This window comes from Sphingobacterium sp. JUb56 (assembly GCF_014191365.1).
Classification (GTDB): Bacteria; Bacteroidota; Bacteroidia; order Sphingobacteriales; family Sphingobacteriaceae; genus Sphingobacterium; species Sphingobacterium anhuiense.
This window is the reverse complement of record NZ_JACHWL010000001.1, coordinates 3,229,603-3,287,273: the sequence shown is the minus strand read 5'-3', so window position 1 is coordinate 3,287,273 and position 57,671 is coordinate 3,229,603. Positions and strand designations below refer to the sequence as shown.

At 36.5% G+C, this 57,671-nt stretch carries 41 protein-coding genes and 1 tRNA gene (2 of these 42 only partly in view); 24 read left to right on the top strand and 18 right to left on the bottom strand.

From position 1 onward, the window contains the following. Positions 1-923 carry the 3' portion of a hypothetical protein gene (locus FHR29_RS14070; protein ID WP_132843114.1) on the top strand. The gene continues 277 nt to the left of window position 1, outside the view, so 923 of the gene's 1,200 nt are visible here — the last part of the coding sequence; the start codon falls outside the window, past its left edge; it ends in the stop codon at positions 921-923. A 9-nt stretch (positions 924-932) separates the two neighbouring features. Here the strand turns inward: FHR29_RS14070 and FHR29_RS14065 are convergent, their stop codons facing one another. Then, positions 933-1,715, bottom strand: coding sequence for a patatin-like phospholipase family protein (locus tag FHR29_RS14065; RefSeq protein WP_021191549.1), 783 nt, complete (start codon positions 1,713-1,715; stop codon positions 933-935). Positions 1,716-2,258: 543 nt separating this feature from the next. On the opposite strand from FHR29_RS14065, the gene FHR29_RS14060 reads away from it, so the two are divergent. The 3 genes from FHR29_RS14060 (at position 2,259) to FHR29_RS14050 (ending at position 6,774) form a co-directional block, all read left to right on the top strand. Further along, the gene (locus FHR29_RS14060) at positions 2,259-3,140 is read left to right on the top strand and encodes a GLPGLI family protein (protein ID WP_132843116.1); all 882 of its coding nucleotides are present in this window, start codon (positions 2,259-2,261) and stop codon (positions 3,138-3,140) included. Positions 3,141-3,224: 84 nt separating this feature from the next. After that, positions 3,225-4,100 carry a GLPGLI family protein gene (locus FHR29_RS14055; RefSeq protein ID WP_132843118.1) on the top strand — a complete coding sequence of 292 codons (876 nt, stop codon included), beginning with the start codon at positions 3,225-3,227 and terminating at the stop codon, positions 4,098-4,100. 1 nt (position 4,101) lies between these two features. Next, positions 4,102-6,774, top strand: a complete 2,673-nt coding sequence (locus tag FHR29_RS14050) for a carboxypeptidase-like regulatory domain-containing protein (RefSeq protein WP_132843120.1) — start codon at positions 4,102-4,104, stop codon at positions 6,772-6,774. Positions 6,775-6,794: 20 nt separating this feature from the next. Here FHR29_RS14050 and FHR29_RS14045 read toward each other — a convergent pair whose 3' ends face one another. The 9 genes from FHR29_RS14045 to FHR29_RS14005 all read right to left on the bottom strand — a co-directional run bounded on the left by FHR29_RS14045 (position 6,795) and on the right by FHR29_RS14005 (position 13,942). Then, a complete protein-coding gene (locus FHR29_RS14045; RefSeq protein WP_183915411.1) occupies positions 6,795-7,310 on the bottom strand; it encodes an STM3941 family protein in 516 nt (171 codons plus the stop codon). Between the two features lie 33 nt (positions 7,311-7,343). Beyond that, positions 7,344-8,051 (bottom strand): LytTR family DNA-binding domain-containing protein, encoded by a 708-nt coding sequence (locus FHR29_RS14040; protein ID WP_132843123.1) that lies wholly within the window; start codon positions 8,049-8,051, stop codon positions 7,344-7,346. After that, a complete protein-coding gene (locus FHR29_RS14035; RefSeq protein WP_221197857.1) occupies positions 8,044-9,024 on the bottom strand; it encodes a sensor histidine kinase in 981 nt (326 codons plus the stop codon). The genes FHR29_RS14040 and FHR29_RS14035 overlap by 8 nt, the downstream gene beginning before the upstream one ends. A 347-nt stretch (positions 9,025-9,371) precedes the next feature. Next, positions 9,372-10,109 carry a type II CAAX prenyl endopeptidase Rce1 family protein gene (locus FHR29_RS14030; RefSeq protein WP_132843124.1) on the bottom strand — a complete coding sequence of 246 codons (738 nt, stop codon included), beginning with the start codon at positions 10,107-10,109 and terminating at the stop codon, positions 9,372-9,374. Positions 10,110-10,486: 377 nt separating this feature from the next. Next, positions 10,487-11,119 carry a DJ-1/PfpI family protein gene (locus FHR29_RS14025; protein WP_132843125.1) on the bottom strand — a complete coding sequence of 211 codons (633 nt, stop codon included), beginning with the start codon at positions 11,117-11,119 and terminating at the stop codon, positions 10,487-10,489. Positions 11,120-11,140: 21 nt separating this feature from the next. Continuing rightward, on the bottom strand, positions 11,141-11,911 hold the full coding sequence (locus FHR29_RS14020) for a helix-turn-helix domain-containing protein (RefSeq protein ID WP_311732308.1): 771 nt from the start codon (positions 11,909-11,911) through the stop codon (positions 11,141-11,143). A 46-nt stretch (positions 11,912-11,957) separates the two neighbouring features. Continuing rightward, positions 11,958-12,116 carry a hypothetical protein gene (locus FHR29_RS14015; RefSeq protein WP_183915404.1) on the bottom strand — a complete coding sequence of 53 codons (159 nt, stop codon included), beginning with the start codon at positions 12,114-12,116 and terminating at the stop codon, positions 11,958-11,960. Between the two features lie 302 nt (positions 12,117-12,418). Continuing rightward, positions 12,419-13,660, bottom strand: a complete 1,242-nt coding sequence (locus tag FHR29_RS14010) for a GTP-binding protein (RefSeq protein WP_183915403.1) — start codon at positions 13,658-13,660, stop codon at positions 12,419-12,421. A 75-nt stretch (positions 13,661-13,735) separates the two neighbouring features. Next, positions 13,736-13,942, bottom strand: coding sequence for a hypothetical protein (locus FHR29_RS14005; protein ID WP_132843129.1), 207 nt, complete (start codon positions 13,940-13,942; stop codon positions 13,736-13,738). A 344-nt stretch (positions 13,943-14,286) separates the two neighbouring features. Here FHR29_RS14005 and FHR29_RS14000 point away from each other — a divergent pair, with 344 nt between their 5' ends. The 14 genes from FHR29_RS14000 (at position 14,287) to FHR29_RS13935 (ending at position 39,752) form a co-directional block, all read left to right on the top strand. Then, positions 14,287-14,916: an RNA polymerase sigma factor gene (locus tag FHR29_RS14000; RefSeq protein WP_132843131.1), complete on the top strand. Its 630-nt coding sequence runs from the start codon at positions 14,287-14,289 to the stop codon at positions 14,914-14,916. A gap of 50 nt (positions 14,917-14,966) precedes the next feature. Further along, complete coding sequence (locus tag FHR29_RS13995; protein ID WP_183915401.1) at positions 14,967-16,163, top strand: FecR family protein; 1,197 nt, start codon at positions 14,967-14,969, stop codon at positions 16,161-16,163. Between the two features lie 210 nt (positions 16,164-16,373). Continuing rightward, on the top strand, positions 16,374-19,853 hold the full coding sequence (locus FHR29_RS13990) for a TonB-dependent receptor (RefSeq protein ID WP_243656044.1): 3,480 nt from the start codon (positions 16,374-16,376) through the stop codon (positions 19,851-19,853). Positions 19,854-19,855: 2 nt separating this feature from the next. After that, the gene (locus FHR29_RS13985; protein WP_183915399.1) at positions 19,856-21,652 is read left to right on the top strand and encodes a DUF4397 domain-containing protein; all 1,797 of its coding nucleotides are present in this window, start codon (positions 19,856-19,858) and stop codon (positions 21,650-21,652) included. A gap of 50 nt (positions 21,653-21,702) precedes the next feature. Next, complete coding sequence (locus FHR29_RS13980) at positions 21,703-22,908, top strand: hypothetical protein (RefSeq protein WP_132843137.1); 1,206 nt, start codon at positions 21,703-21,705, stop codon at positions 22,906-22,908. 23 nt (positions 22,909-22,931) lie between these two features. Next, complete coding sequence (locus FHR29_RS13975) at positions 22,932-24,020, top strand: fasciclin domain-containing protein (protein ID WP_132843138.1); 1,089 nt, start codon at positions 22,932-22,934, stop codon at positions 24,018-24,020. Between the two features lie 32 nt (positions 24,021-24,052). Continuing rightward, positions 24,053-25,384, top strand: a complete 1,332-nt coding sequence (locus FHR29_RS13970; RefSeq protein ID WP_183915397.1) for a fasciclin domain-containing protein — start codon at positions 24,053-24,055, stop codon at positions 25,382-25,384. A gap of 106 nt (positions 25,385-25,490) precedes the next feature. Beyond that, positions 25,491-26,489: a fasciclin domain-containing protein gene (locus tag FHR29_RS13965; protein ID WP_183915395.1), complete on the top strand. Its 999-nt coding sequence runs from the start codon at positions 25,491-25,493 to the stop codon at positions 26,487-26,489. Between the two features lie 31 nt (positions 26,490-26,520). Next, complete coding sequence (locus tag FHR29_RS13960; protein ID WP_243656045.1) at positions 26,521-29,835, top strand: carboxypeptidase regulatory-like domain-containing protein; 3,315 nt, start codon at positions 26,521-26,523, stop codon at positions 29,833-29,835. 121 nt (positions 29,836-29,956) lie between these two features. Further along, positions 29,957-32,125, top strand: coding sequence for an IPT/TIG domain-containing protein (locus tag FHR29_RS13955; RefSeq protein WP_183915393.1), 2,169 nt, complete (start codon positions 29,957-29,959; stop codon positions 32,123-32,125). A 463-nt stretch (positions 32,126-32,588) separates the two neighbouring features. Further along, on the top strand, positions 32,589-33,194 hold the full coding sequence (locus tag FHR29_RS13950; protein WP_132843145.1) for an RNA polymerase sigma-70 factor: 606 nt from the start codon (positions 32,589-32,591) through the stop codon (positions 33,192-33,194). Between the two features lie 190 nt (positions 33,195-33,384). Beyond that, on the top strand, positions 33,385-34,545 hold the full coding sequence (locus tag FHR29_RS13945; protein WP_183915391.1) for a FecR family protein: 1,161 nt from the start codon (positions 33,385-33,387) through the stop codon (positions 34,543-34,545). A gap of 180 nt (positions 34,546-34,725) precedes the next feature. After that, positions 34,726-38,064: a TonB-dependent receptor gene (locus tag FHR29_RS13940; RefSeq protein WP_183915390.1), complete on the top strand. Its 3,339-nt coding sequence runs from the start codon at positions 34,726-34,728 to the stop codon at positions 38,062-38,064. 5 nt (positions 38,065-38,069) lie between these two features. Next, complete coding sequence (locus tag FHR29_RS13935; RefSeq protein WP_183915388.1) at positions 38,070-39,752, top strand: RagB/SusD family nutrient uptake outer membrane protein; 1,683 nt, start codon at positions 38,070-38,072, stop codon at positions 39,750-39,752. Positions 39,753-40,061: 309 nt separating this feature from the next. Here the strand turns inward: FHR29_RS13935 and FHR29_RS13930 are convergent. The 6 genes from FHR29_RS13930 to FHR29_RS13905 form a co-directional block, all read right to left on the bottom strand. After that, positions 40,062-40,134 (bottom strand) — tRNA-Lys (locus tag FHR29_RS13930). Between the two features lie 226 nt (positions 40,135-40,360). Next, a complete protein-coding gene (locus FHR29_RS13925) occupies positions 40,361-41,659 on the bottom strand; it encodes a TolC family protein (RefSeq protein WP_183915386.1) in 1,299 nt (432 codons plus the stop codon). A gap of 24 nt (positions 41,660-41,683) precedes the next feature. Continuing rightward, the gene (locus FHR29_RS13920) at positions 41,684-44,770 is read right to left on the bottom strand and encodes an efflux RND transporter permease subunit (protein ID WP_183915383.1); all 3,087 of its coding nucleotides are present in this window, start codon (positions 44,768-44,770) and stop codon (positions 41,684-41,686) included. 199 nt (positions 44,771-44,969) lie between these two features. Beyond that, entirely contained in the window at positions 44,970-46,103 is a 1,134-nt protein-coding gene (locus tag FHR29_RS13915; protein ID WP_183915381.1) for an efflux RND transporter periplasmic adaptor subunit, read from the bottom strand. Positions 46,104-46,474: 371 nt separating this feature from the next. Beyond that, positions 46,475-47,842, bottom strand: a complete 1,368-nt coding sequence (locus FHR29_RS13910) for a HAMP domain-containing sensor histidine kinase (RefSeq protein ID WP_132843163.1) — start codon at positions 47,840-47,842, stop codon at positions 46,475-46,477. Continuing rightward, the gene (locus FHR29_RS13905; protein WP_021189661.1) at positions 47,839-48,522 is read right to left on the bottom strand and encodes a response regulator transcription factor; all 684 of its coding nucleotides are present in this window, start codon (positions 48,520-48,522) and stop codon (positions 47,839-47,841) included. The genes FHR29_RS13910 and FHR29_RS13905 overlap by 4 nt, the downstream gene beginning before the upstream one ends. Positions 48,523-49,195: 673 nt before the next feature. Here FHR29_RS13905 and FHR29_RS13900 point away from each other — a divergent pair. The 4 genes from FHR29_RS13900 to FHR29_RS13885 all read left to right on the top strand — a co-directional run bounded on the left by FHR29_RS13900 (position 49,196) and on the right by FHR29_RS13885 (position 54,109). Then, positions 49,196-50,008 (top strand): hypothetical protein, encoded by an 813-nt coding sequence (locus tag FHR29_RS13900; protein WP_168128172.1) that lies wholly within the window; start codon positions 49,196-49,198, stop codon positions 50,006-50,008. Positions 50,009-50,017: 9 nt separating this feature from the next. Continuing rightward, a complete protein-coding gene (locus FHR29_RS13895) occupies positions 50,018-50,788 on the top strand; it encodes a methyltransferase domain-containing protein (RefSeq protein WP_168128173.1) in 771 nt (256 codons plus the stop codon). Between the two features lies 1 nt (position 50,789). After that, positions 50,790-52,940: a 7TM diverse intracellular signaling domain-containing protein gene (locus FHR29_RS13890; RefSeq protein WP_183915379.1), complete on the top strand. Its 2,151-nt coding sequence runs from the start codon at positions 50,790-50,792 to the stop codon at positions 52,938-52,940. A gap of 74 nt (positions 52,941-53,014) precedes the next feature. Beyond that, positions 53,015-54,109 (top strand): ATP-binding protein, encoded by a 1,095-nt coding sequence (locus tag FHR29_RS13885; RefSeq protein WP_183915377.1) that lies wholly within the window; start codon positions 53,015-53,017, stop codon positions 54,107-54,109. Between the two features lie 18 nt (positions 54,110-54,127). Here FHR29_RS13885 and FHR29_RS13880 read toward each other — a convergent pair whose 3' ends face one another. After that, positions 54,128-54,598 (bottom strand): response regulator, encoded by a 471-nt coding sequence (locus FHR29_RS13880; protein ID WP_183915375.1) that lies wholly within the window; start codon positions 54,596-54,598, stop codon positions 54,128-54,130. Between the two features lie 396 nt (positions 54,599-54,994). Here FHR29_RS13880 and FHR29_RS13875 point away from each other — a divergent pair, with 396 nt between their 5' ends. Together FHR29_RS13875 and FHR29_RS13870 are read left to right on the top strand one after the other, a co-directional pair. After that, a complete protein-coding gene (locus FHR29_RS13875) occupies positions 54,995-56,107 on the top strand; it encodes a sensor histidine kinase (RefSeq protein WP_183915373.1) in 1,113 nt (370 codons plus the stop codon). Continuing rightward, positions 56,082-56,810, top strand: coding sequence for a LytTR family DNA-binding domain-containing protein (locus FHR29_RS13870; protein ID WP_168128177.1), 729 nt, complete (start codon positions 56,082-56,084; stop codon positions 56,808-56,810). The genes FHR29_RS13875 and FHR29_RS13870 overlap by 26 nt, the downstream gene beginning before the upstream one ends. Positions 56,811-56,897: 87 nt before the next feature. Here FHR29_RS13870 and FHR29_RS13865 read toward each other — a convergent pair whose 3' ends face one another. After that, a protein-coding gene (locus tag FHR29_RS13865; RefSeq protein WP_183915371.1) for a DUF4249 domain-containing protein crosses the window boundary here: on the bottom strand, positions 56,898-57,671 show its 3' portion. 15 nt of this gene lie beyond the right edge of the window; 774 of the gene's 789 nt are visible here — the last part of the coding sequence; its start codon lies beyond the right edge, outside the window; the stop codon is at positions 56,898-56,900.

The window sequence follows — 57,671 nt, the reverse complement described above, 5'->3', positions numbered from 1 at the left end:
AACCCTTTCAATTTTGGCCATCTATAGATACGGTGATACATGAAGATTATCAGACATATTTGAAAAAGAAAAGATCGGCATTGAAAAACTATAGTACAGGTAAATTTTCGAATATGAATAAACCTATACTGAAGTCAGTAAATGAACTTTGCTACGTCTTAGAGAATAATAAAATGGACACGGTTCGTTATTATGGCGATGGATGGAACGAACGTAAAGTATATGATAGCAATGGCAATCTGACTCATCTTTATGTTATTTTTGAAGATGAGAAGACTAAGCAAGATAGTGCTTATCTCACTACAGAGTACTTTTACAGTGGAGCACAATTAAAACTAAAATTATATTTTTGGTGGGAGACAGGTCAAAAAGAAGCTGAAGAAGAACTGGAATATAATGACGAAGGGGAACTTTGGAAAGTATACTATACTTCTTTAGATAAAAACGGTGATGAAGTGATCGAGGAGGGCAGAGGCTTTCGGACGCTCTATAAGTACGAGGATCATAGACAGATTGAAGAAAATTATGAACGTGTCGAGGATGCTATGAATGAATTTGTCTTAAGTGAAACAATTTATAAAACACTTGGTAATGGCGGAGTGCTTATTGAAAGTAAAAAAGTAGAGTGGCCACAGAAAACTCCATCTATAATTACCAGTTATAAATACGATGCCAAAGGGAACAAAATTTTTTCAGGAGATCAAAACTCTTCTTACACCTATCAATATAATGAACAGGGGGATGTTGTCTCTTCCATTTACAAAACCGCAGATCCTAATTATGGTAGTACAACTACCTATTCTTATACATATGATCAGAACAAGAACTGGGTGATGAGAGAAGAGGTTGTTATTGATAAAGATCAAGAAACGACAACAGAAAAAGTGTTTTTATGGAAGCGCGAGATTTCTTATCATGATTAGAACTAGCTATTAGCCGAGTTCTTTCTGGAGATTTAAAAATTCTTTCTCAAATTTTTTCGCATAGTTATATCCGAATTCATATATCTGATTCACTCTACTTGTGTCAAATGTTTTAAACTGATTGATTTCCTCAGGCTGTATAAATATATCGCAATCGCCAGGAGCTTCAGCCTTAATGTTTGAGGTTGTAATTCGGATAATACGTTCCACAATCTGCTTGTAGTTCAGTCGTCCTTCGGAACGATTGACCGGATTCACATTGATGCCGATACTTTTATTGCATGTTGCTTTAATCTGCTCCACCGGAAAGTTATTTAATATTCCGCCATCACATAAGTAACGGTTATTTTTATAAGCTACCGGCTGAAATACCAGTGGAAAACAGCATGAAGATTTAATAGCAAAAGATAGTGAGCCTTGGTTGAAGATAAGAGACTCCGCATTGGTTAAATCTGTAACAGCAACATATAGGGGCATTTTCAAGCTTTCGAAGCTGTCGTGCGGAATATATTTTTTAATGATTTTTTCAAAAATATCTGCACTGAACAGGCCATCAGTTCTAATGGAGAAGTCGGAATAGGTGAAGAATTTTTCCTGTTTTACCAACTCCAATATCTCTAGCGGAGCGTATCCTTCAGCTATAAACGCACCGACCAAAGCTCCTGCACTCGCTCCTGAAATAGCATGAAGCTGTATGTTCAGTTCCTGAAGATATTGGAGTATGCCCAAATGGGCGATTCCTCTAAAGCCACCACCGGAAAGCGTAATTCCTATTTTGTTATTTACAATCATTTAAATTTTATTGTAAGAATTCCTAATACTAATAAAAAAAGCAACGATCCATATTCACTAACTATTGAATGTAGTCTGTTGTTAGATTTTAAGTAGGTTTTTCCAGGCTGTATTTAATTATTAAATTTCTCTTATCATTGATTTCCACATTTGCCAAGGATATCTTGACATATAAAACTAGCAAATAAAATCATACGATCAAAAAGCTGTTATCATAATGCTTGCTGTTCTACAATAAGACAAGTCTATTTTTTACTTTGCATTGATGTCTGTTATATAAGCCTACGGTTAGTCCGTGATCTTCATTGTACAACGACAAAGATGATGAGCTAAGCGCTATATATTCTATATAAATGGCTATAAAGATTATTATTAAACTGTTATAAGGAGATCACTAAATATTGATAATTATAAATGTGAAGACATGTGATTTGATTTTATTTATCAATGAATCAGTTATTTATATATTTATTTTATGATTTTCCTTAATGAGTATTTGTTAATTACGAATATTTCGTAAGTTTACAAATAAATCGTAAAATTATGAAGAAAATCTTATTAACCACATTCATTTCATTCAGCCTGCTCACTCTTCATGCACAAGAAAAGGCAATTGCTAAAATACATTACATCTTTAAGCATGTTAATGATACCACACAAAAAGACAAACATATACGTGATGAAGTTGCTACTTACCTTGGTAAACAAGCTAGTTATTACACCAGTTATTCTAGTACTAGAATGCAAGAACAGACTTCAAAAATACTATCAGCTCCAGATTTTGATGGTAATTTAGTGATTTCCAGATCGACTAGTGGTATCAAGGAATCTTATCTTTTAGAACCTTCGAAGTCCAAGATGGTAGAAGTAAAACGTGTTGCATCTGATGAGTTTTTATTAGAGACTACTTATCCTAAGCAGGATTGGGATATAGAAGATGAAACCAAAGTAATTGGTGGATATACTTGTCAAAAAGCAACTACAACTTTTGCTGGTCGTCATTACACCGCTTGGTTTACAACAGATATTCCTTTTTCTTTTGGACCTTGGAAATTGCATGGCTTACCAGGACTGATCTTGGCGGTAAGGGATGACAAGAGTGAGGTGGAATTTGAATATTCTGGCTTTGATAAATTAACTGATGATGTACAAGTGAAAATTGGAACTCCTGCAAATGCAATTTTGTCTAAAAAAGATGAAGTAGAGAAATTAGAGCAGGCTTTTAAGGCAAATCCCAGTGCCTATATGCAAACCAGATCTAGCCGCAGATCTACAGGCGCTGGTGTTTTTGTTAGCATTAGTGGCGCGAGTTCATCAGCTCCAGCTATGGATGCTTCAAAAATTAAATCGATGACTATTAAGAATGATGATGATTATAAGCCCTCTTCTGTGATCAATAATCCACTCGAGTTAAAATCGTATTAAAAACCCTAAAATTATTCGAATCGGAATATAATACTTTGGCTTCGTTACGCCTTATTCTTAATTCAACTGCTTTAGACCAAAAAAATGAAAAGAAATCTATTCATCGTATTGATGTTATTAACTGGGATCACTGTTAAGGCTCAAGAAAAGGCAATTGCGAAAGTTCACTACCTCTTTAAACACGTTAATGATACAACACAACGAGATAAATATCGGAGAGATGAAGTCGTAACTTATTTAAGTCCCCAAACAAGCTATTACACAAGTTATTCATCTACTAGAACACAAGAACAATCTGCGCAACAGATGGATGCTCTAAATTTTGATGGTCATGTTATTGTTTCGAAATCCACTAGCGGAATAAGAGAATCTTATCTTTTAGAATCCTCTAAATCCAATATGATTGAAGTGAAACGTGTAGCATCCGATGAGTTCTTGTTGGATGCAGTATATCCTAAACAAGACTGGGATATTCATGATGATACTAAAGTAATAGGCGGATATACTTGTCAAAAAGCGACAACGACTTTTGGCGGTCGACATTACACAACTTGGTTTACAACAGATCTTCCTTTTTCTTTTGGACCATGGAAATTACACGGCTTACCAGGATTAATTTTGGAAGCCAGGGATGATAAAAGTGAAGTTGAGTTCGAGTATTCTGGTTTTGATAAACTTGCTGATAGTGTTCAGATTACGATTGGTGCTCCGGTTGATGTTATTTTATCAGCACCTGAAGAGGTAGAAAAATTGTACAAGGCTTTTAAAACCAATCCAAAGGCGTATATGCAAACAAAATCGGGTGGTTCTTCCTCTGTAAAAAAGAGTGGAGTTTTTGTAACGAGCGACGTGCCATTTTCAACTATCGACCCTAATAAAATTAAATCGATATCTATTAAAAATGATGATAATTATAAACCTTCTTCGGTCACTAATAATCCTTTAGAATTAAAACCATAATATGTTATTAAGATCTCTTACTGTAATATGCTATATACTTTGTAGTGCATGGGTTTTTGGGCAGCAGGTTGCCATTGAAGGGGTATTAGTAGATAAGGCGTCGGGAAAACCGTTAAATTATATCCATGTGGTACTGAAGTCAAGTAACCATAAATTGTTAACCTTTAAAGAAACAAATGAGAATGGGGCTTTTTCTTTAACTACATTGAAAGGTGTGGATGGAGCATATCTCGAGATCAACCACTTAGGGTATCATAAAAAAATAATTCCATTGACAGATCTTCGTACTAAAAAAACGATTGAACTTGAACAGAAAGCTGTTTTATTGGATGATGTTGAAGTCAAAAGTAGACCGAAGATCCGTCGAATCGGGGATACATTATCTTATGATGTTTCGACGTTTGCAAAGGATGAGGATCGTAGCATTGGTGAGGTTTTAAAACGCATGCCGGGTATTGAAGTTGGAGAAAACGGTGCTATCAAGTACCAAGGTAAATCTATTTCTAAGTTTTATATCGATGGAGACGATCTGCTGGATGATCGCTACTCTATCGGCACGAAAACTATTCCACATAAGATGGTAAAGGATATACAGGTACTGACCAACCACGAACATATGAAAGTGTTGAAAAATAAGCGTTTTACAGATAATGTGGCGATAAATCTGGTTATTAAAGACGATGCTAAGCTCAAGTTAACCGGTCAGGCTAAACTGGGAGCGGGAATGCCCAAGCAATATGATGCAGAAGTCAATACGATCTTGTTCAATAAAAAATATAAGGTATTGAATGTGCTGCAGGGAAATAATATAGGTAATGACTTGACTGGTGATTTTACTGGATTTAATCAAAGTTCCGTGTTTGCACAAATGGGGTATTCACCTATAAATAATTTGCTTGCTGTAGGGACTGTTGGTGGTCCTCCTGTAGCAAAATCAAATTATTTTATGAATAATACAGTGGCTTTAAATGCAAATAATCTATTGAATATAAAAAATGGTTTGCAACTGAAGTCGAATGTACAGCTCTTGTATGATAAGAATAATACCACTTTTCAAGGAAAAACAAGCTATTTTTCGGAAGAAGGAGATTTTGTATTTGATGAAAACCAATATACAGAAACAGCGGAATGGCTAGCAGCATTTCGGTTGTCATTGAACAAGAACATGGAAAAGCGTTATATCAATAATACGTTCTCGTTCGAATATGAAAAAGAAGATCGGCGCGCCACAATAGGGAGTAATGGAAATACTATTTTCGGGAATTTGAACCATAAAATTAGAGGCTTTTCTAATCAATTGGAATGGGTTCCTCAACTTAAAAATGGAGATATTGTGCAGATCAATTGGTATATGAATTACGCCAATAAACCACAGACCTTAGCTTTTTCTCCTGGTCTTTTTCCGGATATCTTTGCTTCAGGAATATCATATGAACAAACACTGCAACATGTTGAAGTTCCCACAATTTTTACGAATGGTAGTATCGGATATAGGCTTCCCAAAGGAAAGATCAAACAATACTATACGCTGGGGGCAATGATGGAAGACCAAAAACTCAAATCGGGTATTGATCTCAATAAAGAAGGAATTGTAAAGGCTACAGATGTTGATTCTACGGAGAATAATATGCACTGGAATCGTTCATCGTTTTCTGTCAATGCAGACTATGAATGGAGTATTAATAGACTAGCCACAAAGTTGAGTTTGCCTTTATCATGGCAACACACCAGTTATATTGATGACGGTTTTAGTATCGATAATAGCCAGAATAATCTTTTATTTAATCCTTCATTTTCAGCTCGTTTGCAAGTACACCAAGAGGATGAACTTAGTTTTTCTTATCAGAGAGGCAATACTTTTGGAACTATCGAAAATGTGTATCGAGGTTTACTGATTAGAAATTACCGGACTTTATCGACTAATAGTGGTGGGATCAATGAAAATAGGAGCAATAATTTTGGATTAAACTATAAGTTAGGTAAAACAATAAAACTGCTATTTTTTAATTTTGGATTGGGCTACAACCAATCCATATCAAGTACAATGCTTTCTAATGTAATCAATGAGGAGTCGACTCAAACACAGCTGATCGCCCAAGAAAATGAAGTGAAGTCCTATAGTGCTTCTGCTGGGATTGATAAATACATTTTTGCTTTATCGAGTACGGTGAAAATTGCTGCATCGTGGTCTTTGTCGGACTATAATCAGTTATTTAATGAGGAGATACTTCCATTTCAGAATACAAGTTATACGTTGAGGCCAAATATGGAATTTAAAATATGGAAGCAGTTGAACCTTTCTTATACTGGACAATTATCTTGGGTAAGTACGAAACAAAAGGGTGGATCTGATGAATTAAATAGAAATACATTTAATGCTTCACATCAAATGAGTTTACCGGTAAATCTATTTTCAAGCGTTCATTTGCGTTTAAGTGCTAGAAATACGTATTCCCATCAACCGGGATTGAAAGATTTTAATTATGTTTTCTTTGATACATTTTTACGCTATCGTCACAAGAAGTTGAAAACGGATTTTGAACTAAATTTGACGAATTTGGCAAATGTGAAGAAATTTGAAACCTATTACATATCGGCGAATATGCAGACTCATAATCAGTATGAACTACGAGGCAGGATGGCTGTTTTAAAAGTGGTGTTTAATTTTAAATAATAGTTGATCTAAAGGAAGTTTTACCCTTGACGGTTATTTTTACCCAACCTCGACCGCAGTAAGGTTAAAAGCTGTTGTTCTGAGATCGCTAAGACATCAACATCGATCCAAAGTAAATCTGGTTTTGACCTAAAAAGGCGACCTATTGTATTTAAAGCAGTTAAGTATGTCGTACGTTTAACTTGGTCATATTTTTTTTCGTTCCTAACTTTGATAAAGATTTGATTTTGGGTACGAAAAAAGCCAGATTCAAAACTTTGAATTTCTTCCCAAGGAATAAAAATGGATGTATCAGCGGTGTTATTTAATATACCTTGTTCCTCAATGCTTAATCCTGGTCGGCCATTTTTATGATCGATCCAGAATTTTATCTTGTGAAAATATAAAATATGTAAAGTTATGCATATTAAAAATATTAGTATGGGGGCATAGCTATTGGACGAGGTATAAAAGATGAAAAGTAATAGTACAATAAATGCAATACAAAGGAAAATGCCTGTCATAATATTGCTCTTCTTAAATTGTATATCTACCATAAGGACCTCTTTTAAATATTAAAATTATCTTTTTTATTTGATGCCCAATAAGGTGAAAAACTCCTCCTTTTTGTTTACAGCGATCGCTATTGATTTGCCATTGGTTAATTCGATCATATTTCCGGTAACTGTTTTTACAGCTTCTATGTTGAGGATAAACGACCGCTGAATACGAAAAAATAGTTGCTTATCAAGGATTTCTTCCATGGATTTGAGCGTAGCTTGTGTGGTATATGTTTTTTCGTAAACAACGATTTTTAGATAATCTCCCTGGGATTCAATATACAGGATTTCGTGTAATAATATTTTCACTAATCTTCCTTCTGATTTTATAAATATACGATCAGGTCTTGCTTCTTGTATCTTTGGAGTTTTACCGGCCAATACACTTTCTTTGGCTCTATTTACTGCTTTTAAAAAGCGATCGAATCGAACGGGCTTAACTAAGTAATCTGTTACCCCAGCATCAAAACTATCCAATGCGAAATCACGATGTGCGGTAATAAAAATAATAACAGGTGGATTGACCAAGGCATTTACCAACTCCATACCATTAATTTTCGGCATTTGGATATCGCTAAACATGATGTCAACAGCATTACTTTGTAAATACAGCAATGCTTCGACAGGATCTCCAAAAGAGCCGACAAGCGTAAGGAAGGGTATTTCTTTTACAAATGATTCTATAATTTCTCTACCAAGTGGTTCATCATCGGTGACGATACAGGTGAATTTATCCATGAGTTGCTAAATCTATTTTTAAGTTGACGATAAATTTATTTTGTAAATGCTCCATTTTGAGTTCGTGTTTATTGGGATATAACAATTGAAGTCTCTTTTGTAAATTAGATAGACCGATACCACCAAAGTTTTTTGTCGGGACAAAGTCTTCAACATCATTCTCAAGATGAAAGTAAAAATGATGATCCTTAACTTTTATCGTCAAATATATAAGCTGTTCTTTATTATTTTTGAGACCGTACTTAAAAGCATTTTCAATACATGTAAATGTTAAGAGAGGAGCGATGTATAAACCTAATAATGCACTTTCTTCAGGAAGATCAAATTGGATCTTTTTATCTACCGGGTATCGCATTTTTTCGAGTTCACCATAGTTTTTTATAAATTCCAATTCTTTCTGCAAGGATACTTTTTCCGTGTTAGACTCATAAAGTGTATAACTCATAATGTCCGAAAGACTTACAATCACCTCTGGCGTAGCGGGATCTTTCTTAATTGCAAGACCATAGAGATTATTTAAAGTATTGAATAGAAAATGTGGATTAAGCTGTGCTTTTAAAAAATTCTTTTCAATATTGATATTCTCAATTTCTAATGAAGCTTTTTCGTTTTGAATTTTTAAGGTTTTACTGTATAATTTTGAAATTTCAAATAGAATTTTGACAAAAAAGAAAGGCGATAGAATTGAAATGACAATGAATGCTTGTGAAATCATGCGTTTTACAGATACGGCTTGTATGAACGACTGATCGGCACTCATCTTAATAGCATTCTTTAGTTCTCCATTTTCTATTTCAAAGCCCAGCGCATGGTAGATTAGGGAGAAAAAATAGGTAGTAGCAATCCAGATAAATAACAATATCGGCAAACTAATGACTAGAAGTAAAATGATCTTATTCTTGCTACCGGATAAAATCTTGGGAAGTAACACATAAAAGAACAGATAGAAAACGAGCATATTAACGCTTGTCATCCTAATGGTTAGGATGGTAGCATTAAAAAAAGAGAGTTTATATGCAAGTATGTAGCTCAACAGCAATAAGATCGAAAAAGTGAACCACATGCAGACATGAAGTAAAATTCGACTGGTTTTGCTGTATAAACTATCAAAATCAAATTCAGCTATTTTACTTGTTAAATAACTAGATAAAATTCTCGTATCCTGCGACATGATGTTTGTTTAAATGATCAACCAAATATAGTTTTTTGAACGAGTTATAGGATTACTTTTCATATAAAAAGAGAATTGCTTATGGTGTTTACGATCGCTTATTAGCAGATTCATGATTCACCTATTGCCCTATTTCAGCATATGTTCCACTATAATATTCGTATCAGTGCATTCAATACATTGACCATATTGTGGCCTATTATGGGATAAATCAGATTACCTGTAAATTTCCTTAGCAAGCCAAGACTTAACGAAGATATCAGCGTGAGGTAGATGATGGTTATGATATCAAATTTGAGTTGATGATCTTCCGTTAACACAAGGCCATGTGCAACACTGAATAGCAGGGTCACGATAATAAATCCCCAGCCAAATGAGATGCCTTTGATATTCCATTGGGGAGTAAAAGCTTGATCAAGAAGCCAAAAGCAAATGCCTCTAAAAACTAATTCTTCGGTTAAGCCTGGCATTGTAGCCTGGAAAGCGAATGTCTCAAGATCAAAATGACCTCCTTTAGGGAATAAGATAAATTTGAAAATCAAATCAAAAAGTAAGAATCCAAGGAATATGGATATACCGAATTTCACCTGTTTCTTTGCATTACTTTTCAAGGTGAATCCGATCTGCTCACGATGGGTTTTGCTTACCGAGAAAATGATGGTCAGCGATAAGAATAAACTCAATATTTTACCGATCCATGAAAATTTAAGGCCGATCGAATCAAGGCTAAAATATTGTCTGCTAAAATGTTGGATATAACAATCCGCTAAAAAATAGACGATAAAAAGGATTAAAAATTTTGTATTTACTTTTTTCGTTTTGGCAAAAGCAATAGCCATTAACGGTAGCATCAAAGAGATCCAAATAAGCGGTGTGAATAGTGACATATCTTTTAATTTTTCTTAAAAATATGTGAATGCAGCATTCGATGAAATTTCTACCGATGAAAAGGTGGAATCAGCCGATGGAAGGTGTTTTTTGATCGATAAAGGAATTGCATACAACGCTGATCAATGGTTTAAAGCACGATCAAAAAAGTTAGTAATGGGTAAAATCACTTCATGTCGCATGAAGTGATTTTTAAAATAACCTAACTAGCTCTTCAAAAACTGAAAGTAAAATCCAAAGGGTATGCGTTTAAATGGATTGATCGATCCTTTAATTGCTGTCATTTTACTTGATGTAAGAAAGAATGGATAGGTGAAGTGATCATGTAAAGACTGTTTTTCAATCTTATACGATACGATTATCCAGGTAGGTGAGCTTAATGAATTTGCAATTCTGCTTTATACTCAAAAATTTCAATAATCTGTTGAGCCACATCCTGACCAAGGATATCTGTCACCATATATAAGGCTGCATCTATACCTGCTGTGATGCCTGCAGTAGTTAATAAGTCACCCTGATCAATATATCGAGGCCCTGTTACAACTTGACTGTCCGGATTTAGTTCTTGTAACAGATCTGTCATCATAAAATGACTGGTAATAGATTTTCCATCTAAAAGCTTAGTATTCGAAAGTAATAGCGCACCTGTACAAATACTGGCAATTACAGTATCACGTTGTGCCTGAGCTGTAATCCATGCTGTGAATCGGGATTCAAAATGCTCGTCTTTAAATAATTTGATAACTGTTTCAGGAAATGCTCCAGGTACGATAATCAGATCTGCTTGTGGACAATTATCAATTGTATATTTAGGAATAATTTGCATGGTATTGGATTCTGCAAATATAGGCGTAGTATCCAAGGCAACAGTATAACAATTAAAGCTGTTTGGTATTATTATATTTGCTTTTACAAATACATCTAAAGGTCCGTTTAGATCTAATACTTCTACTTGGTCAAAAACAAAAAATGCAATGTTTTTGATGGTTTTATCTTTGTTGATCTCCATTTTTGAAAAGGTATTTATGAATTAATGTTGAAATGTTTTTCGATACTGTATTGCACTAATTTTATAGTATTTATAAAACAGCTTGTTTAAGGAGCTGACCTGATCATAGCCGCATTGAACACTGATAATCGTTAAGGTGTCAGCAGTGTAAGCAAGTAGTTGTTTTGCTTTTTCTAAACGTATTTTTTCGATAAATTGTCCAGGCGGAAAAGAAGTTTCTTTTTTAAAAACCCGTGAAAAATTACGGGGACTCATGTTTACTGCGGATGCTAATTGTTCAAGATTTAATGTTTCTTCAATACGTGCATTAGCATAGTGATAAACTTTTTGAACAAGTTCACTCATATTTTCAACAGCAGGTAATTCTTCAGAAAAAAGTGATTGATCCGAGAGTCGATGTACTCCAAATACCAGATGTTTGGCCACCTGTATGGTTATGTCCCGCCCCACATCTTCTTCAACTAAATGTAATGCCAAGTTGATTCCAGAAGTGATCCCGCCAGAGCTATAGATATTGCCATCCTTTAAAAAAATAGATCGGGCGTCAACATGAATTTCAGGATACATACTTTTAAGCAGGCCTGCATATTTCCAGTGTGTGGTCACTGTTTTATTTTTCAGCAGACCGCTTTTGGCCATTAGAAATGTGCCGACGCAGATCGAAGCTAGGCGATTTACCTGCGGATATATTTGCTTGAGCCATGTATAGACCGTTTCATCAAGATTTTCAAATAAATTGGGGTGCGTGCCCGCAATGATCAAGGTATCTATAGGTGTTGTTATATTGAAAATACTTGCGTCGCATTGGAGCTTGATACCTGAATTTGATGTGACAGTTTCAGATTTTAATGCCGACAGGTAATGAAGCTGATAGGGTGCGCCATAACCTACTTTTTTTTAAAATCTCATTGGCCGTATGAAAGACATCAGTAGGTCCTGCTACATCCAATAATTGTACATCTGGTAATATCAAAATGGCAATATTTTTCTTATCCATGTCTCAACGTAATTTGCATATTGATTAGGACAAAGGTACTCGATCGTAACAGGATCATCAATGACAATATGCTGTGTTATCATGCCATTTTTTTGATAATTTATTTAAAGCATCTGGATATACTTGAATGGTTACTTCATTATTTTGATCCGCTCAGGATGTAAATTTTTTAAAATAAAACCTGTTATCAGGTCAATTTTGATGAAAGGAGTATCTGCATCTTGAAGTCTGATGATAATAAAATAGCATGGTAGCATAAGTATGCACCATGCTATTTTATTCTTTCACTGATCTTCTCCACTTTATATATTTGTTGGAAAAGGATCTTCGAATAGGATGTTTTTATCAAACAGATAAAACTCATCTTCTTGGAGTAAGCATTTTTCCAGATCCAGCATTACTTTTTTTTCGTTTATGTCTTGTCCGATAAAGACAAGTTCATTTATCCTGTCGCCCCATTGTTTACTCCAGCGACTTTCAATATAGTCTTTGTTGGCCACATAACTTTCAAACTGTATGCGTTCAAAGTAAGACATGCTGCTCCACCACACGCCAGCTGTTTCTAGGCGTGAAGATCCGCCTGCCTGAGAAAAATTTAAAGCTTCATCCCGACGAGAAGCTAGCCAAAAAAGACCTTTGGCACGTATAATACCTGCGGGATAGTTATGGTTTAAGTAATGCCAAAACCGTTCAGGATGAAAAGGTCTTTGATTTCTGAATACGAACGAACTAATCCCGTATTCTTCAGTTTCAGGAACATGATGCTCCGACTCCAACTCCTTTTGCCATCCCGCCGAAGTCTGGGCTTCATCAAAATCAAACAGGTTGGTGTTTAATATTGCTTTTGGACTTACCTTTCCAAAAACAGAACTGATAATATTTGCTCCTGGATTTAATTTGTGTATCGCAGCCTTTAAAATACCAACTGTTCCAGCATCCACCAAATCTGTTTTATTCAGGATGATGACATTGGCAAATTCGATCTGATCGGTAAGCAGGTTGACAATGGTTCGGTCGTCCCCCTCCATATCCGTTAGATTTCGGTCCTGTAGCAGTTCATTTGTTCCAAAGTCCTTGAAAAAATTAAAGCAGTCCACGACGGTAACCATGGTGTCGATGTAGCTGAAACGAGACAAGTCTATACCATGTTCTTCATCAACATAGGAAAAAGTCTGCGCTACCGGAATAGGTTCACTGATACCCGTACTTTCAATCAATAAATAATCAAATCGTCCTTCATTCGCAAGTTTTTCAACCGCAACCATGAGATCTTCACGGAGCGTACAGCAAATGCAACCGTTGCTCATTTCTACTAATTTTTCTTCTGTACGCGATAGCGTGTTTTGATTTTCAACCAATCGTGCATCGACATTCACTTCGCTCATATCGTTGACGATAACTGCAACTTTTAAGCCCTCTTTGTTCTGCAAAATATGGTTAAGTAAGGTTGTTTTTCCAGCACCAAGGAAACCGCTTAATACGGTGACCGGAAGTTTCTTGCCGATGCTTACATCAGGATTTAATAAGGATGTTTCTGTCTGCATGTAGTTAATTCTTTAGCGTTTTAGATGAGCATTATGAGTAGAAGTATTCAATTGTATAGCCTTGTTAATTTTAACTTAAATCGAGCCTTCAACTATTTTTGTAAACCAGCCAATGATATTTTGATAATGTTGAAAACCATACAAGCGGATGAATTTTTTCGTTTCGGGTTTATCTAGATCATGATAAACAGCAAGTCTCCTGGTTGCAAATTCTTTGGTAAGACTGACCTTGCAATCATTTACCAAACAGGTTTTCCATTGTTCAAATGTTTGAGGTATCATATATAATCTGTTTTCTGAATTGTTATACAGAAACAAATGTAGGAAATAATTATATCAAATGCAATTAAGTTGCATTTGATATAATTATAAAAAGTGAAGAAATAAATCTGGTACAAACCCAATATTATTAAAAAAATGCATGTTGATTCAAATGATCTATTGTTTTAAGTAAGGGGGGCAAATATTGTCGATGGGGCGATACAGGCAAGGTATGTGATGTTTGTTGCTTGCTTGTTTTTATGCTGCTCTTAGAGATGACATGATTTGGTTATTTATAATTAATGCTCTGTTAATATGCGTTCTATTTCTTTGTAAGGAATAGTTAACCGTATTATTTTGAATTTATGCCTCTTATAAAACGCCACGACCTGAAAGAACACTGGAATAAATTTGTTATCGAAGAATGTGAAGAAGCGTTTTATCAGATTTACGAATACTATCACCATTACCTAAGCTATGTCGGCACCAAACGTGGTTTTGCTATTGATATTATTCAAGATGCCATTAACGATGTCTTTCTTTATTTATGGGAAAATAGGATAAAAAGCAGTGCGATACAGAATCAGCATAATTACATTATTACCATATTTTTGCGCCAGCTATTCCGTGGTGACGCAAAAAAATACGAAATGATACCTACCATGGCTACTTTATTAGAAAACTGTGAGGTACCTTCTGTTGAAGATGGATTTATACAGCGTTATACGGAAGATGAGGTCGGTCGCTTTGTAAAAGAAAAAGTAGATGAGCTTGGCGAGAAGCAACGCTTGTTGATTTATCAGAAATTTTACCTTGGATTATCCTATCATGAGATCGCTGTTGCAAATGGTATTTCGATCAATACGGTCTACAACACCATCTATAAATCTGTTGATAAATTACGAAATCTGTTGACTGAAGAACAAGAAACTTTCCTTAAAATAGCCATTGGCGCCCTTTCAACATTTTTTTTATTTTTTTTAGGAAATCAGTAGTGAAAAAAGCTTACTCCATGCTCTATTGATCAAATGAAGAAAAATAAAACATGGAAGAACTGAATCTGAAAGCATTATTAGCAGATGAGAGCTTCATTAACTATTGTAAAGGATACCCTGCTCATGATGTTGCCAAATGGGAGAATTGGCTTCAGGATCGTCCGCAGTATCGTAAAGAAGTTGAAGAACAGAAGCGTATCGTACAGGCGCTGGCTTATCATGCTACCGTTACGACTTCTGAAGATAATTATCTTCGACTTAAGGAGCGGATCGCTAAAAAAAATAAGAAACTGGATCCGGGTTTTCGAATTTCCTCATGGCTAAAGATCGCAGCTTCACTACTGCTCATCTGTTCCATCTCTTACTTGATTTTTCGTCAATCTTTCCTGTCTAAGCCTGATAACAATACGCAAAGTTTAGTGATACCGGGAGAAGATAAAGCCCTATTGACTCTGGCAGATGGTTCTACGATTTCATTAGATGAAGTTGCCGTCGGAACATTGGCCTTAGAAGGCGGTGTCCTTGTGGAGAAAACAAAAAGTGGTCAGCTTATTTACCGTGTTTCCGGATCGGAATCCAATAACAAGAGTGCATCTAATACGATTGCGACACCTAAAGGAGGGCAATACCGGCTCACATTGCCCGATGGTTCTAAGGCTTGGTTGAATGCCGCATCGTCTTTACATTATCCAATACATTTTGAAAATAATGAGCGGAGAGTAAAAATGACCGGTGAGGTGTATTTTGAAATTGCCAAGATGGAAAAGCGTCAGCATGGCCGGATGGAGAGCATCCCTTTTTATGTTGAAACAGCACATCAGGAGATACAGGTTTTGGGTACGCATTTTAATGTGAATTCATATCTCGATGAACCTGGAATAGTAACCACACTGCTTGAGGGAAGTGTGCGTGTAACTTCTTCTTTAAATGGTGAATCGATTCTATTGCGGCCCGGACAGCAGTCTTTCTTAGATAAACACTTTGTTGTGGGAGACGCAGATGTCGAGCAACAGGTATCGTGGACAGCTGGAGATTTTGTTTTTAAAAGTGAGTCGCTAGCAAGTATACTGCGTAAAGTTTCGCGTTGGTACGATGTCGATATCGTATGTCCACCACATTTAGGAAAACTCAAATTTGATGGAATTGTATCCCGTTCTCAACCTTTAACCGCCATTATGGATATGGTTGAAATAACAGGGAAAGCAAAATTGAAATTGACAGAAAGGAGGATTATTGTGACCGACTAATACCATTATAATACTTGATCTGCTTGAACAAAAAAAGGCCAAAGGTGCTCGTAACACCTCTGGCATGTATGTTAAGCTGATCGATAACGTTGTGCGAACAAAATCATCAATTAATATTAACGACAACAAATATATAAAATATTCATTTGGATTGGGTAAACACCCGTCATGAATATGCTATATAGTCTTGTTAAAGGACAATAAATACATATGAATTTTTATCAATGCATGCGTGTTATGAAAATCACCATGATGTTAATGACTTGCTTGTTGGTTCAGGTCAGTGCGTCTACTTTTGGACAACGCATTACACTGAATAAACAAAATAGCAACATACCATCCATTTTGCAGGAGTTCAGAAAACAAAGTCAGTATGACTTTTTTTATGACACTGAATTATTTAAAAAGACCAAACCAATTTCGATTAATCTGAAGGATGCTTCGATTGAACAGGCCTTAATGGCTTGTTTTTCTGAACTGCCTTTTCGCTATGTCATTAAAAATAAGTTAGTGGTTGTGACCGACGTTCCTGCCGATGGTGGAACCAAATCCAAGCCCGAGCAACAGCAATTTACCATCACCGGACGGGTCCAAGATGTGAATAATAAAGCTGCTCTTGCAGGTGTGACTATTCGGATAAAGGGTCTTCAATTGGGAGCGACCACCGATGCTTCAGGTAATTTTACTATTGTAGTTCCAAAAAGTGTACAGGTGTTTGTATTCACCTTATTGGGCTATCAATCTAAGGAGGTTTCTATTAATGTTGCTGAGCGTAACCTTATTGTTCAACTGCGTTCTGCCTCAACAGCATTAGATGAAGTTGAAGTACGGGTACAGGCAAGACGTAAGGCAAATACTGAAGTTGCTGTTTTGGAAGAGCGTAAACGCGCGTCCATTGTGCAAGATGCTATTTCAGCAGAATTAATAGAACGTACAGGAAGTATTACAACGACTCAAGCTTTGCAAAGGGTTACCGGAGTAACGGTTACAGACGATAAATATGTTGCGGTACGTGGTCTCGGTGACCGGTCGGTTATTGGACAGCTGAACGGAGTACGTTTGGCATCATCCGATCCAGATCGCAGTTCTATTCCTTTAGATTTAGTTCCTGCTTCTTTGCTGGATAATATCACCATCTATAAAACGGTGACACCTGATAAACCTGCAGATGCTGCTTCTGGAATTGTAGAATTGAAAACAAAGTCTGTACCTGATCGGATGACTTTTGAAGTGATTGCACAGACGGGTCTAAATGCTAATATCGGAATGGGAGGGAAGTACAATAGTTTATGGAATAGTGACATGGGCTTTTTGGGCACAAAGATTAATAATAAAAATCTGTCGACTGATTTCTTAAATCTGGCGAAAGAATATCCCGCAGGTTTATCATCGATCCATAATATGATTGCCAACAGTAATTACAGCAACGATGCTTATCAGGAGGTTGGAAGAATTAATGGGATCATGCAGGGCTTTGATCCTGTGATGACGAGTACTTATAAAAAAGCGCCATTGAACCAGCTGTATTCGGCAACATTTGGAAACAGTTATGACTTGTTCAATAAAAGGCATAAGCTGGGTGTTATTTTAGGGGGTAATTATTACAGAAGAACGACCGATATAAGCGGGGGGGACTTGACGCAATATAGTATCTATCAAGGGGTGGTGACCGGTAATCCGGACGTGTACAGTGTTCGTAATATTCCAAATTATATTACACCTAATAGTTTGTATATGGGTAAATATCAGACTTATAAGGAGAATACAGGTACGGAGACTCTGAATTATGGAACTCTGGCGGGTTTAACTTACCGATTCAATCCACAGCATGAAATTAGTATGCAATATCTCGGGAGTTGGGGTGGTGAAACCAAATCAACCCATCTTGCCGGCAGATATGAGTATACGGGTTTACCAGGAGAAGTGAAAAGCACAACTTATTCGCTAAAACAGACTTTCAGAAACTTGAATACTTTCAATTTACAAGGCGAGCATAAGTTCTTAAAAGGAGATCTTTCACCTCGTTTAAGTTACAATGTGGCGAGCTCAAAATCTAAACAGAATGATCCCGATTTTCGTTTCGCAAGTTTAGCTGATTATATACCACGTGATGGGGGCTATTATAGTAGACCGGTCGTTGGTGCAAATAATGGTGCAACAGAAGAGGTTTATAGTAAACATCTGTATGCGCTGACTTCGGGTTATGTGAATGGATTTGGTACATATGGTATTATGCAGGCGGAACCGAATGGTAGGAGATGGCGAAATCTGACAGAACAGAATTATAATTACAAAGCTGATATCAGCATTCCGTTCCGTTTATTAGGACAGAAGCAAGAGTTCAAAACAGGGGTAAACTATTTGTTCCGAGATCGGGATTTTACAGAAAACCAGCTGTTCTTACCAGGGTCGAATTTTACCGCTAATAAAGCAATACCGCTTTATGATGTTGAGGGTAATCTGAATCGTCTTGTCAGTAATGAGATCATTGGGGTGAAGATACCGACAGCAGGTCAGGGTGAAGGTATGATGCCTATCGGTGGATTTTTATATAACAGTCAAAAATCACCCAATAATTATACTGGTTATTTTGAAACGAATGCCTTATATGGTATGCTTGATCTGAAATTGACAGATAGGTTCCGTATGGCAGGGGGTGTTCGATTTGAAATGACCAATATTGGCTCTACAGTCGATACAGCTGGCGTTTTTTTGGACCCTTCATTAACAACAGGCGCCAATGGAGAAGCGCCTATTCCGCTTAATCCGATTGATCCTAATTCCGTCTATAAAACGGGTTATAAACCTTTTTATTCGTTGAATGCGACGTTTACATTAAACGATAACATGAATTTCAGAGGCGCTGTCAACACCACTTTGGCTAGACCAGAACTGCGTGAGATCACGAATGTTTTTGAATTTGACGCTTTTCAAATGGGGTTAGTCGTTGGAAATCCAAATCTGAAAAATCAATATACACAAAATGCAGATTTTAGATGGGAGTGGTTTCCTGCGAAAGGTGAGGTTATTGCCGTTTCGGCTTTTGGTAAGCGCATCGAAAATCAGTTGGTTAAGGTGTTTAATCTTGAAACCCAAGGATTGGCAGCAACTTATCCTGAATTTCCGACTATACAGTTCCAGAATGATGTCAATATTGGTAAAGTCTGGGGAGTCGAGTTTGAAGTGGTTAAAAACTTGGGAACTTTGATCGATCCTTTGCGTAATTTTTTCTTAGGCTCAAACCTAATGCTTGCTCAGAGTAAAATCCAGAAATCAGCAGCGCGCTATGAAGCAAATCGTTCGTTGGATCGGCATTCACCAAAAAATAGTCCGTTGTTTGAGCAAGCTCCCTATTCAATAAACGCTTGGTTAAATTATGATAATGATCAATCAGGAACAGATTTAACGATGACCTTTAATATGGTCGGAGAACGATTGGTCCAAATCAATTTAACAGGCGAGCCAGATCTTTATACACAGCCAGTTCCTTATTTGGACTTTGTATTTAGTCAACGGATTAACAAAAGAATTCTCTTTAAGGGCTATGCCAAAAATATCATGAACCCGGCCATTAAAACGGTGTATGCTAATCCGCAGACGGGAGGCAAATGGTACGGTAATGAGTACATCAACCGTAGTTATAAACGTGGTGCTGAAATCATGGTGGGCTTTACTTATAATTTATTGTAGTCATGCGATATCAACAAATAAACTTCAAGAAATACAGATGCTATAATGCGATGCCTGCTTACTGGTTTCGCTTAGTCGATAACTACCTTACTTATGTGGCAATTATAGTGCTGTCTTTCGTATTCACTTCCTGTAAAAAAGAAAAAATTGAAATGGGGGTGGACAATCGGGCGGTAACGGAAAACCGTGAACGATCAAATGTCCGTATTGTAAACATAGCAGGATATAATCAGGTTATTTCGGGAAAAGATAGTTTAACCAATTTTATCGTGCGTCGTCCAGACGCTCCAGATGCCGACCAATATCCCGGTACACCCTATTTTCCTGTAGACGGACGATTGGGTAAAAGTTGGGTAATTCCGCAAGATCTTTTTAACCAGCAGGATCAGGTAAAGCTTACGTTGGGCGCAAGAAGTTATCAGGGGAATTTATATCCAGATATTACTTTTCAGGCACCAAACGATTATAATAAACCCATGGATTATTTCCTGATGCCCACTATTTTTATGGATGGCCAACCGGATATCGTATCGGTACCACGCGCAGTTTCCTCTCCTTCAAAACCAGATCATTTTAAAATTCGGATTGTGAATCTTGGAGGAAATATTAAACATCACACCATGGGCTTGTTGGGTATGCAAGAAGATCTTACTGGCGCAGTATCTCTGGCTTACGCAGACGGTACTCTTGTTCATTCAAAAACGAATAATATAAACGTAAGTACGGTCAGTTCTCCTTACATTGAATTGCCTTATGGTACTTATCAGTTTAGGTTATTGCTACAAGACGGAAGACAAATTCCAGCTGTAGGAGCAGATACTTATGAATACACCGTCCTTCATCCGTCGACTTCAACAATTGCGATCAGCCATTCCAGCAACAGCAATCTGCATTATGCTCCCGTCGCAACCTATCAGCCAGGAGGTGTGTATACGATAGTTGTTGCTCCAAGAGAATTTAATTATCATGTAGACGAAGTCGACAACACGTCATCTTATTACCAGAATGCTTTTCAGGTGCTTAGCGATGTAACAGCTCCAGCCAACCGCACTTATTTTCGTATTCAAGCGGCTAATGCACTAGCTGGACAGTCCGTTCGTTTTCGAATTGATGGTAAAATTCTCGCAGATGCTTTGACTTTTGGTCAGGCGGGTAATTATCTAAATCTGATTCAAGGAACACATGTTATAGAAGCCCTGGATATGTCAGGCAAGGTATTGGCATCTGTAGAACAGGCGTTGCAACCTGCACAAAATTATACCATTTGGCTTTATCCCGGACAGGATGGTAAGGCAAAACTGCTACTTGTTGCGAATGATTTAAGTGGCTCTGTGTATACGGGAGCTCAGGATGATGCCAGTTTTGCCCATTTGCAATACCAATTTTATTTTCCCAAACGCTTTTTAAACTTATCTATTGGAAATCCATATGTGACTTTCACAGCAGGAAATGGACAGTCTCCCGCTATGGCATTAGATAATCGTGACGCGGTAGAAAATCTACAGCCTGGAATTCCGAAGATGGAAAGACCATATATCGGATATCGAACGATCTATAATCCTTTTGAATTTATGGTGTACCGTTCTACACCAGATGTCGTTCCTGGCACTTGGGCAAATGATATCGCCGTATTGACACATGAAGCTTTTATCGCCAATAAAAAACTCTATGAGAAACCAGGACAGCCTGCCCCTGTACAAGAAGCGGGCGTATATACAGTTGCTCTTATTGGCAAGAGTTCTAAAGATGTGACTCCGTCAGATAAAGCAAGAATGATTTTAGTTAAACATACTCGATAATGGGGAGGTACAGATTTTCTGGACTGATCATTATTTTAAATAATATTTACATGAAAAATCAACGATTAACGATTTACTTAGGGGTGTTGCTGCTGTGTGTTTCGCTATTTACAGGTTGTGCTAAGGTCGAATATACAGCCATCGCAGAACCTGCCTATCTACGGGTTTTCAATAACCTCAACTATATCCAGACTTTAGGGAGTAAAGATGATAAAGTTCCTTACTTCTGTATGTTGATCAATCCTAAGTTTAGTGCAAGCGGTGCAATAACCGGCGCCGAGATTGTAGGTGATTTTTTGGACAAGAGAGCAGCGTATGCTCCGCCTTATCCATCACATATCGGAAATAGCACAACAGTGGACAATCCTGAATATCCAGGAAAGGAAAATGTGTTGGTAGGTCCTATCTTAAATGGATTTGATTTAAGCAGCTGGGCTCAAGTTCCATCAGGAGAACTGCGCATCGTTTTCGCCTATAGACCAAAGAATACCATTCCATTTTTTGAATTAGAAAGCCATCTACAGACCGATATTTTAATCGATACGGTGATCAATCTTACAAGTAAAGAGGTGTATACCTTGCATTTGCTACAAAAAGATTTTGTAACCAAAGCGCATGGATTACTCTTGCGCCAAGAGAATTTTCATAAGTTACCGCTTTCTGATTCGTTGGTATATGTCAATTTCTATAACATGAGTGCCAAAGGTTTCGTAGATGCAGATCTGAGTTTGAAAGATGATGATTATGTATTGCGGAGTTTTAAAAATGGCATCAAAGACGAAATGAATATTTTTCTTTCGCTTTATGAGAGTCAGGATAATCCTATTCTTCAATCGCCTACAGTAACCGGTTATAAAGGTAAATTTTTAACACGATTGACCCGTAATAGTACCAGCGCTACAGTAAGTCCTTATATGAGTTTTCCGCTCTGGGCGAGCAGTAAAAGTAATGGTATTCAAACGGATATCTGGCAACGGTTTGATTTCTTTTCACCGGGTATGGATATCACCAATAATCCTTTTTTCTCTGGTGAGATCGCTACCGGAGGTAATTGGGCTTCGGTAAATTGTCTGAAGAACGGAAAAGTATTCTTGGGCGGATCTGACAATGGTACACAACTGCCGAATCTTTTGGTTAACGTACATTCCGGCACCCATAACCCACAGACATTTGCAACAGTAAACACGTTGGAAGTTGTAAATGGCCGGATTTATCTAACCACTATTCAACGAAAATACGCCCCACCAATTTACTAACAGTTAGATAGGAGATTTTAAATATGAACTATAAAATAATCGATAAGTGGTGGAATAAGGTACAGCAGTATGTGCTGTTTATACTTTCATTTTTCCTTTTCTCTTGTGAACATCCCGATTTAACAGTGGTTGTACCGAATGAGAACCTACGTCCTGCATCGGATTTTATCAAGAATAATTACGAAATGACCTTATTCAGTGCCGCACTCGAAAAAGTTGGTTTGACGGAAACGTTAAATGAAAAGGGACCTTATACTGTTTTGGTTCCTACTGATGACGCATTTAATGAATTGGGAATATTTAGACCTTCTGATTTTGATAAGATGGATCTAGACAGTTTAAAAAAGGTGATCCAATACCATATTCTTCCGCGCCGTATGTTGTTACGGGATATTCCCTCGAATGGAGTTGATGTACGCTATGCCACGCTAGCTGGAACGGAGCTATATGCTTCACTTGGTTCGGTAGGACCAAACGGGGGTACACCTGCCAATGAACTTTTTTTTAGCGGAGCAAAAGCAACCCGGAAGGATGTGATTTTATCCAATGGTGTGCTGTATGTTTTAGATAAAATGATGAAACCGCATTTTGATACACATATCCAAGGATGGTTGGCGGAACGTCCTGTTTACAGTGTATTTGTAAGTGGACTTAAAAAGTTTGGATTATGGGATCAATTGGCAACTGGTGGTCCCTTCACCCTATTTGCACCTACCAATGAAGCTTTAGCAGAAGTAGGGATTACATCGGAATCACTGCGGACATTAAGTCCAGACAATTACCGCGCTGATGTTCTTTTTGGTGCTTATATTCTTTATAATAAACACTTTTTTGTGTCCGATTCTAAAGTTTTATCTGTGATCAATTCCAGCGGTATGTATAAATATAACTTAAAAAATAATCCGCATGAGATGAGCTTTTCTGGAGCGGAAGCATATCCCAGTTTTGTATTGAGTTACTTCTTGCGCTTACGTGCAGATCATACCGTCATGGCCCCAGTTATTGCCGAAGTGTCCTATGGAATAAGAGCAAAGATGGATTATCTATGTCGTAATGGTGTGGTGCATGACCTTGATCGGGGTTTGGTAAAACCAGAGCAGGCTATTAAATAATATGACAAATTATGCTGATGAAAACGCAACAAATGAATACAATATATAAGCTGGCATCTATGGGCTTGCTCATCATGCTGCTATTTGCCGCCTGTAAAAAAACAGAGTTTATGCCTGCCGCTGAGGGCGAACAGGTACCCTATAAACCAGATGCGAACGAGACTGTTACGGAATTATTAGGGAAATCTACAGGTGCAACATTATTTTATACGGCTTGGAAAAAGAGCAGTATGGACGAGAAAATAAAGGAAAAAGGGCTGAATACAAACTATACCGTATTTGTTCCTAGCAACGCGGCGCTGGCTGCTGCTGGTCTTACTGAGGCAAAGCTGGCGCAGATGCCAAAGGCGGATGTAGATAGTCTGATGCTTTTTTATACGGTGTTGGGTTCCATATCGAAAGACCAACTTCGAGGAAACAGTTTACCTGTAAAAAGTATGCTAATGAATCCTGGTTTACGAGTTTCTTTTTACGAAGGTGGTGTTGGTATTGGACAGCGATATGATCTGTACTATTATAAACATTACTTGGCTATACGTGATGACCAGTTACTGATCAATGGAAAGAAAGTAGGTAAAATTAACTATCAACCAGCACGCAATGGTGCCGTTTATTTTTTGGAGCAAACGGTTTATAAACCTACAAAAACGGTTTTGGAAGCATTGGAGCAGGATGGTCGTTTTACCATGTTTCTCGAATTACAACGTCTTTCTGATGAAAGTTTTGCAGAAACGATGGTGACTCAAATGGAGCCTTTATTTGGCTATAAAATGTCACATGAAGAATATTGGCAGAATTTTCCTGATGCACGTGAGCCCTATACAAAAAAATGGTTAATTGGGCCAACACCTAATCCCGATTATGCTGATCCCAACATCATTATTTCGACTTGGTTTGCGCCTACAGACGCAGCATTTAGGAACGCTGGTTTTAAATCTGTAGCAGAAATGCTTCAATTCAATGAAATACGTGGCAATGTACATTTTGATGAGTGGACGTACCAACCTACAGGGGGGTACCCATTGGATAGTGTCATTAACTATCACCGTGATTGGGGACGCTTTTTTGCGATTAAGGATCCTGCATATGGGTTAGCATACGCTAATAGTACCGTGTTTTTTAGTAATGATTTAACGGAAGATTTTTTAAAAGACTATTATGTCAACATCGGTGGAACTGCGCAGGTTCAATATGCGTACAAAAATCCTTTTGCTTTTACGGCCTCCAAAGAACAGTTATTTATGACGATAAAAGAAAGTGGTCAACCTCCTGCACAGATCATCGATACAGATATCAATACCCTCAATGGGCCGATACATGTTGTGAACAATTTGCTGTTGCCTAAGGGATTTAAACTAAAGTAGACGCTTAAAATCGAATAGAACCTCAAATATAAGAGCATATCGATACGATTTTAGATGAACGCTGAATAATAAAATGAGCTTGCAAGCTCTGATTAATGATTGATAGATGAAACTACAGCTAAGATATTATAAGCAATTAGTGATACTGCTTTTTGCAACTTTTTTGATTACCTCCTGTAAAAAGGACGAGGTACTCAATAGTCATGACAATAATAGAGTCAATTTGGTCATAGCCGACAACTTTAATCTGTCCAGTTTTAGTGCTGTTTTACGTAAAAGCGGTATGGATAAGGTTGTACAGCATGGTGAAGGCCCCTATACTTTATTGGCCCCTTCAGATGCCGCCTTTTCAACAGCTGGCTATAACGGTCCGGTCGCAGTTTTGGCTGGGAATACGAAAATGATCAGCAGAATTGCCAATTATCATACATTGGACGGGAAATATGAGTTGAATAAACTTCCTTTTTTGTTTAATCAGGAATTGCGGACTCGGGGTGGAAAGATGTATGCAACGCATTGGATAAAAGGAAGAGATACGGTGTTGACCCTCAACGGATCACGTGTATTGGCCCAAAACATTGCCGCGTCCAATGGATTGATTCAGGTTTTAGATCGTGTTCTGACACCTTATGTACACGATTTGATCGGGAGTGCTATAGCCGCCGATCCCAACATTACTTTATTTGCTCAAGCATTAAAGAGTTCGGGAGTTTTACAGACCATAAGCGGTGCTGGTCCTTATACGGTTTTTGCTCCAGATAATGCAGCGATGCAGGCTTTGGGATATAGTACGGTGCAGCAAATCCAGTTGTCAGATCCTGTTAAGCTTCGAAGTTTTTTGCTTTACCATATTGTGAAGGACAGACGTTTCGTATACGATTATATTCTCAGTACTGGCACTTCAAATATGGCACAACAGGGTATGATGGATGGTAACAGTATCACCATAAAGCTGGTGCCAAATCCAAATGCTCCAGCATCTTTCCAAGGGATTAGCTTACGTGGGATAGGGAATACTGTAGATATCAAATTACTGAAACAGGATATGTTAAGTGGAAACGGGGTATTACATGTGATCGATGGTGGTTTGCGGATTACTCAATAATCAAATTAGGATTAGCTAAAAGAAATTAAAAATGAATAGTTATATCAATATGAAGCCAAGATCTGGTCCGTTTTTAGGGAAAGATATGCTTTGGTGGATAAAAATAAAAGCAGCCTTATTGTGCTTCTTCTTTTTAATGGGTACATGTGTTTTCGGACAGGAAACATCAGGTGCTTTAACAGGGCGTGTTCAAAATATTGGTGGTCATGCTGTTGCTGGAGCTTCGATTTTGGCAGTGCATACGCCTTCGGGAACACGCTACTCACTTGCTACGGATAGAGATGGTCGCTACACGTTAAACAATCTCCGTATTGGAGGACCCTATACGGTGACGGTGAGTATGATCGGGATGCAAAGTGATACACGTTCGGATATTCAAGTCCGTCTTGGTGCCGCACAGGAACTCAATTTACAATTGCAGGAAGGCAATCAGGCATTAGCAGAAGTTGCTGTAACTGGTCGTCTACAGCGACAACGTGTTGATACGTATGGCGCAGGACGCAATATCAGTGCTGAGCAGGTTCGCAATATGCCTACAGTGAGTCGTTCGATTACAGATGTGACCCGCCTGACACCTCAGGGCAGTAGAGACAATAGTTTTGGAGGAACTAATTTTAGGTATAATAACGTCACTGTAGATGGGGCAGTCAATAACGATGCGATCGGTTTCTCTCCTTCTTTAGGTGGACAGACAGGGACTTCGGGCATGGCTGGAAGCAGTACGCGTACCAACCCGATTTCAATTGATGCCATTCAAGATATGCAGGTGTATTTGGCACCTTATGATGTAAAAATCGGTAATTTCACAGGAGGTTCGGTCAATGCCGTAACCCGAAGCGGTACCAATAAGATCGAGGGCTCAGTATATGGATATGGACGCAATGCTACGTTGACAGGAAAAGATCGGGTTGGTGGTTTAGGCAAGATGGATAATGATTTTTATGACTACCAGTCCGGATTTAGAATTGGTTTTCCAATTATAAAAGATAAACTTTTCTTCTTTAGTAATGAAGAGATAACCCGTCGTCAAGATCCTACACAACTGTATGCAGGTACTACCGAGACAGCCCATATTCTGAGTGAGGATGATGTGAAATCGATTGCTACAGCAGTGGGTAGCCGCTATGGAGATGTATTTGATGCAGGTACAGCAGGAAAGTACACAAACTGGTCAAAATCGACCAAGTTCTTTAACCGTATCGACTGGAATATTAATGATAGGCATCAATTGGCCATTCGTAATAATACTATTTTTAGTAGTGCTACCCATATGGACCGCGATCAACAGGATTTCCGCTTTTCAAGTATGGCGTTTAAGCAAACGAATAATCAGAGTAGTACAGTAGCAGAATTGAAAAGCCGCTTTAGTAATAATCTTTCTGGTAATGCGGTATTGGGTTTTACAGTAGTAAACGACAGACGAGATCCGTTGAGTGACCCTACGCTTCCTCAAGTACAGATTCAGGGGCGCACTCCAGGTACGACAATTTATCTCGGAACTGACCGTGAAGCGAGTATTTTTGATATGCAACAGCGGACATGGGAACTAACGGCAAACCTGAACTGGAACCTTGGCCGGCATAAACTCCTTTTTGGTACGCATAACGAGCTTTACCGTATTCGCTATGGTTTTGTTAATGCTTGGAATGGACGTGTAGATTATAATAGTATTGACGATTTTTTAAATAATAATCCTTATCGCGTACGTGGTAGTTACAACTACAAGAACAATACGCGGGATTATATTCTAGATAATCCAGCCGCAGATTTTGGAATCAATATGTACAGTCTGTATGTACAGGATGAGATCAGGGTAAGTGATCATTTTCGTGTTACACCGGGTTTACGTGCCGATTTTACGCAGTTGCCAGATATGCCTGTACTTAGTGATAAGGTTCGTCATATACAGTCCGATCCGTATTTTGGAACAACTTATAATTACACGCCTTTGTCTCGGATTTCAAATGATTTTCTTAATCGCGTACAGCTGTCACCCCGTGTGGGATTCCGTTGGGAAGTGCTGGAAGATCAAAGTTTAGTATTACGCGGTGGAGCAGGACTTTTTACAGGACGTATTCCCTTTGCATGGTTGGCATATGCTTATTATAATACAGGTGACAGTTATGGTGCTTTTGATCAGCGTGCAGATCAGAAACCTTTTGTTCCGGGCAGTGATGCGATTAAACCAAGCCCAAATGGATTGGCTGATTTTATAGCTGCAAATGGGGCTGTAGTAAATGATCCAAGGAGTGGGAAAACGCAAGTTGATCTGGTGGATAATGGTTTTACATTGCCACAGGTGTTGCGTGGTAGTTTGGGTATTGATTATGAAACAATGAACAACTGGAAGTTTACTGTGGAAGGTATGTACACGAAAAATATCAGTGATGTGCTCTTTCAACAGCTAAATGTACATGATAATCCACTTTATTATGGTTATGATGTTCATAAGCAACAGCCGGTATATAAGGGATCGGTTGACGATCGTTTTTCGAATATTTATTTGTTGAGCAATACCGATCAAGGATACCGCTATAGCATTACAGGAACGATCAGCAAACGAATGAAGAATTTTAATGGAACTGCGAGTTATACGTACGGAGAATCAAAGGATTTGAGTAATGGTGTCCGTAATTCAATGGAATCAAACTGGCAACTGAACCAATCGCTTATACCAAATAATCCAAAGTTGGCCTATAGTAATTTTGATATTCGCCATCGTATTGTTTCAAGTATCAGTTACGATCAATATTGGCGAAGTGCTGGAAAAACAAACATCACTTTGTTTGTCAGCGCACAGTCGGGCTCTCCATTTACTTACGGAATTGTCAACAACAGTATTCAAGGATTGCCACAACAGGTTAGTTTGGTATATCTACCGAATCCTGAGGAAGCAATCGGTTATTTTAAAGATATTCCTAGTGGAAATACTGCACTACAACAGGCTGAAGCATTTAACAGGTACATCGATGGCAATGCTTATCTGAGCAGTAGAAGGGGGAATTTTACGGAGCGTAATATGGGACGTACACCTTGGAATGTGCAAGCAGATCTTCGCATTGCACACGATTTGCCTGTAAACAGTAAAAAAGGTCAATTTATTACAATTTCTGCTGACGTAGTCAATGTGACAAATCTGCTGTATAAAAAGTGGGGGGTACAGTATTTTTCTCCTAATACGTTCAATTCGACAAGTAGTGTGGGTTTGACCCCGACATTGTTTCCGCCACAGCAAAATAATGGAAACTGGCCGGTATTTACGTTCAATGAGCCTGGGGAAACCTACAGTATTGATTATTTCAATTCAAGGGCACAGATGCAATTAGGGGTTCGGTATACATTTTAGGTTCTTGCAGTTTATGGGATTTTAACTCCTAATGACGGTAATGACCTGAACGGTGAGGAGGATAATAATGAAAAAAGATAGTATATGGATATTCCATATGATTAAATAAAAAATGAAAGTCATGAAAATATGGACAAAATATAGCCTCGGTATCATCCTTTTTATTTTGATACTTGCAGGTTTTGCAGGTTGTGAAAAGAAGGAAGGTATACTTCCTGAGACAGCAGTGAAAATAACGGAGTATTATCCGAATTCAGGAAAAGAGGGGACGCTTGTCACCATCGCAGGAGAGGGATTTGGTACAACACTTGAAGCGTATAAAGCAACAGTAAATGGTAAAGATGCCACTGTGATCAGTGCGACTGCAACAGCTATAGTGGTTCGTATGCCCACTGGTGGGAATACTGGTAAATTGGTGTTGAGCTATAATAACCAGATCATGGATGTGGGTACATATACCTATCAAGATTTAAGTGTTCGGCAAGTATTTCCTGCAAATGGTCCTGCTGGTTCTCAAATACGCATTGGAGGTACCGGATTTGGAAGTGTCAGTAATCCGGCGGAAGTCTTTATTAATGAAAAAAAGGCTTTGGTCGTCAGCATTAGTGATACGCTGATCGTAGCAGAAGTGCCCAATGAGGCTGGTTCTGGATCTGTAGTTGTTAAAGTGGATGGGATGAATGCAAAAGGACAAACCTTCACTTATCAGGCAATAAAGGGTATCAAACCTTTGACAGGAGGGAAAGATACACGTGTAGTGATCTCAGGAGAAGGTTTTGAGCAACTGACTACCAATAATATTGTTGAATTTAATGGTAAGAAAGCCGTTGTCGTTGAATCTGCCCCAGAGCGTTTGGTCGTAAAGGTTCCAGATGGAGTAACAACAGGTCCTTTATCGGTTAATATCAATAACCAAAAAACAATAGGTCCATCTTTTACCGTTGTGGATAAACCTGTTATTCAAACTGTAACACCGCTAAGTGGTTCAAAGGGGGCACAAATGACGATTAGTGGATCTTTATTTAGTAAAGAGCTAGATGAAAACCAAGTATATATCAATAATATATTGATACCGTTGACCTCAGCTAATGAAACGGAACTGAAACTAACAGTTCCAGGAGGTACCGGATCAGGCGTTATTCGCGTTGTGGTAAATGATCAAGTGAGTAATGGCCCGCAGTTTAAAGATCAAAATCTGGGGATTATTGCAATGACACCAGACAACGGTCTGACCGGTACGAGTGTGACGATTAAAGGTACGGGTTTTAGTACTACTGCATCTGAAAATAAAGTATATTTTAATGGCGTATTAGCGATGGTAAAAACAGCAACGGAGAATAGTTTAGTACTCGAAGCACCTTTGGGATTAAGTACCGGAAATGTTAAAGTTGTTGTCGGTGCACAGGAAGCGCTTGCCCCGCAATTGTTTAAAAGAGCGGGTGTGATGACTTTGGCTGGAGGACCAAGCAGTAATACCTTTGCTGGATATATGTCTGCTATTGCGACCGATCAGCAAGGTAATATTTATGTAACCGATACGAATAATAAACAAGTGAAAAAGATTACATCTTCCGGTACTGTTTCCATTTTGCAGGTTAACGGAGCAGATGCGGTTTTTGTTAAACCTTACGGTATCGTAATCGATAAGCAGAATACTATTTATGTGAGCGATCAAGGGACGGATCAGGTAATCAAGATTACATCGGCTGGTCAACGTTCAGTCCATACATCGGGCTTTGCGCCAGGACATATGAGTATTGACGATGCTGGAAATCTGTATGTCAATATCAATGGATTTGCCGCGGGGGTCAATAAGGTTAATCCAACCGGAAATTATACTAAAATTAATGGTCCAGGTTGGGTGACAACCAGAACAGTTGCGGATGCTCTAGGAAACTACTACTATCCAGATCAGAACGCAATAAGCGGTAATGGTTTGATGCGAAGAGGTGTTGATGGTATAATTATGAATGCATGGGTCGGATTTTCAGACGCAGGTTATGTTGATGGTATTGGAAGTGCAGCACGTTTTCAAGGAATAAGTAGCGTTGTCCTTTTTGAAGGTAAGACCATGTTTGCAACAGATAATTTTAATTATGGTTTAAGAGAGATTGATATGGCGACTAGAAGGGTATCTACAATTTTCAAAGCGAATAATCGTGGATATATAAATGGAACATTACTGGAGTCTCGCTTTGGTGCCATGGCCGATATGGCAATTGACAAGGATGGTAATATTTATATCTTGGATCCGGACAATAAGGCAATCCGTAAGATTTTCTTAAAATAGGAATAATAGTATAGTAAATAATAAAAAGATCCTACTAGCTGATTATCAGGTCAGCTAGTAGGATCTTTTTTGTTCAAGAGCTATTTGTTAAAATTCAGGTTTGTTTCTTTTTGGAATTTTTAAATAAATTTAGATGCTGTTTTAGATCCAATTAAATAATCTCAATTTTTAGTAAACACGAGTAATAGCTGTATAATCTCAATAATGCTAGATTATAGTGACATTGTTAAAAGGTTTTTTTGAAGAAAAATTGTGAAAGACATGCATTTAAATATTGAACTATGCATAGACTAATATTTCTGATGAATAGAAAATAGTGAGTATATTAAAAAATCATGCTTAAAATGCAGTATTATTGCAAATTACAAGCAGAAAGTATAAATTAATAATAATATTATCTATTAGCCCTTTAATAATAATGTCACAATAATGTTATAAATTTACTTAATCTTTTAATGGTAAAATGACAAAATATGCTTCAGCAACTTGGACGGATGAAACCCTAATTGATTTAATTCGGGTTAAGGAAGATCGTGTTGCTTTTTCTGAATTATATAACCGATACTGGGAGAAAATATTTCTTTTAGCGGCTAATGCGCTCAATTCTAAAGAAGAAGCAGAGGAGTGCGTTCAGGATATCTTTTGTAGTTTATGGAATCGTCGAGAAACGTTAAAATTAAAATATTCCTTATATACGTATCTCGCTGTGGCTGTTAAATATCGCGTAATAAATATTCTCGATAGTGCATTCCATAAGAGAAAACGTACTCAAAATGTGGATCTAATAGAAAATGATATTTATTCACCTTCTGCAGAAACACTTTTACTTGAAAAGGAGCTTTTTGCTAAGCTTGAAAACGCTATTGCAGAATTACCTGAAAAGTGTCGTTTGGTTTTTAAGATGAGCCGAGAAGATTTAAAAACACATAAAGAAATTGCTGCAGAACTAAATATATCTACAAAAACTGTCAATAACCATTTAACTAAGGCAATCAAAGACCTTGGAGACAAAATGAGTGCTTCATCTATTGCTTTTATAGTAGGCGGATGTATACATCGTCTTTTTTAACCTATCTACTCATCGTTTTTAAGGAAAACAAACTTTTTAATAAAAATTAGCTATTCTGGTTTTGATTCTGTAAGTGATTGTTTTTCAGTCTGATGGTAGTTTTTATTTATTTTTATTATTTTTTTTTAAAAGGACTAGGTATATAATCAGTTTTTACTGACTATTAGTATAAACCTAAAGTCAGAATCCAATGAATAAAAAGCAGCTAAGAAAACGTATTGAGGAGCTCGCTAGTAAAATTAAAAAGGGTAATATAAATACTTTAGAGCAACAGGAGTTCGATGATTGGTATCGTCTACAAGCGGAAAAAGACTTTTATATTCCTGAAGATTTTGCAAATAACAATGCCGAATTAAAAAATCGTATTTATCATCGTATTGAAGATAAGCTAGAATTTGATAAGAAAACGAGGTATCATTGGATTTTTAATCGCAATAATTTAGGCGCAGCTGCAGCTGTTTTAATCATGCTTAGTTTTGGAGTTTATTTTTTATTAAAAACAGACCGAACTGCTAATATCGTTACTATTAGTAATCAAATCCCCGATTTAGCCCCAGGAAAGAACAGAGCGATATTAACACTATCCGATGGAGAAGAGATAGACCTAGAAGCATCTCCTCAGGGGCAGATTGCCGCAGAAGGAAATTCATTTATTCATATCAATGCTGAAAATGAAGTGATCTATAAGGATCGCAACGTAAATCAGGTTAAATCTCCTTATAGGACAAATACCATGCGTACGCCTCGAGGTGCAACATATAGATTAAAATTAGCAGATGGTACTAAAGTATGGTTAAATGCCGCATCATCGATTACTTATCCAACATCATTTTCTGATAAAACCCGTGAAGTATCCATCAGCGGTGAAGTTTATTTTGAGGTTGCACATGATGCTTCTAAGCCTTTCAAAGTAAAAACCGGGGATCAGCTGATTCAAGTTTTAGGAACACACTTTAATGTGAATAGCTATAATAATGAGGATGTAATACGGACAACGTTGGTCGAGGGATCAGTAGCGATTTCAATGGGCGAATTTAACCATGTTCTTAGACCTGGAGATCAAGCTCGCGTTAGTAATAATGGAATCAAAGTTGGAAAAGTAGATACGGATGAAATTAGCGCTTGGAAGAATGGTTATTTTCAGTTTGTGGATGCGGACATATATACGATTATGAAACAGATTTCACGTTGGTATGACGTAGATGTTGAGTTTGTCGGACCAATGAGTAAAGAATCTTTTACCGGTCGTATTTCGCGCGATCGAAATCTAAATCAAGTACTTCAAATTGTACAGAATTCAAAATCAGTTCACTTAACTTTTGAAGGGAGGAGGATTATGGTTAGACAATAACATAAAGCAGCTATCGCAGTGATCTAAAAAAATGGCCAGTGTGCTGTAACACATCTGGCCGGACTGGATCAAGGCAAAAAATTATGATCAATTCACTTATAAACCAGTAATCAAATGTATAAAATTTATACTCAAAAGATGGGCATACTATGGAGGTATGTCTGTAAAATGCTATTAATTATGAAGTTAGCTACTTTTCTATTAGTTGCTAGTATAATGCAACTTCACGCAGCTTCATTTGCGCAAAAAATTTCACTATCTGTTAAAAACGAACCTTTGTCAAAAGTATTTATTCAGGTTAGTAAACAAAGTGGATATGATTTTTTGGTGTCTGGAAGCACTTTAAAAAAAACAAATCCAGTAACGATTGATGTAAAAAATGTGCCTTTGGAAGATGTACTGATATCCATTTTTAAAAATCAACCTATAACTTATGCTATAGAAACCAATACAATAGTCATTAAAGAGCGACCTAAAAATATGGTTTCAAACGCTAAGTCCGAATTAAGTACAGCTATAAATCAGGTGATGGAGGTCAGCGGAACGATTTTAGATGAAACAGGAAAAGGGGTTCCTGGTGCCAGTATTAAAGTAAAAGGCAAGGAACTGGGGACTTCAACTGATGAATCCGGAAATTTTAAATTAGCAGGTGTGACCGATGGGGCTATTTTGGTTATTTCTTATATAGGTTATCAAACTACAGAAGTAAGAGCCTCAGCTAACGTAAGAATTACTTTAGCTCCTTTAGTGAATACCTTAGAGGACGTGGTCGTGGTGGCGTATGGTACGCAAAAGAAAGTGAATCTTTCTGGAGCTGTGAATACTGTGAATACCAAAACCATCATTAATAGACCCGTAACTTCGTTAACAAATGCACTACAAGGTACTGTACCAGGGGTAGCTATTAAGTCGTCTCCTGGCGATTTAGGAAATGACTTGGGAAGCATCAATGTTAGAGGACGTGCAAATTTAGGTTCATCATCTCCTTTATTTGTGGTTGATGGTGTGGTTGTAACCCAAAATGATTTTGCACGCATCAATCCAAATGATGTTGCTGGTATTTCTATATTGAAAGATGCTTCGTCCTCATCGATTTACGGTGCCAGAGCTGCAAATGGCGTTATTTTGGTGACAACTAAAAAAGGTAATGGTACACCGACTATAAGTTACAATGCTTATTTCGGAAGCCAATCGGCAACATACTTACCAGATTATACGAATGGTTATGATTATGCTATTTTACGTAATGAAGCAGAGACTAATTTAGGTAGAACACCGCTTTATGATGCGACAGCTCTAGAGGCAATAAAGAGTCAATCCAATCCAGATCTATATCCTAACACCGATTGGTACTCTTTAATTTTACGTAAACGCGCACCGATGATGGAACATCAGTTGAGTGTGTCTGGGGGTGAAAAAACGAAGTATTATTTAAGTGGCGCCTATTTTGGACAGAATTCTCTGATTCCTGGTAAAGATTTGAAACGTTATTCGTTGAGATCCAATACCGAAACTCAAGTGAGCGATAAGTTTAAAGTGGGGAGTAATTTATCCTATATAAGAGATGGGTATAACAATGATAATATGGAGATCGGTTTTACTGGTGTTGGTAGATCAATTCCATTATCGGTAGCACAGCAAAGTAATGGCGAATGGGGTAGTGTGACTGCTGGAAAAGAAAACGCAACAATAGCTGGTCAAAACCCATTACGTTTACTAAAAGAAGGGGGGAGAACAAATTATAATACCAATCGTTTTATCGGGAATTTGAACGGAACATATACACCAGTTGAAGGATTGGATATTTCCGGGTTATTTTCATACAATGCATATAATTACTTCAATAGTTCTTTTATCAATACGATAGATCCTGTTATAGGCTTCATCACGAATAAACCATTAACTAGTACTGCTGTATTAACAAATCAATTGACTGAAGCATGGCAAAGTACGTCAAATTTATTAGCTCAGACTACAGCCAGCTATGAAAAAAATATGGACCAGCATTACTTTAAAGTATTGGCGGGTGCCTCATATGAAAAGCTTCAAAAAAGGACAGTAAGGGTGGTTCGTAAAGGTTTTCCAAATAATGATCTTAACGCTATCAATGCAGGTTCTACACTTCCAGCAAATACTACCGTTACCAGTGATTTAAACGATGGTGTGGCAGGTGTTGGAGAAAGTGCGTTGGCTTCTGTATTTGCGCGTTTAAACTATTCTTACGCTGACAAATATCTACTTGAAGCGAGTGCAAGAAATGATGCTTCTTCTAGATTTGCTCCTGGTCACCGTTCAGCATGGTATCCTTCAGCATCGGTAGCATGGCGCTTGTCGCAGGAAGATTTTATGAAAGATCTTGGTGCTGTCAATGAATTGAAGTTACGTTTGTCGGCCGGTAAATTAGGAAATATTAACAATGTAGGGGATTACGATTTTTATGATGGATTAAATGCAGGTAGTACAGTAATTTTAGATCAATCAAAACAAGATGGTGTAACACCAGGTAAGCTCGCTAATCCCTTATTAAGTTGGGAAAAATTAACCACTTATAATGCTGGTTTAGACGCGACATTGTTTCGATCACTTACTTTACAATTAGATGTTTTTAGTCGCATAACGAAAGATATTTTATTGGACGATCCAAATATTACAGCAGAGTCTGGGCTAGGGGAAGGAGAATCGCCATCTGTAAATCTGGGAGCTGTTAAAAATAATGGATTTGAACTTTCCTTAAATTACAATGGGAAAATAAGTGATTTTAATTATTCAATAGGCGGAAATGTCAGTAAAATATGGAATAAAGTAACGGATTTGGGTGGTGCAAATGAAACTGCTCCAAACGGTTATTATATCAACCGAATTGGTCAACCAGTTGGTTCGTTTTACATGTGGCAAGCTGAAGGACTATTCGTTGATCAGGCCGATATTGATGGACATGCAAAACAAGCTAATAATCCAAAACCAGGCGATATTAAGTACAAAGATCAAGATGGAAATAAGGTGATAGATGGTGACGACCGCGTTATCAATGGTAATGATGTTCCTTATTTTACTTATGGCTTAAATCTTTCGTCAAGTTATAAAGGTTTTGATCTGAGTGTGTTGGCTCAAGGAGTAAATAATGTAAAAGTTTATTTAGAGCAAGAGGCTTCGCAGGCCTTTTTTAATGGTGCGGGCGTTAAAAATTACGTTTTGGACAGATGGACTGTGGATAATCCCAATCCAAATGCTTCTTATCCAAGACTAACTAACGATACCCAAAACTTTGGAATGTCTAATTTCTGGTTATTTGATGCCTCATATTTAAGAATAAAGGCAATCACTTTGGGTTATACGATTCCTAAGCATATATTGGACAAAGCTAAGATTAAAGGTTTAAGAGTTTATGTATCGAGCAATAATCCTTTTACTATTCGCGGTGATAAAAGATTGAAAGATTTTGATCCTGAAGCTCCGTCACAGAGATCAGCTTATCCATCTTTAAAAACAATTTCTGCAGGTCTAAACTTAACACTGTAATCATCATGAAAAAAATTATATATATATCACTTGTCGCGTTTACAGTTTTGGGTAGCTGTAAAAAGTCGATCGATTTTGTTCCACAGGATAAACTTTCTGCGGGTACTTTCTGGAAATCGCAAAATGACGTACAGCTCGCTTTAAACGGCTGTTATAGTTCTTTGGCAAATGCTTTTAATTATGCATACGATGATGGAGCAGCTGATAATGCTTATTGCCAATATCCCTGGGAAAGCACTGCAAGTCGCGTATCTGCTGGAAACATAGATGCTACACTAGATGTGGGGTATAATAGCCGTTATATTTTTATACGCCGTTATAATTATTTTTTAGATAATATTGGCAAAGCAACCATGGATGAAAGCTTGCGTAAACGTTTTATTGCTGAAGTCAGAGTTTTAAGAGCATTTACTTATTACGAACTGGCACATCTCTTTGGTGCTATACCATTGTTAAAGAATGCTTATACTGACCCTGAAGAAACTGCTGTAGCAACAGCTCCTGCTACGGAAGTAATTCAATTTGCTATTGATGAGATCAAAGCCGTCGAAGCAGATTTGCCAGCTAGTTATAGTGGCGGTGCTCCAAATCAGACTGGCCGCATTACCAATGGTGCAGCTTGGGCTATTTTAACGCGTATTCAACTGGAATATGGTAAATTTCCAGATGCTGTAGCAAGCGCTCAAAAAGTGATGAGTGCGGGTTATCAACTCTTTAGAAAGACTGCTTTAACTGCTAACGATACTAAAGATGATTACAGTAATTTGGTAACTTTTGTCGATGATGATGCTAAACAGAAATTTTATAAAGGTTTGGCTAGTTATCAGCAACAATTTTGGACAGCTAACGAAGGAAATAAAGAAGCCATTCTAGTATCACAGAATATACAGGAAAATCAAAGTTATGCACCATTTGGTAATGGTTTAAGAACGTTATTGGCTCCACCAAATATTGGAGGTTGGGGATCTATAACCCCTATTCAAAGTTTGGTTGATGCATATTGGAAAAGTGATGGTACTACTTTTACTCCTCCATCACCAGAGCAAAGGGCAATTGATTTTAATATTAATAAAACTCCTTCTGCGAACTACATTAACGAATTTAAAAACAGGGATACGCGTCTTTATGCAAGCGTATTATTCCCAGGAGCAACTTGGAATGAATATAAAGATGGTTATACCTATACTTGGGCCGGACCAGGTGGCGGAGAAAGCTTCACTGGTTATAATTTTAAGAAATATTTAGATCCAATTTCATTAGTTAGTGGTTTAGAATACGATGCACCACAGGATTATAGCATCATTCGCTATGCCGAAATTCTGCTGGCTTATGCAGAAGCTAAAAATGAAGTAAGTGGACCGGATGCTACTATTTTTGCGGCATTAGATGATATCCGTGACCGTGCCGGTATGCCTCCAATAAATCAGGTAGTCAATAATACGAAAGAAAAACTAAGAGAAGTGATCCGCAATGAGCGTCGAATAGAATTGGCAGGGGAGGGACAGCGTTATTTTGATATCAGACGTTGGAACATCGCGGCCAATGTTATGAAAACTACAAAAGATATTGCTAATGTAATCGTTCAGGAACGTATTTGGGATCCAAAATTTATGTTGATGCCTTTTCCGCAAACTGCCTTAGATAGGAATACTAATTTAAAAGCAGCACAAACTGCAAAAGGTTACTAAATAATAGATTATAAATGCATTGATTACTTATTGCAAACAACTTATAGGTGATCAATCATTAATTTTTATTCCATCTTTCTATTTTAGTTGTCAATAGAGTAAATTAAAAAAAGCTAATCGTAAGATTAGCTTTTTTTATGCCTAAACAATATATTGTTCCTCGATTTTGACTAGTCTATTCCATCACTCACCACTAATAAAAGCAATTCACCACATAAATTAATCAATATCTCTAGATCGAACCCGATCGATCCCTTTTTCGAATCTAGCCGAAATAAAAAAAGCTTCACATTTCTGTGAAGCTTTTTGTGATCCCGCTGGGATTCGAACCCAGGACCCATACATTAAAAGTGTATTGCTCTACCAGCTGAGCTACGGAATCTTACTCTTTTTTGAAGTTTCCTTCGTTGTTTGGAGTGATGCAAAGGTAGAAAAATCCCTGAGATATGCCAAGTATATCTTGCGAATATTCTTTAAATCCTTTATTTTGAGGGAGAATATTTTTTTTATCTAAGATTTTTGTTGCTTTCTGGAAGCATATTTCATTAAAATATGCTTCTGATTATCCATATTAATATTTTTTAAACACACATAAAATTGTGTTATTTCTAAAAAAGTATATCCCAAATACCTGCGGATTGTTCCAATATGACGAGAGCATGGGCATTATTAAACAGTATTTCATAATAATTTTGCTGAACTTCAATATAGGTTCTCTGTGCATGGAGTACTTCAAGTAAACTAGAATCACCTCGTTTGTAGCCGTAGAGTTTCCCCGTTAAGATAGCTTTAGCATCGTCAAGAATACCACTGTTGAACTGCTGGAGTTGCTTTTGAGTCGCTTCATAGTTATAAAATGCTTGCTTAACTTCTGTTTGCACCTGTAGTTCAATCTCTTGATGTTGTAATCCAGCTTGTTGGGCAGTATAAAATGCCTCCTTAAGTTCTCCTTTCCGATGATTTGAAAATTTCAAAGGAATTCTTATTCCAAAATTTGATGAAGTGAAAGCTGGACTGGGAGCTAACTCATTGCGGGCTTCTGCATTGCGCGTAATACCTGTCGTTATTCCTAAATCTAGTACCCGATTTACTTTTGTAAGACGGATCATTTTTTCTGACACATCTTTATTTTGTAATGCATACAGTAGATCTGCACGGTTTGATAGTGCATGGACTATAAGGTTATCAAGATAAAAAGACCGGTCAAATGTAGAAAAATTCACCAATGCCACCTGTGTAAGTTCAGCATGTTTACTCCCCATCAGTAAATTGAGGCTACTCAACGATCCTTTCCAATTTCCGATGGACTGAATTGCTTCATTCCATATGGATTTAGCCTCAAGTTTACTTTGTTTGGCATCAATAGCAGTAATTGTACCTAATTTGGCACGTAAACTGTCCGATTTTGCAAGTTCATCCATCGTTTCATAGGAATTGAACTTTAATTTCATCAGTTGCTCATGATGGATTGCGGTTAAATATTGTACAGTAGCATCGGCTCGGAGATTCCTGAAGTAATCCTGCAATATATATTTGCTAAGTTCAAATTCACTTTTTGCCAGATCAACGCGTGCTTTCCGTTTTCCGCCAAGTTCGAGGGTCCAGTCCAGTCCGATATTGTATCCGTACCCCATCTTCATCTTATGCTGGTCGTTATTAAATACATCAGCGGTAAATTCTGGATCAGGAATTATTTTGGATTTTTCAATATTTGCTTCAGCAATATTGATATTTAACTTTTCTGCCGCATAAGCTATGTTATTTTGAGCAACAGCTTTTATAAAATCGGGATAAGTAATCTCTTTTTGACTATCTGCGTCAATCTGAGCTTGAGTAATTACACTTAAGACTAAAGTAAAATATAATAGTAGAAAGTGTTTTTTATGGATGTTTTTAAGACGTAACATGTGATGGTATTTTTGAGATGAAAACTAATTATGTTTTTTGTCTGCATTTATTTTCTCTAATAGATAATATAATGATGGCAATGCATAGAGGGTTATCACGGTAGCGAAGAATAATCCGTAAACAATGACAGTTGCTAATGGTCTTTGAACATCAGATCCAATACCTGTGGCCAATGAAGCAGGAAGAAGCCCCAAGATGGCTACAGTGGCAGTCATGATTACTGGTCTGAAACGATGTTGAGCGCCTTCTATTACGGCTTCTTTTAAAGCATACCCTTTTTTTCTTAATGCATTGAACTGTGTGATCATCAGTACACCATTTTGAATTGCAACACCAAAGAGTGCTATAAATCCGACTACTGAAGATACATTGAGGGTCATAGCGCGAATATTTAATGCAAGCATACCTCCAAATATGGCAAGCGGTACAACACTCATCAATAACCCGGCTTGTGAGAAGCTTCCAAAAGCGCCGTATAGTAGTATAAACATTAATGCTAGTGCCATAGGAACAATAATAGCCAAATGCTGATATGCGCGATTTTGATTTTCAAATTGACCGCCCCATTTTATTTTTATGTCGTTGTGGTCATATTTGATATCTTTTTCAATTTTAGCTTGTGCTTCTTTGAGAAAGGAAGTAAGATCATTTCCGCGTAGATTTAACCGCACTGTCAAATGTCTCTTATTCATCTCACGAGCGATCGTGCTTTCTCCGGTATTGAGTTTTATTGTCGCTACTTGTGATAGGGGAATTTTGGCTCCGGACTCATTTGTCAACATTAAATTTCCTATTTTTTCAGGAGTATTGCGACTTGCTTCATGATAACGGCAGATAATATCGTATACCTTTCCCTCTTGAAATATTTGGGAAACCGCTTTTCCGCCGATAGCTGTTTCAATAAGGTCGGAGACATCGGCGACATTTAAACCATATTGTGCTATTTTATAACGGTCTGCTTTTATCTGTAGTTGCGGCAATGGAGGTTCTTGATCGATCGCTAAATCGACAGCACCTTTTACTTTTCGCAACGTAATCAAGACCTCATCTGCTATTCTTCGGATTTCCTTAAAGTCTTCTCCATATATCTTAACGACGAGCTCACTATGCGCCCCCGCAATTTTATCCATCACCCCATCAATCATTGGTTGTGAAAAAGCAACATCATATCCGGGCATCTGTTTGTATTCAGCAGCCAATTCCTCAATTAGATCAGCTTTGGTTTTCCCATTTTTCCACTGTTTGTAAGGAAGTAAGCCAATACTGCATTCAAAATGAGAGGGAGTCCATGCATCTGTACCATCATCATTGCGACCTGCTTGGACCATCACATATGTTACCTCATCATATTGAAGTGTTCGCGCACGCAGTGAGTCACTCATTTCCTTTGATTTTTCAACTGTGATCCCAGGAGGTAGTGATACTTGCAACCAGATGGATCCTTCATCTAAGGGTGGCAGAAAATCTTTACCAACAGTACATGTTAATACGATTGCACCTGCAAAAATGATGATTAAAGGTGTGAATACTCTCTTTGGACGCTTTAATAAATGCTGGATTTGTCTGTGATATCCTACAGTTAATTTTTCTAACCATTTGTTGTGATATACTTTTTGAGGCTTCCGATAAACAACGTAAGCGAGTCCAGGTATTAGGAATAGAGCAACTAATAACGCACCCAACAATGCATAACCTACTGTAAATGCCATAGGAGTAAATAACTTTTTTTCTACACGTTCAAATGCAAATAGGGGAATATAAGCCGTGATTATAATGATTGTTGCAAAAAATATGGGTTTAGCCATTTGCTTTACAATAGAAGCAATACCTAATTCTGTGAGTTCTTCATCTTCATTCTTTTCTCTTTTTTTCAAGATGGCTTCCATCATGACAATGGCCCCATCGACTATAATACCAAAATCGATGGCACCTAATGACAACAAGTTAGCCGGAACATGCGTAAAGTGCATCAGGATAAAAGCTGTCAACAGAGCGATAGGTATGGTAATAGCAACTAAAAGCGCTCCACGCCAGCTACCAAGGAATATGATGAGTACAATAATAACCAAACCCATTCCTTCTAATAAGGTGTGGGAAACGGTAGTTAAGGTTGTTTCTACAAGTTGAGTACGATCCATGAACGGATGAATCTGTATTCCCGCAGGTAATGTGGTATTGTTTAATTCATCAATAGCTTGATTGACGCCCTCTAAAACGACAGAAGGGTTTTGTCCTTTAAGTAATAGCACAATTCCCTCAATATTGTCGGAATAGTTTGCTCCACGTTTATCAGAATAGCCTAAAGCACCTTTTCTTTCAAGATTTCCGTATCTGATCTGACCGATATCTTTCATGAAAATAGCTGTTCCTTGCTGGGATTTAACAACTATATTTCCGATGTCTTCCAATGTCCTGAGAAGTCCGATTCCTCTAATGACGTAAGATTGGTCCCCTCTATTCATGACACTTCCACCTGCACTGGTGTTGTTTGTTTCAATTTTGTTCACCACCTCGCTTAGGGCTAGACCATATTGTTCCAGTTTAATGGGATCAATCTCAACTTGAAATTGTGTCGTAATACCTCCAAAATTTGTAACATCAACTACGCCAGAAACTTGTTTGATACGGGGTATAATGACAAATGTCTGCAGATCGGTGAGTTCACGTAGATCATGTGATTTACTTTCGATGATGTACCGAAATATTTCTCCTGTTGGAGAAGTTAAAGGGTCAAGATTTGCTGTTGCGTTATAAGGCAGTTCCAGATCCGTCAACCGTTCTTGAATACGGGTGCGTGCGAAATAATCGTCTGTTCCATCTTGAAAAACAATTGTAACCATAGACAGTCCAAAAGTACTTTTACTCCGCATCACGTGCATACCTGGTAAACCATTGATAGCTCTTTCTATCGGAATAGTAATTTGCTGCTCTACTTCTTCTGCAGCAAGTCCAGGTACTTGTGTCACAATCTGAGAACTTACATCGCCTATATCAGGATACGCTTCAATGGAAAGCTGTGTCCAAGAATAATATCCAAAAAAGGTTAATAGAATAAAAAGAGCCAAGACCAACCAACGTTTGGCTATAGTATTGTCGAATATATTTTTCATTAGAATAGAGTTGATTAAAGTTGCGATGCACCAATCAGGAAGGCATTAATTTATCTTAGTTTCTCAGCGCTGTTTTTATAGCTATACTTATTTCAATAGATCCCCAAATGCAATTCACAGCGTAATTGGTTTCATTGGAATAATATACTTGAGAATGTACAGCAGTTTTTATGTGAATAAACTTTCTTCGAAATACTATTTATTTTGCATTTAATAGATAAAATGCACCCTCACTGATAATATTGTCTCCTGCTTGCAGACCTGATAAAATTTGTACCTGATCTTTATCTGTGATACCAGTTTCGACGTAGCGTCTGAGATATTTATCTTTCCCAATTGCTAAGAACACATAGCTTTGATCATTATATTGTAGTAATGATTTTGCAGGAATGAACACAGCATCAGAAGCTTTTTTAGTAAAGTTGACATTCACATACATGCCTGGTTTTAATAAACGATCGGGATTGCGGCATTCAATAAGTATTTGGACACTTCGGGTATCTTCATTTACAATTTCATCGATGTGGTAAATGGTTCCCTTTATCTTATCATCAGGAAAGGCTATTGTAGCAATTTCGGCTAAATCTAATTTATTAATAAGGTTTAGATTTTGTTCTTTAACCATTCCAACTACCCAGACAGTGTTCAGTTCGGCTACTTTAGCAAGGGGTAAATCATCCGATTTAATGTATTGTCCCAGAACAATGTCATTGCTGATAACTTCACCACCAATAGGCGATCGGATAATAAGTGGCTGTCCTAAAACTAGTTTTTCAGTATCTACATTGAAGAATCTAAGCGAAGCAGACGTATTTTGATATTCTTTCTCTGTAATTTCGTACTGGGCCCTGGCCTCTTCGACATCTTTATCAGTTCCTACACCATGTTGTTTAAGATCTTGTTGTCGCTTTAGAATCAATCTAGCATTTTGATAAGCTGTTTTTGCCTGAAAGTATAGCTTTTGAGTATCAATAAATTCCGGAGATATCAGTTCATAAAGAGGAGTTCCAGGTTTTGTTTTCATTCCTAATTTGAGATGTACTGCTGAAACACGTCCTGAAAATGGAGAACCGATTTCAGCATAGAGATTTGGAATAGCTTTCACTGTCCCGGCTGTAATGAGCTCCAGTTGATGAGCTTGTTTGAGAACAGTACATGTCTTTAATTGTGATTTTACCTTTCCTTGGACTTGAATGGTATCACCTTTTTGTGTGAAATCTTCAGTAATTTCTTCATCAACTTTTGTATGACATCCCATTAGACTAAGAGAAAGTACAGAAATGATGAGAATCTGTATTAAGTGACTATGTTTTTTTGTAATTGTGGTTTTCATCGCCAAGAATTTTAAATTAACATTTATTTGTGCCTAAGTGATATTTCTCCATGAGGAGCATCTTTATCGCTGTTTTTGAACATTGCAAAGGTGCTTAGGTTGTAGGAGTATAGCAGTTAGAAGACGAATAGAAAATTATTAGAAAATTATTAGAATGATTTACGAGATGCTCAGCTTAGCAGAGCAGATTTTGATCAATTTGTTTTAATATTTGAGTTTGATGGTGCTCAAGATAGGGTTAAGCTGATTGAAGTGTTGTATGGCTATAATTTATAGAGAAATTAAAGCATAGCATTTTTTGGATTACGACTGGGCTGTAATAATTTGTTTGGCAGTTAGGTCTGTTTAAGTGGTCGAACTGCGTTAAATCATTAGCAATGTGGTAAGGTTAAGATGAAAGTTGTTCCTTCATTCTCTTTTGAAATGACCGAGATGTTGCCATTATGCAGTGCAATAATTTTTTGTGTCAATGCAAGTCCAATGCCGTGTCCATAAGTATAGTCTTTGTTTTTACCACGATAAAATGGACTAAAAATCTGTGGTAGATCTTCTGTTGCAATTCCAATTCCTAAATCAACAAATTTTAGCACTATATTTTGGCTGTCAAATAGAACAGAAACAGTACAACGAGGTGGGATAGAGAATTTACAACCATTTTCGAAAAGATTGCTACAGGCCACTTTTAACAAGTATTCATTACCATTTATGGAGATTTGATTGTCGTTTTCAAAATCGTCATCAAAGTGTATGTCAATTTTATATTCGGGATTGGTTTTTTTAACCTGTTGTCTGGCATCTAACAAAAGCTCGTCCACTCGTATGGGTTTAAATGCAATTTCGGCAGGATCGTAACTAGCTTTTGCTAGATCAAGGAGGCTATTGCACAAACGGGCCAATTTGTTTGAGTCATTTAATGCATGATTAATTGCGTTCTTATAATCGTCTATCCCTCGATCCTTACTCATTGATAATTCCAGTTCAGTAATAATAGCCGCAAGTGGTGTGCGTAATTCATGAGAGATGTTCGATACAAAATGTTTCTGTGCGTCAAATGAGTTTTCTAAGCGATCCAACATATCGTTGAAGGTATCGGCAAGCTCAGATAGTTCATCTTTATTGTCATTATTTGATAAACGTAGATCAAGATTGGTAGCAGAAATATTTCGTGCTTTTTCACTCATGGCACGAACAGGTTCAAATGCTTTCTTAGAAAAAAAAATACCTGCTACGAGAATAAACAAAATTGAAATAATAAAAACAATAATGCTATTATTTAATAAATTATGGAGTTTACTATAACCATATTGGTCATAAGCGGCCGCAGTAACAATATATCTTTTACCTTGATAAACATACTGAAGACCTATAACTTGCCAGTCCTGCTGATAAAATTTGATTTCACCTTTTTGGTAAATTTCATCAAACATAGGTTTTGTTTCTTTGACAAAATCGATATCCACAGCGTCATGATAGATTAAATCAAATTTGGTATCATAAATAGCAACCTCAACCTCATTCAATATTTTTCTATTATTATGGTAGATATCTTGCAAAATCTTTTTGTCTACATGAGCATTTAGAAAAAGATTGGCTTTGGTGATCGCTTCTTTTTGGAGTAGATTGTAAAATTCTATCTGTCTGTTTTCCTTTGCAGATAGATAGATTACAGTAGCAAACAAACTAAGAATAATTGCTGTAATGAGGGTAAATAGAAAAACTAGACGTGTTCTTATTTTCATAGTTCTTTTTTCAGAATGAAACCCATTCCCGATTTTGTATGAATCAGTTTCTTGTCAAAATTACGGTCTATTTTTTTTCTGAGGTAGTTGATGTATACATCGATGAAGTTCGTGCCGGTATCAAAATGAGTTTCCCAAACTTTATCTGCAATTTCTACCCGAGACAATACTCTGTTGGGATTTTGCATTAGGTATTCCAGCAGTTTAAACTCTTTAGGTGTTAAATTAATCTCTTGCTGACTACGTTTTACAATTTTGGTATGTAGATTCATTTCGAGATCTTCAAAGTGTAAAACAAAATTGAGATTACCAGTTGTTTTTTGACGACGCTTTAATAATGCTCTAATACGGACTAAAAGTTCGCGCATTTCAAATGGCTTTACTAAATAATCGTCAGCTCCGGCATCGAACCCTTCTATTTTATCATCTGTAGTTCCTAGTGCTGTCAGCATAATGATTGGAAGATCTGGATTTATTTGTCTGATTTGCTTACAAAGGTCTAAACCATCCAGCTTGGGTAAGATGATATCCGTAATGATTAAGTCAAAATGATCTTGGGAAAAAAGCTTTTTACCTGATAATCCATCATAAGCTAATACGGTTTCAAAATCCTGTTCATCCAGTCCTCTCTTTATGAGTTCTGCTACGCGCTGATCATCTTCTATAATTAATATTTTCATGGAGCATACGTTATTTATCAGTTGAAACCATCATCGATATTTAATTCATAAACTGTTTTTTACTATGGCGCGATAAACACATGATGGTTTAATAAATACAAACTTACCATTTAAGATGTTATTATCGTAAAATACCATAAGCAGGTAACATTGGTATCTTATCTATATGGAGATTATATTAGTTCATGTATATTCTAAATCCGAGTTGAATTGAAAAGTTGTTTTGGACTTGATTTTAATAAAATTATTATTCAGAAGAAAGTGTTATGTAACACATAGTTATCTTAAATTAACTTTTAAGGTGTTTTTGATGATCTATATGGAAATTTCATATATGATTTCAGTAACTTTGATTTGTTGCAACAAAGTAATTTCAAAATGTCGAATGAATAAAATTATGACTTCGAAACTCCTTTATCGCAAAATGCATTATTGATATAATCTAATGAAATTTGAATTTGAAAAAGATACAAAAAAACAATTAAATTGAGTTTATTTCAAAAAATAATATTTAAGGGCCTACCAAATTTATATTCTAATTACGCTATACAATTTTAGGTTTTTAATGATTTAGAATTCAATAAAATAGTTCATTTTTAATATTTTTATATATAGTGAACAGCTTTTGATTATATTGATTATTTTTGAATCTTAATCGAATAATTAACTGTCCATGGCACTAATATTTAAAGAGGGACGTCCTGTGGTCAGGTTAAGAGCGTTTCGTGCAATCGATGATCCTAAAACTTGCGAACGTTTTATAGAGGGACATGCACATGTTTTAACGGCCATAGGTGTGAAAAAAGTTACATCATCCAAAAATGATTGGATGTATAACCCTGCTGCTTTCGTTTTGATTGTAGAATCTCTGGATGGAGAAAATGTATACGGAGGTGCAAGGATACATGTTTCAGGAGGATCCCAACCTCTTCCTATCGAGGAGGCGACAGGAAACATGGACGCTAAAATCTTTGATTTGGTATGGGACTATGCACAAGAAGGTACAGGCGAGGGCTGTGGGCTATGGAATTCAAGGGAAATTGCGGGCTATGGTATTGGAAGTATTTTTTTAACTAGAGCTGCAATTGCAATTGCACCACAAATAGGTATAAAATCATTATTTGCTTTATGTGCTCCATACACGATTAATTTAACAAAATGTGTGGGCTATCGTTTGGAAAGTGGGGTTGGAAATAACGGCACATTTTATTATCCTAAGCTGGATCTTCTTGCAACAACGATGATTCTAGATGACGTTAATAATCTTGAATTAGCTTCTGAAGAAGATAGAAAGGCTATTTTAGAATTACGTAATCGTGGAAATGTTGTTAGAATTGAGGAATTGCGCTCCAAGGAGATTGAGATACATTATATGTTGCAACTGGATAACATGGACCGATGGAACTTGAGTGAAGTCATCAAGCAGATGAGCAAACAGAAAACTAACAATGATTTTTTTGATGAGAATAATCTCAATATACTTTGATAATATAAAATGTACGAAAAACATTATAATCTAGACTATTTAACTGAGACACTGAAAATATTGAGTGGAGTTAAACAAAAATCTTATACCTATTTTAATGATATCCCTGAGGGAGGAACGATTGTTGATTTAGGCTGCGGTTCTGGACAGGATGTCCTTAATATGAGCCGTATGTTTAATACTAATAAATTTGAATTTATTGGTATAGATCACGATCCGGAAATGATCACTGCGGGCCAAGCTGCTATACAAGATGAATCAAATGTTAAATTTTTAGTATCAAATGTACTTGAAGTACCTTTAGCGGAAACGTCTGTTCATGGTGTTCGGATGGAACGTTTAGTCCAACATATTGGAGAACCATTAAATCTTTTCAAAGAAACACACCGTATATTAAAGGATAAAGGTATTGTTGTTGTGGTGGAATCTGATTGGAATAGTCTATCATTTTATAATGGCGATAGTGCGATTGCTGATAAATTAAACGGTTATTTAACCCAACAAAAAGTAAATAACGGTAGAGCTGCACAATCCTTGACCACTTATCTAAATAAAATGGGCTTTTCGCAGATAACAATTGAAGTTTTTCCCTTTGTACTAAGAAATTATGATGATGCATGTAAATATCTATGGATTGATAAAATGATTGATGAAATGTTTTCATTAAATATTATTGAAGCAACTGAAAGAGATCGTTTTATTGAATCTCAAAAACATGCTGATCAAAAAGGTTATTTTTCTTGTTCCATGAATATTGTAATTGCTTCGGCTGTAAAATAGTATGAATTTATTTCGACTGATATTATTTTTTATAGTAATACCTATCCCTTTATTTAGTCAAATTCAATTAACTGATAATTTTGAATTTTTTGAGCCTGGTTCTGATTTACACATTTTAAAATTAGATAGAGAGGTGACTCCGCAGGAGGTCCCTACATTATTAAAGAAATTTAAACCAGGTGAAAGCCCTAACCCTAATCTAGGGCTTAGTAAATTCAGTGTGTGGGTTGCATTTAAAATTGAAAATCTCAGTCAACGTACACATTACCTTTTGGATATTGCATATCCACTTTTAGATGAAGTGGAACTGTATGATTTGGATAAGGAAGGGAATTTTAGATCATTGGCACATTTTGGGAGTTTTAAAAATTTTAAAGAAAGAACTTATCAAAGCCCAAACTATATTTTTGATCTCAATTTAAAACCAACAGAAAGCAAACAGTATTTTTTAAGAGTGAAAAGCTCCGAACAAATTATACTCCCGATAGCTGTGGGGAAGCCTGATGTAGTTTGGGAAAATTTATGGAAAGAAAATATTTTATTAGGACTGTTTTTAGGAGTGGTGTTGATAATGGCAATTTACAATTTTTTCCTATTTCTTTCTGTAAGAGATTTGGCATATTTGTATTATGTGCTTTATATCTCATTTTTAGGGCTTACACAGCTAGGAATAGTCGGATTTAATTTTCAATTTTTATGGCCAACTATGCCTGGATGGGAATCTGTCAGCATCGTTATTTTTGCATGCTCTAGTAGTATAGCCGTTTTATTCTTTTCGAATCAATTTCTAAATCTTAAGAAAAATGCGCCGACTATCCGCAAGATGCTCTTGGCACTTCTTGTTTTATTTTTAGCAAGCTTTCTTTTATTAATTTTTGGCTATCACCAGTTCGCATTTGAATTAATGCAGACTGCAACATCATTAGAAACAATAATCTTATTTATAGCTTCTTTATATGTACTGAAAAAGCAGTATCAACCGGCTAGATATTTCTTTATAGCATGGTTTATATTGCTAACAGGAGCTTTGATATTTCTTTTAAAAGACTATGGAATATTACCCTATAATCTATTTACAAGTAATTCCTTTAGATTAGCATCAATTGTTGAAATGGCATTACTTTCTTTTGCACTAGCTTCAAGAATTAATATCTTGAAAAGGGAGAAGGAAATATCCCAAGCTAATGAGTTAGCCACTTCACTTGAAAATGAACGTCTTATTCGTGAACAGAATGTAGTTTTAGAACAAAAAGTTGTAGAGCGAACGAGCGAATTGACAGAGTCGAATGAGTCGCTGCAAGCGACTTTGAAACATTTAAAAGAAGCGCAATCACAACTGGTAGAGGCCGAGAAAATGGCTTCTTTAGGGCAATTGACTGCTGGTGTAGCACATGAAATTAATAATCCGATTAATTTCGTCACCTCAAGTGTTGCGCCTTTGAAGCGAGATATTAATATGATTTGGGAAACTTTAGATGAAGTGGAAAGTGTTGCACTTGATGATGAACTGACCTTAAGTGAAAAACAATCTCGTATTATAGCATATAAAGAAGAAATTGATCTGGAATACCTCAGAACTGAAGTGGATTTCTTATTGAAAGGGATGAGTGAGGGAGCCAATCGAACCGCTGAGATCGTTAAAAGTCTTCGAATCTTTTCACGTGTCGATGAGGACACACTTAAATTTGCTGATATTAATGAGGGTTTGGAATCTACGATGGTTATTCTAAACAGTTTAATACAACAGGGGATTGAAGTTGATAAAAATTACGGTGAATTACCAGCGATAGAATGTTATGCAGGAAAACTTAATCAAGTTTTTTTAAATATATTGACTAATGCGATTTATGCGATCAATAAGAAATTTCAAAATAATCCGGGTGGAATTTTAAAGTTAGAAACAGGATTAACTGAAGGTGAGTCACTTATGTATATTAGTATTGCTGATAATGGTATTGGGATTCCTTCAGAAATTAGAGAGAAAATTTTTGAACCATTCTTTACCACTAAAGATGTTGGTGAGGGCACAGGTTTAGGTATGTCAATTGCTTATAATACTATAGCCAAGCATAATGGAAAGATTGTGGTTGATTCTATAGTCGGAGAGGGGACCGTTTTTAAATTAATTATTCCGATTCGACAAATTATTTAAATGGAACCTTATCTTTAAAGTAAGGGATATTCTTATTTTTGTAGGCGTGGCATTTACTGCTATATGATTAGATTATGATAAAAGATATAGAAATACTATATATTGATGATGAATTAAATAACTTATTTGGTTTTAAAGCCAATTTTAGATATAGCTATGTTATACATACCGCTTCTTCAACAGTTGAAGCTCAAGAAATATTGATTAAAAATCCTAAAATTAGAATCATATTCTGTGATCAGCGCATGCCAAATGAGTTAGGAATTGATTTCTTTGATCGTATAAAAAGGGATTTTCCAAGACCTATCCGTATCTTATTGACTGCTTATGCAGATATGGAGACTGTAATTGATGCTGTTAATAAAGGAAATATATTCCGTTTTGTCCGTAAACCATGGATAGAGGAGGAAATGATTTCCTGTATCGAAGAGGCTGATAAATTTTATACAGCCAATTCTATGCTCGATATAAAAAATGAGGAACTAGAAAAAGCTTATCATGAGCTGGATAAATTTGCTTACAGTGTAAGTCATGATCTTCGCGATCCACTTACTGGAGTTCTATCAGCTGTTAAACTTGGGTTAAAATTTGATCAGGTCGATCAAATTCATGAGTTATTGGGATTAATGGATGGTTCGTTGACAAGACTGGATTTATATATCGATAGCTTACGTGATTATTATTTATTGAGGCGTGGCGAATTAATGCTATCTACAATTAATTTCAGAGAACTTTTTAATGATATTCAAGCATTCTATAATATGTCTGTTCGGAATAATGATGTAGAATTTATAATCAGTGTTGATCAAAAAGAAGAATTTATTTGCGATAAAACTGTCTTGGAATTAATTTTACATAATCTGCTTTCTAATTCTTTTAAATATCAACGAAAGGATTGTGAAAATAAATTTGTCAAATTATCTGTAGATGTTTCTGATGGAAATGCAACGCTTAAAGTAAGTGATTGCGGGATCGGAATCTCTTCAGAATATATCAATGATATTTTTAAATTGTTTTTTAGAGCAAGTGACCAAGCTGAGGGTATGGGCTTTGGTCTTTATAATGTGAAAAGTGCGCTACTTAAATTACAGGGTACGGTTGATGTTCAATCTGAAGTGGGAGTTGGAACAACTTTTACAATTGTTGTTCCAAGCAAAAAAATGGATTGAATTTCGGTTAAGTATAACCTATGAGAGCAATTTTTGACGAAGTAAAAATTCTAGTTGTTCATTTGATACTTCCAATTTCGAATATGTTTCTAATAGATTTTTTCGTTCAGAATAGATATCATAGGCCCGATTTATTGTTTCGTCTAATTCTTCCTCACTCCAAGGTTTATTTAGATAATGGAAAATTTTCCCTTTGTTTACAGCATCTATAACCGCGGCCATATCGGTATAACCGGTCAGTAAAATGCGCATAGGTTCTGGATTAATCTTAATGATTTCTTCTAAGAATTGTACCCCCGTCATGCCTGGCATCCGTTGATCTGTAACAATAATGTCGACGTGATTCTTTTTTACAATTTCGATAGCTTCAGAACCACTAATAGCAGTAAGTACTTTATACTTGAAACGGAAAGTTGCTTTGAAAGAAACGAGATTGTTCTCCTCGTCGTCAACATATAATACAGTGATTTTGGTTTTTTTATTTTCCATGTTATTTGTTGTAAAAAGTTAGAAAACCTAATAAAAGTGTCGCGCAACGAATGGATGTTGTTTTTCTTACTAACAAAATTTGCATCAATTGGTTTGTGTTCAAAAGTTTTAATATATAAATTAACAACTTATACATTAAAAAGGTAGATTTTCTATCGAAACAAACATGACTTACCCTAGAATTCAAATAGGGGGTTTTCATTACGTACAAAGTTAAGAATTATTTGAATCTAATTTCAATACAAAGAATAATCATATAGAACATACGATTACAAATAGATAGCAATTAAATGAAAACGTATCTTTTGAAAAAAATAAATGATAAAAGGTCGTAAAATCACTTTCGGAGTAATGTACCTTTGCAATAAATTAAATGCTTATCTGCAAATCTTTTAAATGAGAAATGGACAAATAATTATCGGTTATGAAAATAGCCATTTTATAGATTTTGTAATTGACAGTAAATACCGCTGGATACGGCATGTTTTGTTAATAGCAGCAATCATAGGAATTCATTTCTTACCCAATAATGCGCCTGCAGAAGTTGATGAAAAAATGAAGGTGTGGAATCTACTGGTAAAATGTATTTCAATTATTATTCTCTTGGCTTTATTTTATATTAATCACTATGTTTTGATACCTGTGTTTATGTTGAGAAGTAAGTTTTTAGCTTATGGAGGTACTTTGTTCGCATTTTATAGCATCATTTTCTTAAGCATGTTGATCTTAGAAAGTCAGGAATTGCGGTTTATTAAGAAGCCAGATCAATCTTTATTAGATGGAAAAGATTTTGTTATATTAATCATACTTTTTACAATTTTTATTGCTGCGGTTAGTAGTGTTAAGCTGTTTAAAATATGGATTATCAATTTAATACGATTTAAGGAATTTGAAAATAATACCTTACTGAGTCAATTGGAACAATTGAAAAGTCAGATTAATCCCCATTATCTTTTCAATACGCTCAATAATATCAACTTTCTCATTGATGAAAATCCTAAATTAGCATCAAAAGTCTTATTGAAGCTTAGTGATATTCTTAGAAATCAACTTTATTTGTCAAAAGGGGATACAATAGAGCTGGCAAAAGAAATTGAGGTACTTCAAAATATTATCTTTTTAGAGGAAATTAGAAGGGATAAATTTAGTGTGAATTTTGAAGTTGATTTAAGTGTGGAGGAAATTAATATTCCACCATTTCTATTTATTCCCTTTATTGAAAACGTCGTGAAGCACGGTGCACATCAAGCTATGCATGGCGGTTTGCATGTGCAAATTAATTTTAATGTAGTCAATGAGCAACTTTGTTTTTCATGTGTAAATGCGAAAAAAAAGAAAGTATCTGTCAAAGAATACGGAGGCTTAGGATTGAGTAATATTCGAAAGCGGTTGGACATTATATATGCGAATAGATATAATTTGGCAATAGATGATGGAGAAGATGTTTTTAAAGTATTTTTAAGTATTCCAATAGAAGGGTCGTATGAATATAGAGCAGTTAAGCATTAAGTATATTGTGATTGAGGATGAACCTTTTGCAAGAAGGGGATTGGTAAAATTACTAAAAGATTATACTTTCTTAGATTGTATGGGTATGTACAGTAATACTGATGATGCCCGTATGATTATGGAAACGCAAGATCTTGATTTAATTTTTTTAGATATTCATTTACCAGAGGAGAGTGGATTGGAGTTTGCAAAACATATTCCAGCGTCAATTCAGGTTATATTTACTACAGCATACCCTAATTATGCTTTAGAAAGCTACGATCTGAATGCCTTAGATTATTTATTAAAACCTATCGCTGAAGATCGATTAAAAAAAGCTTTAGATAAGGTAATTAACTATTTTCAGAATAAAGCTTATGATAAACAGGCTTTACAACCAACGGATCATATTTTTGTTAAGTCTGATCGCAAATTATTCCGTCTTGCACTGGACGAAATTCAATACATTGAGGCAATGAAAGATTATGTTATGATACATAGTAAAGACAAAAAATTAATGGTTGCTATGAATATAAAAACAATCTTAAATAAGTTGCCAAGTATGGATTTTGTACGTGTGAATAAATCATTTGTGGTCAATCTTAAAAAGATTGAAAGTGTCGATAATCATTGGGTAACAGTTGCTGGGTTCGAAATGCCTTTGGGTGCTAGTTTTAAAGAGGACCTATTAACGCGTATTGACAAGCAGACAATTAATAGGTGATGAATGAAAGCTATTAGGAGAATGAAGTGATACAAAGGAACCATATGTTATCAACGATATGGTTCTTTTGTAATGATGGAGTTGACATTAATTAACAACGATGTTTTTGCTGGATATGGTATGCGCACTGAAGTAACCAAATACATTTGGACTTATATTAGTTGGTGGATTACTGGGGGTGATACCACCTCCTGAAGACTGCTGCATGAGGCTATACCAGTAATTATAGATCGATTTATCAATACAAAGCATTTCGACACGAATTTGATCCCCTGGATATATCTTCTCATCATCATTTGGCCTTAATGTGATACTAACCTGATTACCATTGTTAAAATCATCATTTAGGGCATATACATCTTTAATCTGTTTATTGTTAACAAATAGAATAAAACGATATTGGTTAGCGTCATCTTTAGGGTCGCGGTAAAATACTTTTATATTGCGGGTATCTTTATCTCCAAGCTTTGGCTTTTCTACTATTAAAGAATCTATCGGAACCACCTGTGGCATTTTAGACTTCGCAGCAAATTTATTCTCATCGACTTGAATATCCATGCTGTAGCTTCTTCCGGGCTGTCCCGTAAAATCTTTAGCTACATAAGTTCCTGGAATGGTTTCTTGAAATACATATTCTTTTTCTTCATTATCATAAACAATAACCCTAGCGCCTGTTACGGAAGGGTAATCATTACCTGCGGAAAAAGATACATTACGACTCAGTTTAATCTCTTGCTGAGGGTTTGTATTGTTAATACTGCCTTCAATCACAAGCTTTCCTATCTCGTCATTTACTTGAATATCAATCACTTTTTCGCATGACTGTGTCAAGATAAATAGGACTAGCAACAACATATAAAA

Excerpts from the sequence above, each read along its gene's own strand:
- FHR29_RS14000 (WP_132843131.1), top strand. The coding sequence starts at position 14,287 with ATGCCTCTTATAAAACGCCACGACCTGAAAGAACACTGGAATAAATTT.
- FHR29_RS14015 (WP_183915404.1), bottom strand. The coding sequence starts at position 12,116 with ATGGATAAGAAAAATATTGCCATTTTGATATTACCAGATGTACAATTA.
- FHR29_RS14010 (WP_183915403.1), bottom strand. The coding sequence starts at position 13,660 with ATGCAGACAGAAACATCCTTATTAAATCCTGATGTAAGCATCGGCAAG.
- FHR29_RS13950 (WP_132843145.1), top strand. The coding sequence starts at position 32,589 with ATGACAAAATATGCTTCAGCAACTTGGACGGATGAAACCCTAATTGAT.
- FHR29_RS13990 (WP_243656044.1), top strand. The coding sequence starts at position 16,374 with ATGAATTTTTATCAATGCATGCGTGTTATGAAAATCACCATGATGTTA.
- FHR29_RS13965 (WP_183915395.1), top strand. The coding sequence starts at position 25,491 with ATGAAACTACAGCTAAGATATTATAAGCAATTAGTGATACTGCTTTTT.
- FHR29_RS13895 (WP_168128173.1), top strand. The coding sequence starts at position 50,018 with ATGTACGAAAAACATTATAATCTAGACTATTTAACTGAGACACTGAAA.
- FHR29_RS13955 (WP_183915393.1), top strand. The coding sequence starts at position 29,957 with ATGAAAATATGGACAAAATATAGCCTCGGTATCATCCTTTTTATTTTG.
- FHR29_RS13890 (WP_183915379.1), top strand. The coding sequence starts at position 50,790 with ATGAATTTATTTCGACTGATATTATTTTTTATAGTAATACCTATCCCT.
- FHR29_RS13885 (WP_183915377.1), top strand. The coding sequence starts at position 53,015 with ATGATAAAAGATATAGAAATACTATATATTGATGATGAATTAAATAAC.
- FHR29_RS13900 (WP_168128172.1), top strand. The coding sequence starts at position 49,196 with ATGGCACTAATATTTAAAGAGGGACGTCCTGTGGTCAGGTTAAGAGCG.
- FHR29_RS13960 (WP_243656045.1), top strand. The coding sequence starts at position 26,521 with ATGAATAGTTATATCAATATGAAGCCAAGATCTGGTCCGTTTTTAGGG.
- FHR29_RS14030 (WP_132843124.1), bottom strand. The coding sequence starts at position 10,109 with ATGTCACTATTCACACCGCTTATTTGGATCTCTTTGATGCTACCGTTA.
- FHR29_RS13870 (WP_168128177.1), top strand. The coding sequence starts at position 56,082 with ATGAATATAGAGCAGTTAAGCATTAAGTATATTGTGATTGAGGATGAA.
- FHR29_RS13905 (WP_021189661.1), bottom strand. The coding sequence starts at position 48,522 with ATGAAAATATTAATTATAGAAGATGATCAGCGCGTAGCAGAACTCATA.
- FHR29_RS13940 (WP_183915390.1), top strand. The coding sequence starts at position 34,726 with ATGAAGTTAGCTACTTTTCTATTAGTTGCTAGTATAATGCAACTTCAC.
- FHR29_RS13875 (WP_183915373.1), top strand. The coding sequence starts at position 54,995 with ATGAGAAATGGACAAATAATTATCGGTTATGAAAATAGCCATTTTATA.
- FHR29_RS13925 (WP_183915386.1), bottom strand. The coding sequence starts at position 41,659 with ATGTTACGTCTTAAAAACATCCATAAAAAACACTTTCTACTATTATAT.
- FHR29_RS14055 (WP_132843118.1), top strand. The coding sequence starts at position 3,225 with ATGAAAAGAAATCTATTCATCGTATTGATGTTATTAACTGGGATCACT.
- FHR29_RS13945 (WP_183915391.1), top strand. The coding sequence starts at position 33,385 with ATGAATAAAAAGCAGCTAAGAAAACGTATTGAGGAGCTCGCTAGTAAA.
- FHR29_RS14065 (WP_021191549.1), bottom strand. The coding sequence starts at position 1,715 with ATGATTGTAAATAACAAAATAGGAATTACGCTTTCCGGTGGTGGCTTT.
- FHR29_RS13915 (WP_183915381.1), bottom strand. The coding sequence starts at position 46,103 with ATGAAAACCACAATTACAAAAAAACATAGTCACTTAATACAGATTCTC.
- FHR29_RS14005 (WP_132843129.1), bottom strand. The coding sequence starts at position 13,942 with ATGATACCTCAAACATTTGAACAATGGAAAACCTGTTTGGTAAATGAT.
- FHR29_RS13975 (WP_132843138.1), top strand. The coding sequence starts at position 22,932 with ATGAACTATAAAATAATCGATAAGTGGTGGAATAAGGTACAGCAGTAT.
- FHR29_RS14040 (WP_132843123.1), bottom strand. The coding sequence starts at position 8,051 with ATGGATAAATTCACCTGTATCGTCACCGATGATGAACCACTTGGTAGA.
- FHR29_RS13980 (WP_132843137.1), top strand. The coding sequence starts at position 21,703 with ATGAAAAATCAACGATTAACGATTTACTTAGGGGTGTTGCTGCTGTGT.
- FHR29_RS13970 (WP_183915397.1), top strand. The coding sequence starts at position 24,053 with ATGAATACAATATATAAGCTGGCATCTATGGGCTTGCTCATCATGCTG.
- FHR29_RS14035 (WP_221197857.1), bottom strand. The coding sequence starts at position 9,024 with ATGACAAGCGTTAATATGCTCGTTTTCTATCTGTTCTTTTATGTGTTA.
- FHR29_RS13920 (WP_183915383.1), bottom strand. The coding sequence starts at position 44,770 with ATGAAAAATATATTCGACAATACTATAGCCAAACGTTGGTTGGTCTTG.
- FHR29_RS14045 (WP_183915411.1), bottom strand. The coding sequence starts at position 7,310 with ATGGTAGATATACAATTTAAGAAGAGCAATATTATGACAGGCATTTTC.
- FHR29_RS14025 (WP_132843125.1), bottom strand. The coding sequence starts at position 11,119 with ATGGAGATCAACAAAGATAAAACCATCAAAAACATTGCATTTTTTGTT.
- FHR29_RS14060 (WP_132843116.1), top strand. The coding sequence starts at position 2,259 with ATGAAGAAAATCTTATTAACCACATTCATTTCATTCAGCCTGCTCACT.
- FHR29_RS13910 (WP_132843163.1), bottom strand. The coding sequence starts at position 47,842 with ATGAAAATAAGAACACGTCTAGTTTTTCTATTTACCCTCATTACAGCA.
- FHR29_RS13880 (WP_183915375.1), bottom strand. The coding sequence starts at position 54,598 with ATGGAAAATAAAAAAACCAAAATCACTGTATTATATGTTGACGACGAG.
- FHR29_RS13935 (WP_183915388.1), top strand. The coding sequence starts at position 38,070 with ATGAAAAAAATTATATATATATCACTTGTCGCGTTTACAGTTTTGGGT.
- FHR29_RS13995 (WP_183915401.1), top strand. The coding sequence starts at position 14,967 with ATGGAAGAACTGAATCTGAAAGCATTATTAGCAGATGAGAGCTTCATT.
- FHR29_RS13985 (WP_183915399.1), top strand. The coding sequence starts at position 19,856 with ATGCGATATCAACAAATAAACTTCAAGAAATACAGATGCTATAATGCG.
- FHR29_RS14050 (WP_132843120.1), top strand. The coding sequence starts at position 4,102 with ATGTTATTAAGATCTCTTACTGTAATATGCTATATACTTTGTAGTGCA.